The 55,806-nt window shown below is 68.4% G+C and carries 62 protein-coding genes, 1 tRNA gene and 1 pseudogene; 31 read left to right on the forward strand and 33 right to left on the reverse strand.

Going from position 1 to position 55,806, the window contains the following annotated elements:
* Nucleotides 1-70: 70 nt before the first annotated feature.
* Nucleotides 71-1,006, forward strand: a complete 936-nt coding sequence (gene fmt, locus DEJ02_RS00255) for a methionyl-tRNA formyltransferase (RefSeq protein ID WP_111031606.1) — start codon at nt 71-73, stop codon at nt 1,004-1,006.
* Entirely contained in the window at nt 1,003-2,571 is a 1,569-nt protein-coding gene (locus DEJ02_RS00260) for an RsmB/NOP family class I SAM-dependent RNA methyltransferase (protein WP_258378635.1), read from the forward strand. Before fmt ends, DEJ02_RS00260 begins: the two co-directional genes overlap by 4 nt.
* Nucleotides 2,572-2,595: 24 nt before the next feature.
* On the opposite strand, the gene DEJ02_RS00265 is transcribed toward DEJ02_RS00260, so the two are convergent.
* Nucleotides 2,596-3,249, reverse strand: a complete 654-nt coding sequence (locus DEJ02_RS00265; RefSeq protein ID WP_027465731.1) for an NAD(P)-dependent oxidoreductase — start codon at nt 3,247-3,249, stop codon at nt 2,596-2,598.
* Nucleotides 3,250-3,311: 62 nt separating this feature from the next.
* Here DEJ02_RS00265 and DEJ02_RS00270 point away from each other — a divergent pair, with 62 nt between their 5' ends.
* From DEJ02_RS00270 to DEJ02_RS00350, 17 genes are all read left to right on the forward strand, one after another.
* Nucleotides 3,312-3,911 carry a TetR/AcrR family transcriptional regulator gene (locus DEJ02_RS00270; RefSeq protein WP_071403723.1) on the forward strand — a complete coding sequence of 200 codons (600 nt, stop codon included), beginning with the start codon at nt 3,312-3,314 and terminating at the stop codon, nt 3,909-3,911.
* Nucleotides 3,912-3,983: 72 nt separating this feature from the next.
* A complete protein-coding gene (gene rpe / locus DEJ02_RS00275) occupies nt 3,984-4,643 on the forward strand; it encodes a ribulose-phosphate 3-epimerase (RefSeq protein WP_110864565.1) in 660 nt (219 codons plus the stop codon).
* Nucleotides 4,644-4,744: 101 nt separating this feature from the next.
* Nucleotides 4,745-5,008 (forward strand): phosphoribosyl-ATP diphosphatase, encoded by a 264-nt coding sequence (locus DEJ02_RS00280; RefSeq protein ID WP_027465728.1) that lies wholly within the window; start codon nt 4,745-4,747, stop codon nt 5,006-5,008.
* Nucleotides 5,009-5,066: 58 nt separating this feature from the next.
* Nucleotides 5,067-5,906, forward strand: coding sequence for an ATP phosphoribosyltransferase (gene hisG / locus DEJ02_RS00285; RefSeq protein ID WP_111031607.1), 840 nt, complete (start codon nt 5,067-5,069; stop codon nt 5,904-5,906).
* Nucleotides 5,907-5,917: 11 nt separating this feature from the next.
* The gene (gene hisF, locus DEJ02_RS00290) at nt 5,918-6,673 is read left to right on the forward strand and encodes an imidazole glycerol phosphate synthase subunit HisF (RefSeq protein WP_258367000.1); all 756 of its coding nucleotides are present in this window, start codon (nt 5,918-5,920) and stop codon (nt 6,671-6,673) included.
* 25 nt (nt 6,674-6,698) lie between these two features.
* Nucleotides 6,699-7,097: a phosphoribosyl-AMP cyclohydrolase gene (hisI, locus tag DEJ02_RS00295; protein WP_110864563.1), complete on the forward strand. Its 399-nt coding sequence runs from the start codon at nt 6,699-6,701 to the stop codon at nt 7,095-7,097.
* Entirely contained in the window at nt 7,094-8,638 is a 1,545-nt protein-coding gene (locus DEJ02_RS00300) for an anthranilate synthase component I (RefSeq protein ID WP_111031609.1), read from the forward strand. Before hisI ends, DEJ02_RS00300 begins: the two co-directional genes overlap by 4 nt.
* Entirely contained in the window at nt 8,635-9,333 is a 699-nt protein-coding gene (locus DEJ02_RS00305) for a Trp biosynthesis-associated membrane protein (RefSeq protein ID WP_111031610.1), read from the forward strand. Before DEJ02_RS00300 ends, DEJ02_RS00305 begins: the two co-directional genes overlap by 4 nt.
* A complete protein-coding gene (locus tag DEJ02_RS00310) occupies nt 9,330-9,569 on the forward strand; it encodes an HGxxPAAW family protein (protein ID WP_017887200.1) in 240 nt (79 codons plus the stop codon). The genes DEJ02_RS00305 and DEJ02_RS00310 overlap by 4 nt, the downstream gene beginning before the upstream one ends.
* A gap of 19 nt (nt 9,570-9,588) precedes the next feature.
* Nucleotides 9,589-10,374 (forward strand): indole-3-glycerol phosphate synthase TrpC, encoded by a 786-nt coding sequence (trpC, locus tag DEJ02_RS00315; RefSeq protein WP_111031852.1) that lies wholly within the window; start codon nt 9,589-9,591, stop codon nt 10,372-10,374.
* 100 nt (nt 10,375-10,474) lie between these two features.
* Nucleotides 10,475-11,689 carry a tryptophan synthase subunit beta gene (gene trpB, locus DEJ02_RS00320; RefSeq protein WP_071244754.1) on the forward strand — a complete coding sequence of 405 codons (1,215 nt, stop codon included), beginning with the start codon at nt 10,475-10,477 and terminating at the stop codon, nt 11,687-11,689.
* The gene (gene trpA, locus DEJ02_RS00325; protein WP_071403730.1) at nt 11,686-12,480 is read left to right on the forward strand and encodes a tryptophan synthase subunit alpha; all 795 of its coding nucleotides are present in this window, start codon (nt 11,686-11,688) and stop codon (nt 12,478-12,480) included. Before trpB ends, trpA begins: the two co-directional genes overlap by 4 nt.
* Before the next feature lie 96 nt (nt 12,481-12,576).
* Complete coding sequence (lgt, locus tag DEJ02_RS00330; RefSeq protein ID WP_071244753.1) at nt 12,577-13,563, forward strand: prolipoprotein diacylglyceryl transferase; 987 nt, start codon at nt 12,577-12,579, stop codon at nt 13,561-13,563.
* A gap of 224 nt (nt 13,564-13,787) precedes the next feature.
* On the forward strand, nt 13,788-18,392 hold the full coding sequence (gltB, locus tag DEJ02_RS00335) for a glutamate synthase large subunit (RefSeq protein WP_372500256.1): 4,605 nt from the start codon (nt 13,788-13,790) through the stop codon (nt 18,390-18,392).
* Nucleotides 18,393-18,445: 53 nt separating this feature from the next.
* Nucleotides 18,446-19,903, forward strand: a complete 1,458-nt coding sequence (locus tag DEJ02_RS00340; protein ID WP_111031611.1) for a glutamate synthase subunit beta — start codon at nt 18,446-18,448, stop codon at nt 19,901-19,903.
* 197 nt (nt 19,904-20,100) lie between these two features.
* Nucleotides 20,101-21,546: a pyruvate kinase gene (pyk, locus tag DEJ02_RS00345; protein WP_017887208.1), complete on the forward strand. Its 1,446-nt coding sequence runs from the start codon at nt 20,101-20,103 to the stop codon at nt 21,544-21,546.
* 130 nt (nt 21,547-21,676) lie between these two features.
* Complete coding sequence (locus DEJ02_RS00350) at nt 21,677-22,771, forward strand: VIT1/CCC1 transporter family protein (RefSeq protein WP_111031612.1); 1,095 nt, start codon at nt 21,677-21,679, stop codon at nt 22,769-22,771.
* A gap of 34 nt (nt 22,772-22,805) precedes the next feature.
* On the opposite strand, the gene DEJ02_RS00355 is transcribed toward DEJ02_RS00350, so the two are convergent.
* Entirely contained in the window at nt 22,806-23,345 is a 540-nt protein-coding gene (locus DEJ02_RS00355; protein ID WP_173033968.1) for an HdeD family acid-resistance protein, read from the reverse strand.
* 151 nt (nt 23,346-23,496) lie between these two features.
* Here DEJ02_RS00355 and DEJ02_RS00360 point away from each other — a divergent pair, with 151 nt between their 5' ends.
* The 5 genes and pseudogenes from DEJ02_RS00360 (at nt 23,497) to DEJ02_RS00380 (ending at nt 26,793) form a co-directional block, all read left to right on the forward strand.
* The gene (locus tag DEJ02_RS00360; protein ID WP_111031614.1) at nt 23,497-25,038 is read left to right on the forward strand and encodes an aldehyde dehydrogenase family protein; all 1,542 of its coding nucleotides are present in this window, start codon (nt 23,497-23,499) and stop codon (nt 25,036-25,038) included.
* A pseudogene (locus DEJ02_RS00365) lies at nt 25,038-25,289 on the forward strand (DUF779 domain-containing protein); the annotation flags it as partial. The gene DEJ02_RS00360 and the pseudogene DEJ02_RS00365, both read left to right, overlap by 1 nt.
* Nucleotides 25,290-25,596: 307 nt before the next feature.
* A complete protein-coding gene (locus DEJ02_RS00370; RefSeq protein WP_111031615.1) occupies nt 25,597-26,223 on the forward strand; it encodes a Panacea domain-containing protein in 627 nt (208 codons plus the stop codon).
* A gap of 125 nt (nt 26,224-26,348) precedes the next feature.
* Nucleotides 26,349-26,723, forward strand: coding sequence for a GNAT family N-acetyltransferase (locus tag DEJ02_RS18235; RefSeq protein ID WP_146249189.1), 375 nt, complete (start codon nt 26,349-26,351; stop codon nt 26,721-26,723).
* Nucleotides 26,700-26,793 (forward strand) — tRNA-Ser (locus tag DEJ02_RS00380). The genes DEJ02_RS18235 and DEJ02_RS00380 overlap by 24 nt, the downstream gene beginning before the upstream one ends.
* 108 nt (nt 26,794-26,901) lie before the next feature.
* On the opposite strand, the gene DEJ02_RS00385 is transcribed toward DEJ02_RS00380, so the two are convergent.
* Complete coding sequence (locus DEJ02_RS00385) at nt 26,902-27,261, reverse strand: helix-turn-helix domain-containing protein (RefSeq protein ID WP_111031617.1); 360 nt, start codon at nt 27,259-27,261, stop codon at nt 26,902-26,904.
* Between the two features lie 259 nt (nt 27,262-27,520).
* Between DEJ02_RS00385 and DEJ02_RS00390 the strand changes: the two genes are divergently transcribed.
* The 7 genes from DEJ02_RS00390 to DEJ02_RS00420 all read left to right on the forward strand — a co-directional run bounded on the left by DEJ02_RS00390 (nt 27,521) and on the right by DEJ02_RS00420 (nt 31,841).
* A complete protein-coding gene (locus tag DEJ02_RS00390) occupies nt 27,521-27,817 on the forward strand; it encodes a hypothetical protein (protein ID WP_111031618.1) in 297 nt (98 codons plus the stop codon).
* Between the two features lie 227 nt (nt 27,818-28,044).
* Complete coding sequence (locus DEJ02_RS00395; RefSeq protein WP_111031619.1) at nt 28,045-29,226, forward strand: tyrosine-type recombinase/integrase; 1,182 nt, start codon at nt 28,045-28,047, stop codon at nt 29,224-29,226.
* On the forward strand, nt 29,223-29,834 hold the full coding sequence (locus tag DEJ02_RS00400) for a hypothetical protein (protein ID WP_111031620.1): 612 nt from the start codon (nt 29,223-29,225) through the stop codon (nt 29,832-29,834). The genes DEJ02_RS00395 and DEJ02_RS00400 overlap by 4 nt, the downstream gene beginning before the upstream one ends.
* 26 nt (nt 29,835-29,860) lie before the next feature.
* Nucleotides 29,861-30,154 (forward strand): hypothetical protein, encoded by a 294-nt coding sequence (locus DEJ02_RS00405; protein WP_111031621.1) that lies wholly within the window; start codon nt 29,861-29,863, stop codon nt 30,152-30,154.
* Between the two features lie 192 nt (nt 30,155-30,346).
* Nucleotides 30,347-30,640: a hypothetical protein gene (locus DEJ02_RS00410; protein WP_146249190.1), complete on the forward strand. Its 294-nt coding sequence runs from the start codon at nt 30,347-30,349 to the stop codon at nt 30,638-30,640.
* Nucleotides 30,641-31,004: 364 nt separating this feature from the next.
* Nucleotides 31,005-31,436 carry a hypothetical protein gene (locus tag DEJ02_RS00415; protein ID WP_146249191.1) on the forward strand — a complete coding sequence of 144 codons (432 nt, stop codon included), beginning with the start codon at nt 31,005-31,007 and terminating at the stop codon, nt 31,434-31,436.
* A 63-nt stretch (nt 31,437-31,499) separates the two neighbouring features.
* The gene (locus DEJ02_RS00420) at nt 31,500-31,841 is read left to right on the forward strand and encodes a hypothetical protein (RefSeq protein ID WP_111031624.1); all 342 of its coding nucleotides are present in this window, start codon (nt 31,500-31,502) and stop codon (nt 31,839-31,841) included.
* A 59-nt stretch (nt 31,842-31,900) separates the two neighbouring features.
* On the opposite strand, the gene DEJ02_RS00425 is transcribed toward DEJ02_RS00420, so the two are convergent.
* The 30 genes from DEJ02_RS00425 to DEJ02_RS18245 form a co-directional block, all read right to left on the reverse strand.
* Nucleotides 31,901-33,166, reverse strand: coding sequence for an SGNH/GDSL hydrolase family protein (locus tag DEJ02_RS00425; RefSeq protein WP_111031625.1), 1,266 nt, complete (start codon nt 33,164-33,166; stop codon nt 31,901-31,903).
* A 14-nt stretch (nt 33,167-33,180) separates the two neighbouring features.
* A complete protein-coding gene (locus DEJ02_RS00430; RefSeq protein WP_111031626.1) occupies nt 33,181-33,579 on the reverse strand; it encodes a hypothetical protein in 399 nt (132 codons plus the stop codon).
* Nucleotides 33,580-33,655: 76 nt separating this feature from the next.
* Nucleotides 33,656-34,024 carry a hypothetical protein gene (locus DEJ02_RS00435; RefSeq protein ID WP_111031627.1) on the reverse strand — a complete coding sequence of 123 codons (369 nt, stop codon included), beginning with the start codon at nt 34,022-34,024 and terminating at the stop codon, nt 33,656-33,658.
* Nucleotides 34,021-34,473 (reverse strand): hypothetical protein, encoded by a 453-nt coding sequence (locus DEJ02_RS00440; RefSeq protein ID WP_111031628.1) that lies wholly within the window; start codon nt 34,471-34,473, stop codon nt 34,021-34,023. The genes DEJ02_RS00435 and DEJ02_RS00440 overlap by 4 nt, the downstream gene beginning before the upstream one ends.
* Nucleotides 34,474-34,526: 53 nt before the next feature.
* Nucleotides 34,527-34,937: a hypothetical protein gene (locus DEJ02_RS00445; RefSeq protein WP_111031629.1), complete on the reverse strand. Its 411-nt coding sequence runs from the start codon at nt 34,935-34,937 to the stop codon at nt 34,527-34,529.
* The gene (locus DEJ02_RS00450) at nt 34,934-35,749 is read right to left on the reverse strand and encodes a hypothetical protein (RefSeq protein WP_111031630.1); all 816 of its coding nucleotides are present in this window, start codon (nt 35,747-35,749) and stop codon (nt 34,934-34,936) included. Before DEJ02_RS00450 ends, DEJ02_RS00445 begins: the two co-directional genes overlap by 4 nt.
* Before the next feature lie 64 nt (nt 35,750-35,813).
* Complete coding sequence (locus DEJ02_RS00455) at nt 35,814-36,776, reverse strand: hypothetical protein (protein WP_111031631.1); 963 nt, start codon at nt 36,774-36,776, stop codon at nt 35,814-35,816.
* Between the two features lie 12 nt (nt 36,777-36,788).
* Complete coding sequence (locus DEJ02_RS00460; protein WP_111031632.1) at nt 36,789-37,949, reverse strand: siphovirus ReqiPepy6 Gp37-like family protein; 1,161 nt, start codon at nt 37,947-37,949, stop codon at nt 36,789-36,791.
* Nucleotides 37,950-37,962: 13 nt separating this feature from the next.
* Complete coding sequence (locus DEJ02_RS00465; RefSeq protein WP_111031633.1) at nt 37,963-39,018, reverse strand: hypothetical protein; 1,056 nt, start codon at nt 39,016-39,018, stop codon at nt 37,963-37,965.
* Nucleotides 39,019-39,031: 13 nt separating this feature from the next.
* Nucleotides 39,032-43,438, reverse strand: coding sequence for a phage tail tape measure protein (locus DEJ02_RS00470; protein ID WP_111031634.1), 4,407 nt, complete (start codon nt 43,436-43,438; stop codon nt 39,032-39,034).
* 54 nt (nt 43,439-43,492) lie between these two features.
* Nucleotides 43,493-43,918, reverse strand: a complete 426-nt coding sequence (locus DEJ02_RS00475) for a hypothetical protein (protein WP_111031635.1) — start codon at nt 43,916-43,918, stop codon at nt 43,493-43,495.
* Between the two features lie 65 nt (nt 43,919-43,983).
* Complete coding sequence (locus DEJ02_RS00480) at nt 43,984-44,313, reverse strand: hypothetical protein (protein ID WP_111031636.1); 330 nt, start codon at nt 44,311-44,313, stop codon at nt 43,984-43,986.
* A 101-nt stretch (nt 44,314-44,414) separates the two neighbouring features.
* The gene (locus tag DEJ02_RS00485; RefSeq protein ID WP_111031637.1) at nt 44,415-45,044 is read right to left on the reverse strand and encodes a hypothetical protein; all 630 of its coding nucleotides are present in this window, start codon (nt 45,042-45,044) and stop codon (nt 44,415-44,417) included.
* Nucleotides 45,045-45,115: 71 nt separating this feature from the next.
* Nucleotides 45,116-45,484 carry a hypothetical protein gene (locus DEJ02_RS00490; protein WP_111031638.1) on the reverse strand — a complete coding sequence of 123 codons (369 nt, stop codon included), beginning with the start codon at nt 45,482-45,484 and terminating at the stop codon, nt 45,116-45,118.
* Nucleotides 45,481-45,792 (reverse strand): hypothetical protein, encoded by a 312-nt coding sequence (locus DEJ02_RS00495; RefSeq protein ID WP_111031639.1) that lies wholly within the window; start codon nt 45,790-45,792, stop codon nt 45,481-45,483. Before DEJ02_RS00495 ends, DEJ02_RS00490 begins: the two co-directional genes overlap by 4 nt.
* 248 nt (nt 45,793-46,040) lie before the next feature.
* Complete coding sequence (locus tag DEJ02_RS00500) at nt 46,041-46,280, reverse strand: hypothetical protein (RefSeq protein WP_111031640.1); 240 nt, start codon at nt 46,278-46,280, stop codon at nt 46,041-46,043.
* 3 nt (nt 46,281-46,283) lie between these two features.
* Complete coding sequence (locus DEJ02_RS00505; protein ID WP_146249192.1) at nt 46,284-46,601, reverse strand: hypothetical protein; 318 nt, start codon at nt 46,599-46,601, stop codon at nt 46,284-46,286.
* Nucleotides 46,602-46,612: 11 nt separating this feature from the next.
* Entirely contained in the window at nt 46,613-47,161 is a 549-nt protein-coding gene (locus DEJ02_RS18375) for a mobile element protein (protein WP_181440235.1), read from the reverse strand.
* Between the two features lie 105 nt (nt 47,162-47,266).
* Nucleotides 47,267-48,541 (reverse strand): phage major capsid protein, encoded by a 1,275-nt coding sequence (locus DEJ02_RS00515; protein WP_111031643.1) that lies wholly within the window; start codon nt 48,539-48,541, stop codon nt 47,267-47,269.
* On the reverse strand, nt 48,538-49,266 hold the full coding sequence (locus DEJ02_RS00520) for an HK97 family phage prohead protease (RefSeq protein WP_111031644.1): 729 nt from the start codon (nt 49,264-49,266) through the stop codon (nt 48,538-48,540). The genes DEJ02_RS00515 and DEJ02_RS00520 overlap by 4 nt, the downstream gene beginning before the upstream one ends.
* Nucleotides 49,263-50,633 (reverse strand): phage portal protein, encoded by a 1,371-nt coding sequence (locus DEJ02_RS00525; RefSeq protein WP_181440236.1) that lies wholly within the window; start codon nt 50,631-50,633, stop codon nt 49,263-49,265. The genes DEJ02_RS00520 and DEJ02_RS00525 overlap by 4 nt, the downstream gene beginning before the upstream one ends.
* Nucleotides 50,630-50,770: a hypothetical protein gene (locus DEJ02_RS18380; protein WP_181435910.1), complete on the reverse strand. Its 141-nt coding sequence runs from the start codon at nt 50,768-50,770 to the stop codon at nt 50,630-50,632. Before DEJ02_RS18380 ends, DEJ02_RS00525 begins: the two co-directional genes overlap by 4 nt.
* Nucleotides 50,770-52,518 (reverse strand): terminase large subunit, encoded by a 1,749-nt coding sequence (locus DEJ02_RS00530; RefSeq protein WP_111031646.1) that lies wholly within the window; start codon nt 52,516-52,518, stop codon nt 50,770-50,772. The genes DEJ02_RS18380 and DEJ02_RS00530 overlap by 1 nt, the downstream gene beginning before the upstream one ends.
* A complete protein-coding gene (locus DEJ02_RS00535; protein ID WP_111031647.1) occupies nt 52,493-52,945 on the reverse strand; it encodes a phage terminase small subunit P27 family in 453 nt (150 codons plus the stop codon). The genes DEJ02_RS00530 and DEJ02_RS00535 overlap by 26 nt, the downstream gene beginning before the upstream one ends.
* Nucleotides 52,946-53,003: 58 nt before the next feature.
* Nucleotides 53,004-53,447 (reverse strand): HNH endonuclease signature motif containing protein, encoded by a 444-nt coding sequence (locus DEJ02_RS18775; RefSeq protein ID WP_111031648.1) that lies wholly within the window; start codon nt 53,445-53,447, stop codon nt 53,004-53,006.
* A 631-nt stretch (nt 53,448-54,078) separates the two neighbouring features.
* Nucleotides 54,079-54,546 (reverse strand): HNH endonuclease, encoded by a 468-nt coding sequence (locus DEJ02_RS00550; protein ID WP_111031650.1) that lies wholly within the window; start codon nt 54,544-54,546, stop codon nt 54,079-54,081.
* 29 nt (nt 54,547-54,575) lie between these two features.
* Entirely contained in the window at nt 54,576-54,797 is a 222-nt protein-coding gene (locus tag DEJ02_RS00555; protein WP_111031651.1) for a hypothetical protein, read from the reverse strand.
* The gene (locus DEJ02_RS00560) at nt 54,794-55,015 is read right to left on the reverse strand and encodes a hypothetical protein (RefSeq protein WP_111031652.1); all 222 of its coding nucleotides are present in this window, start codon (nt 55,013-55,015) and stop codon (nt 54,794-54,796) included. Before DEJ02_RS00560 ends, DEJ02_RS00555 begins: the two co-directional genes overlap by 4 nt.
* Nucleotides 55,012-55,218 (reverse strand): hypothetical protein, encoded by a 207-nt coding sequence (locus DEJ02_RS00565; protein ID WP_111031653.1) that lies wholly within the window; start codon nt 55,216-55,218, stop codon nt 55,012-55,014. The genes DEJ02_RS00560 and DEJ02_RS00565 overlap by 4 nt, the downstream gene beginning before the upstream one ends.
* Nucleotides 55,218-55,481 (reverse strand): hypothetical protein, encoded by a 264-nt coding sequence (locus tag DEJ02_RS18245; protein WP_146249193.1) that lies wholly within the window; start codon nt 55,479-55,481, stop codon nt 55,218-55,220. Before DEJ02_RS18245 ends, DEJ02_RS00565 begins: the two co-directional genes overlap by 1 nt.
* Nucleotides 55,482-55,806: the final 325 nt, after the last annotated feature.

Raw genomic sequence — 55,806 nt, forward strand, 5'->3', positions numbered from 1 at the left:
GCCGGAACGCGCACCGTGGCGCTGTCGACCGGGCACGGCGCAGTGGCTCGCGCGTGGGAGGATCGAACCCATGCGTCTCGTCGTCGCCGGCAGCCCCGCTGCGGCCGTCCCCACCCTCCGCCGTCTGGCGGCGTCCGACCACGAGATCGTCGCGGTGCTCACGCGGCCGGCCACCCCGCAGGGCCGCAAGCGTGTCCTCACCCCGACCCCGGTGGCCGTCGTGGCCGCGGAGCTCGGACTGCCGGTCATCGAGGCCTCGCGCGTCGACGACGCGGTCTCCGCCCGGATCGCGGACCTCGATGTAGACCTCGGCGTGATCGTCGCCTACGGCGCACTGCTCCGCCGCCCGGCCCTCGACGCCCCGCGGCACGGGTGGATCAACCTGCACTTCTCCGACCTGCCGGCGTACCGCGGTGCGGCTCCCGTGCAGCGTGCGGTGATGGCTGGCGACACCCAGACCGCCGCCACGGTCTTCCAGCTGGTCGAGTCGCTCGACGCCGGCCCGGTCTACGCCGCCCTGCCCTTCGAGATCGACCCCGAAGCGACCTCGGGTGAGGTCCTCGCGGCGATGGCCGAGGTCGGCGCCGACGTGGTGGCGGACGTCGTGGACGCCATCGCCGCCGGCTCCGCCGTCGCGACCGAGCAGTCCGGCGAGCCCACGGTCGCCCCGAAGCTCACGATCGACGACGGCCGCACCGACTTCGCCGCGCCCGCCGCCGCCGTGCACGCGCGGCTGCGCGGGGTCACGCCCGAGCCCGGCGCGTACGCCCACCTGGGCGAGACCCGCGTGAAGCTGCTCCGCAGCACGATCGAGCCTGGAGGCACGCAGGACCCCGCCCCGTCGCTCGCGCCCGGTGCGCTCGCACTCCACGGCGGTCGGCTGCTGGTCGGGACCGCCGACACCCCGCTGGTGCTGCTCGAGGTGCAGCCGGCGGGCAAGAAGGCGATGGACGCCGCCGCCTGGGCCCGTGGCCTCGGCGAACTGGACGGGAAGGTCCTCGCATGAGCCCCCAGACGAAGCCCCAGGGTGCCCGCCGCGGCCCGCGTCCGGCGAGTGCCCGCCGCGTGGCGTTCGACGTGCTCCGCGCCGTGCAGGTCGACGACGCCTACGCGAACCTGCTGCTGCCGACGCGCATCCGCCGCGCCGGGCTCACCGCCCGCGACGCCGGGTTCGCGACCGAGCTCACCTACGGGTCGATCCGGATGCTCGGCCGCTACGACGTGATCATCGCGCTGGCATCCGGTCGCCGGGCCGAGAACATCGAGGCGGACGTCCTCGACGTGATGCGTCTCGGTGCGCACCAGCTGCTCGCCATGCGCACGCCGACGCACGCCGCCGTCGACGCCACGGTCGAGCTCGCCCGCGAGGTCGGTGCCCGCCGCGCCACCGGGTTCGTGAACGCCGTGATGCGCAAGATCGCCGCCCGCACCGACCAGGAGTGGGACGCCCTGATCACCGAGGGCCGTGCCGGGGACGCCCTGCTCGCCACCCGCTGGTCGCACCCGGTCTGGGTCGTCTCGGCGCTCCGCGACGCCCTGGCCGCCGAACGCTCCCGCGACGAGCTCGCCGCCCTGCTCGCCGCCGACAACGCCGCACCCCGGGTGCAGCTCGCGGCCCTGCCCGGACTCGCCACCGACGAGGACATCGCCACCGCGACCGCCCGCACCGCCCCGGACGACGACACCGACGCCGCGTTCGCCGACGCGACCGGTGCGGACGACGTGCCCGCGGCCCTGGTGCCCGTCGACGACGAACCGGAGGCCGACGGCGCGACCGGCACCGTGCCTCCCGTCCGGGCCGACGAGCCCGTCGTGCAGGCGGACGCCGCGCCGGTGTCGCCCGTCGGCATCCGCGGCATCAGCGGCGACCCGGCGCGCGTGCCGGGCGTCGCCGCCGGACGCCTGCGTGTGCAGGACGAAGGGTCGCAGCTCGCCGCGCTGGCGCTGAGCCGCTCGTCGGACGTGCGTGCGGGGGAGCGGTGGCTCGACATGTGTGCCGGGCCCGGCGGCAAGGCCGCACTGCTCGCCGCCGAGGCGCAGCAGGGCGGGGCGACCCTGGTCGCCAACGAACTCGTGCCCGCGCGCGCCGGCCTCGTGCGGAACGCGCTCGGTGTGTTCGGCGACCACGTGCGGGTCGTCGAGGGTGACGCCCGTCGGTACGGACGCGACGGCACCGGGATGACCTTCGACCGCATCCTGCTCGACGCCCCGTGCACCGGGCTCGGCGCGTTGCGTCGCCGACCGGAGGCACGCTGGCGGAAGCTCCCCGAGGACGTCGAGGAGCTCGCTGCCCTGCAGACCGAACTGCTCGACGCCGCCGTCCGGGTCCTGGCGCCGGGCGGGACCCTGGCGTACGTGACCTGCTCGCCGCACCTGGCCGAGACCCGCGGGCAGGTCGACGCGCTGATGGGGCGGCACGGCGACCGGCTCGAGCATCTCGACACCGCCACGATCGTCCGGGGTGTCGCCGCACGTGACCCCGAGATCGCGGACGGTGCCACCGCGCAGCTGTGGCCGCACCGCATCGGGACGGACGCGATGTTCATCGCGCTGTTCCGTCGCGTCGACTGACCACCCCGCCGACCGGGATCGGGCTCAGCGCGACCGTCGGTAGGCACTGCCGTCGCACGTGTGCACGGCCGTGTCGTCGAACAAGGTGCGCAGGTTGTACGCGGCGCAGTCCCGGAAGGTACCGATGCTGATCCACCGCGCCGAGCGGCGCAGCTCGCCCTTGGATGGGCCGTCCGAACCGATGCCGGCGCGGTGGACCGTCCAGGCGATGTCCTGCGCCTCGGCGTCGAGGTAGCGCATCACCGACTCGTTGTCCGCGTGCTGTCCGATGTACTCCCGCGCGAGCGTCGACCGGACGAGGCGGAGCACGGGCGCGAGCCGCTTGCCGGGAGGCGCACTCAGCCCACCGGCCTGGTAGAGCAGCCGCCGGGTGCCGCTCCGGCGCATGGCCGGCACGAGCGTGCGGACGAACGCGGTGTTGACCGGTCGCTCGCGCTGCGCGGCGACGTCCCCGAGCATCACGACCACGCCCGTCACACCCTCGAGCAGCGCGTCGAGGTCGAGGCCGTCGGTGACCGAGCCCTGCACGACCTGCAGGTCGTCGTGCTGGACCGCCAGCTTCGACGGTGTCCGGACGACGGCGCGGACACGGTGTCCGGCATCGAGTGCGAGCCGGGTGAAGTGCTGGCCGGTCTGTCCGGTCGCGCCGAACACGAGCAGGTGCTGTCGAGGTGTCATCCACCCAATCTAGGCAGTGACTAGAAAATAGGCAATGCCTAGTACCGCGATAGGCTCTCCCCATGCCGGAGCGTCCCTTCCACCACGGGAACCTGCGGGCCGTGCTGCTCGACGAGGCCGTCCAGGTCCTGCGCGAGGACGGCGTCGACGGGTTGTCCCTCCGTGACCTGGCGCGGCGCGCCGGGGTCAGCCACGGTGCGCCGCGGAGCCACTTCGTCGACCGCCAGGCACTCCTCGACGCCCTCGCCGTGCTCGGTTTCGAGCGACTGACCACCGCGGTGCGCCGGGCCCTCTCCGGCTCGGGCGACCTCGACGACCGGTTCCGTCGGGTCGCCATGGCGTACGTCGACTTCGCCATCGACGACGCGGCGCTCATGGACCTCATGTTCCAGGCGTCGACGGCCGGCCGGTCCGGCCCCGTGCAGACCGCCGCCGAATCGCTGTTCGCCGTGCTCGACGGCGCGCTCGGAGCGTCCGCGCCGGAGCCCGGCGAGGACGCCCGGACCACCTTCAAGCTCCTGTTCGCCGCGACCATGCAGGGGATCGCGGGCCTCGTCGTGTCGCGCCGGATCGACCGCCCGCAGGGCGAGCGGCTGGTCGAAGCAGCACTCGGGACGATGCTCCGGTCCGACCTCGGCACGCGCGCCCTCGGCGACGGCTGACCCCGCCCCCGGACGGCGCCGCGCGCACCCGGGCAGCGCAGCCAGGCAGGCGCACGCCGGTAGGCTTGCCCGGTGACGATCCGCATCTCGCCGAGCATCCTGTCCGCCGACTTCGCGAACCTCGAGCGTGAACTCCAGCGCATCGAGACCGCCGACCTGGTGCACGTCGACGTGATGGACAACCACTTCGTGCCGAACCTGACGCTCGGGCTACCGATCGTGCAGCGCCTGCAGCAGGTGTCGCCGGTGCCGCTCGACGTGCACCTGATGATCACCGATGCCGACCGCAACGCGCCGAAGTACGCCGAGACCGGTGCATCGAGCGTCACGTTCCACTTCGAGGCAGCCGACGACCCCGTGGCGACCGCAGCCGCGATCCGGTCAAACGGTGCCCGCGCGGCCGTCGCTGTGAAGCCCGGCACCCCGATCACGCAGGTACTGCACCACCTCGACGCCTACGACATGATCCTGCTGATGACCGTCGAGCCCGGGTTCGGCGGCCAGTCCTTCATGCCGTCCGTGATGCCGAAGCTCGCCGACGCCCGCGCCGCCGTCGATGCCTCCGGGCTCGACGTGTGGCTCGAGGTGGACGGCGGGATCGCCGTGGACACCGTGCCCGAGGCCGTGCGGAGCGGTGCTGACACGCTGGTCGCGGGCTCCGCGGTGTACGGCGGCGAACCCGCCGCGCGCATCGCCGACCTGCGCGAGGCCGCCGCTCGGGCACGCTCGTGACCGGGGGAACGCCGGACGGTACCGGCGTGAGCGAGGCGACCACCGCCTCCCGTCCGGACGGTGCGTCGGCAGCGTCAGCGGAGACCGGTAGCCTGGACCCCGTGAAGACGTTCGACGACCTGTTCCAGGAGCTCACCGAGAAGGCGCGCACGCGCCCCGAGGGCTCCGGCACCGTCGCCGAACTGGACGCCGGCGTGCACCAGATCGGCAAGAAGATCGTGGAGGAAGCCGCCGAGGTCTGGATGGCGGCCGAGTACGAGGGCGACGAGCGCACCTCGGAGGAGATCTCGCAGCTGATCTACCACCTCCAGGTCCTCATGGTCGCCAAGGGGCTCACCCCGGCGGACGTCTGGCGACATCTGTAGGAAGCGCCGCCCGGCGCACCGACGACCGCCGACGACCCCACAGAAAGCAGACCCACTGATGCTCCGCATCGCCGTGCCCAACAAGGGCTCCCTGTCCGAGACCGCGTCCGACATGCTGCGTGAGGCCGGGTACGCCGGTCGCCGTGACCCGAAGGCGCTGCACCTGCTCGACGAGCGCAACGGCGTCGAGTTCTTCTTCCTCCGCCCGCGGGACATCGCCACGTACGTGGGGTCCGGCGCACTCGACGTCGGCATCACCGGCCGTGACCTGCTGCTCGACTCCGGGTCCGAGGCGCACGAGGTCGACGCGCTCGGCTTCGCCGACTCCACCTTCCGGTTCGCCGGCACCCCGGGTCGGTTCGCTTCGCTGAAGGACCTCGACGGCGTCCGTGTCGCCACGAGCTACCCCGGCCTGGTCGGGGCCTTCCTCGCCGAGCACGGGGTCAGCTCCACGCTCGTGAAGCTCGACGGCGCGGTCGAGAGCGCCGTGCGGCTCGGGGTCGCCGACGCCGTGGCCGACGTCGTGTCGACGGGCAGCACGCTCCGGCAGGCGGGCCTCGAGATCTTCGGCCCGGTGATCCTCGAGTCGACCGCGGTGCTCGTCTCCACCGACGAGACCATCCCGGGCATCGACGTGCTCCGCCGACGCCTGCAGGGCGTCCTCGTCGCCCGTGGCTACGTGATGCTCGACTACGACGTCCCCACGGCCCTGCTCGAGCAGGCGACCGCGGTGGCGTCCGGCATCGAGTCACCCACGGTGTCGCCGCTGCACGACCGTGACTGGGCCGCGGTCCGCGTGATGATCCCGCGCGACGACGCGAACCTCATCATGGACGCGCTCTACGACCTCGGCGCCCGGGCGATCCTCGTCAGCCCGATCCACGCCGCACGCCTGTGACCCCCGGTGGCGTGTCGGTCCGGGTCATCCCGTGCCTCGACGTCAAGGGCGGCCGCGTCGTCAAGGGCGTCAACTTCCTCGACCTGCAGGACGCCGGTGACCCCGTCGAGCTCGCGGCTCGGTACTACGAGCAGGGTGCCGACGAGCTGACCTTCCTGGACGTCGGCGCCACGGTCGAGAACCGGTCGACGATGTACGACACCGTGACCCGGACGGCCGAGCAGGTCTTCATCCCGCTCACCGTCGGCGGCGGGGTGCGCAGCGTCGACGACGTCTCGCGGCTGCAGCAGTGCGGCGCGGACAAGATCGGCGTGAACAGCGCAGCGATCGCCCGGCACGAGCTCATCGGCGAGATCGCCGACCGGTTCGGTGCCCAGGCCGTCGTGCTGTCGCTCGACGTCAAGCGGTCCGACCGGATGCCCTCGGGCTTCGTGGTCACCACCCACGGCGGGCGGACCGAGTCCGACCTCGACGCCATCGCGTGGGCACGCGAGGCCGTCGAGCGCGGCGCGGGGGAGCTGCTCGTCAACTCCATCGACGCCGACGGCACGAAGAACGGGTTCGACCTCGAACTCGTGGCCGCGGTGCGCGCCGTCTCGTCGGTCCCGGTGATCGCCTCGGGAGGCGCGGGTCGCGTCGAGCACTTCGCCCCGGCCGTCGACGCGGGTGCGGATGCAGTCCTCGCCGCCAGCGTCTTCCACCGTGGCGAGATGACCGTGGGGGACGTCAAGGCCGCGCTCCGCGCGACCGGTCACGCCGTCCGCTGATCCGCCGCCGTAGGCTAGGAGCCTCATGACCGACAGCACCAGCACCGACACCGAGGCGGTCCTCGACCGCGCACACTTCGGTGCGGACGGCCTGCTCCCCGCCATCGTGCAGGAGGAATCGTCGAAGGACGTCCTCATGCTCGGCTACATGGACCGGGAAGCCCTCCGCCGCACCCTCACCGAAGGCCGCGTGACCTTCTGGTCGCGGTCGCGGAACGAGTACTGGCGGAAGGGCGACACATCGGGACACGCCCAGTACGTCCGTGGTGCCGCGCTGGACTGCGACGACGACACGCTCCTCGTCACGGTGCAGCAGGTCGGGGCGGCGTGCCACACCGGTGCGCACCGGTGCTTCGACGTCGACCCGCTCGCGCCCGTGACCATGTCCGCCCCGGCGGACACGGCCGTGGAGCCGACCCGATGACCACCGCGACGATCTCCGAGACCCCGCACACGACCTCCCGACCGGAGTTCGACGGCCTGCTCGGCGACCACCGAGTCCTGCCGGTCGTCCGCGCGCTGTACGGCGACAGCGAGACGCCGGTCGGCGTCTACCGCAAGCTCGCCGACGGCCGCCCCGGGTCCTTCCTGCTCGAGTCCGCCGGCCAGGGTGGCCTGTGGTCGCGCTGGTCGTTCGTCGGCGTGCGGAGCTTCGGCGTCCTCACCCAGGACGGCGACCGCGCGGCCTGGATCGACACCGGGATCGACGCCGAGCGCGCCGTCGGGTCGCTCCACGGCGCCCCGCTCGAGGTCCTGGCGCGGTTGCACGAGCGCTGGGCGACGCCCCGCGTGCCCGGCTCGCCGCCGCTCGTCGGCGGCACCGTCGGGTTCATCGGGTGGGAGGCCGTGCGCCAACTCGAGCACCTGCCGAACGTTCCGCCGGCTGACTTCGACGTCCCCGGACAGGCGCTGTCCTTCGTCTCCGAACTCGCCGCGCTCGACCACCGCACCGGTCTCGTGCTGCTCGTCGCGAGCGTGCTGAACGACGGCACCGACGACGCGGACACCCTCTGGGCGGACGCGCAGCAGCGACTCGACCGCATGCAGGGCGACCTGGTGCAGCCGAGCGTCGCGACCGTGGCCGAGGCGTTCGAGATCGCCGAGCCGACCCCGACCCACCGCACGAGCCCGGCCGACTACATGGCGGCCGTCGAGCGCTCGAAGGACTTCATCCGCGACGGTGACGTGTTCCAGGTCGTCATCTCGCAGCGGTTCGACCACGAGGTCACGGCCGACCCGCTCGACGTCTACCGGGTGCTCCGGACGCTGAACCCGAGCCCGTACATGTACTTCCTCGCCCTCGCGGACACCGCCGACGAGCGGTTCTGGATCGTCGGCGCATCGCCGGAGGCGCTGGTGAAGGTGCAGGGCGACCGCGCCATCACGCACCCGATCGCCGGGTCCCGCCCGCGCGGTGCGACCCCGGAAGCGGACGTCCACCTCGGCGAGGACCTGCTCGGCGACCCGAAGGAGCGCGCCGAGCACCTGATGCTCGTCGACCTCGCGCGCAACGACCTGCAGAAGGTGTGCGAGCCCGGCACCGTCAGCGTCACCGAGTTCATGACCGTCGAGCGGTTCAGCCACATCATGCACCTGGTGTCGAGCGTCGAGGGGCGGGTGCGTCCCGACGCCTCGGCGATCGACGTGTTCCGCGCGACGTTCCCGGCAGGCACGCTCTCGGGCGCGCCGAAACCGCGTGCGCTGCAGATCATCGACGAGCTCGAACCGGCGAAGCGCGGTGCGTACGCCGGTGTCGTCGGCTACTTCGACTTCGCCGGTGACGCCGACCTGGCGATCGCGATCCGCACCGCCCTGATCAAGGACGGCGTGGCTCGCGTGCAGGCCGGGGCCGGACTCGTGGCGGACTCCGACCCGGAGACCGAGCACGTCGAGGCGGTCAACAAGGCCGCGGCTCCGCTGCGTGCCGTCGCCACGGCCAACCGGATGCGCGAGGTCCGCTCGTGAAGCGCTCGCGTCCGATCGTCGTCGTCGCCGGGCTGCTGGTCGCCGGCGTCATCATGCTCGCCTGGACCCAGACCTGGTTCACCGTCCGCCTGCACGCGGGTGCCGCCGTCACCTCGACGGTCTCGGCCGACGGGGCGGCGGTCGTGCCCCAGTACACCGCGCTGGCGATCGCCAGCCTCGCGCTCTTCCTGGCGATGACCATCGCGGGACGGGTGCTGCGCGTCGTGCTCGCCGCCGTCGAGATCCTGCTCGGCCTCGGCGTGGTCGTCAGCGGCATCACCGCCCTCGGCGACCCGATCGCCGCCGCACGCGGTGCCGTCGGCGAGGTCGCCGGGGTCAGTGACCTCGGTGCCGTCCGCGGTGTCGTGTCGAGCGTCTCCGTGAGCCCGTGGCCCGCCGTCGGGATCGCGGGTGGCGTGCTCGCCGTGCTGCTCGGCGTGGTCGTCATCGTCGTCCAGCGCGCCTGGCCCGGCCCGAGCCGGAAGTACGGTGCCGCCACCGCCGGAGCCGCCGCAGCAGCACGTGCAGCAGCACCCGTCCAGCGCGACGCGGTCGTCGACTGGGACGACCTGAGCGCGGGCGTTGACCCGACCACCGCCGACGGCGCGGGCGCGGGGGCGCCGAGTGACGACACGGTAGGATCGACAGGGCGTCGCTCGACCGACGACGCCGGAGCAGAACGAGGAGCACCGTGAGCAACACTGAGCCCGCAGAACTCGGCGAAGGCCACTCGCCGGCCGCCTGGACCGCCGTCGTGATCATGCTGATCGGATTCGCGGCAGGCACGCTGTTCTTCTGGTTCGACCAGCCGTGGGGCGTCTGGGCCTCCGCTGGCGTCGTCCTCATCGGCCTCATCGTCGGTGGCGTGATGAAGAAGGCCGGCTACGGCGTCGACGGTCCGAAGTTCGTCCCCAAGCACCACGGCGAGTAGGGGTCTCCCGATGCCGAACGTGCTCGAGACCCTCATCGCGGGCGCGCTCGAGGACGCCGCCGCCCGTCGTGTCGACCGTCCGTACTCGGACGTCGAACGCGACCTCGACCGGGTGGCGTCGCCGCTCGACGCCCTCGCGTTCCTCAGCCCGGGTGACCGGGTGAAGATCATCGCCGAGGTCAAGCGCGCCAGCCCGTCCCGCGGGTCGATGGCCGCGATCGCCGACCCGGCCGCCCTCGCCGCCGACTACGAGCGTGGCGGGGCCTCGACGATCAGCGTCCTGACCGAGGGCCGCAAGTTCCTCGGCAGCCTCGCCGACCTCGAAGCCGTGAAGGCCCGCGTCGGGGTGCCCGTGCTGCGCAAGGACTTCATCGCCGACCCGTACCAGGTGATCGAGGCCCGGGCGTCCGGTGCCGACGTCGTGCTGCTCATCGTGGCGGCGCTCGAGCAGGCCCGTCTTGTCGAGCTGCACACCCTGGCCGAAGAACTCGGCATGCGCGTGCTGGTCGAGGCGCACTCCGGTGACGAGGTCACGCGTGGCCTCGACGCCGGTGCCCGCATCCTCGGCGTCAACGCGCGGGACCTCACCGACTTCTCGCTCAACCGCGACCTGTTCGGGTCGCTCGCCGACCGCATCCCCGACGGGGTCGTGCGCGTCGCCGAGTCCGCGGTCTCCGGTCCGGCCGACGTCGCCCACTACCGTGCAGCGGGTGCCGACGTCGTGCTGGTCGGCGAAGCGCTCGTGACGGGGGACGACCCCGCCGCGACCCTGGCGTCGTTCGTCGACGCCGCCGACCGGGCCTGACCGGCTCCGCCCACGTATCGAGGCCGCCGACCGCGGCCGCACGTTCCACCCGTCCGACGCGGCCGACCAGCCGCGTCGGACTCGTCCCGGGAGACACATCGTGACCTCACTCCGCGACCTGCACGGCCCCTACTTCGGTGACTTCGGGGGACGCTTCGTCCCCGAGTCCCTCGTCCTCGCGCTCGACGAGCTCGAGGCCGCCTTCCGCCAGGCCTGGGCGGACCCGGCGTTCCGCGCGGAGCTCGACGAGCTGCAGCGCGACTACACCGGGCGCCCCTCGATCATCACCGAGGTGCCGCGGTTCGCGAAGCACGCCGGCGGTGCCCGGGTCATCCTGAAGCGTGAGGACCTGAACCACACCGGGTCCCACAAGATCAACAACGTCCTCGGCCAGGCCCTCGTCGCCCGTCGGCTCGGCAAGACCCGCCTGATCGCCGAGACCGGTGCCGGCCAGCACGGCGTCGCCACCGCGACCGCCGCAGCCCTGTTCGGCATGGAGTGCGTCGTCTACATGGGCGCCGTGGACACCGAGCGACAGGCCCTCAACGTGGCCCGGATGCGCCTGCTCGGTGCCGAGGTGATCCCGGTCGAGACCGGTTCGCGCACCCTGAAGGACGCCATCAACGACGCCCTGCGCGACTGGGTCGCCAACGTCGAGTCGACGCACTACCTGCTCGGCACGGTCGCCGGTCCGCACCCGTTCCCCGAGATGGTGCGCGAGTTCCACAAGGTCATCGGCGAGGAAGCGCGCCAGCAGGTCCTCGACCGCGTCGGTCGTCTGCCGGACGCCGTCGCGGCGTGCGTCGGCGGCGGCTCGAACGCGATGGGCATCTTCGAGGCGTTCCTCGACGACGAGTCCGTCGCACTGCACGGTTTCGAGGCCGGCGGCGACGGCGTCGAGACCGGCCGGCACGCGGCGAGCATCACGCTCGGTCGCGAGGGCGTCCTGCAGGGCGCGAAGTCGTACCTGATGCAGGACGAGGACGGCCAGACGATCGAGAGCCACAGCATCTCCGCCGGACTCGACTACCCGAGCGTCGGACCGGAGCACGCGTACCTGGCGTCGATCGGCCGCGCGAAGTACCAGCCGATCACCGACACCGAGGCCATGGAGGCGTTCCGCCTGCTGAGCCAGACCGAGGGCATCATCCCGGCGATCGAGTCGTCCCACGCCCTCGCCGGTGCGATGAAGCTCGGCAAGGAGCTCGGCCCCGAGGGCGTCGTGCTCGTGAACCTGTCCGGCCGCGGTGACAAGGACGTCGCGTCCGCCAGTCGCTACTTCGGCATCCTCGACGAGAACGCGGTGCAGCTGTGACCACGAACAAGACCGTCGCCCAGACGATCGACGCCGCCAACGCCGAGCGCGCCGGAGCCGTCGTCGGCTACCTGCCCGCCGGGTACCCGAACCTGCAGACCAGCGTCGACGCCGCCGTCGCCCTCGCCGAGAACGGGGTGGACGTCATCGAGTTCGGTCTGCCGTACTCCGACCCCGTGATGGACGGGCCCGTGATCCAGCGGGCAGCCGAGGAGAGCCTGGCGAACGGCTTCCGGGTCGCACAGGTCTTCGACGCCGTGCAGCAGATCACTGAACGGGCCGACGTGCCGGTCCTCGTCATGACCTACTGGAACCCGGTGCTGCGCTACGGCGTGGACCGCTTCGCCGACGACCTCGTCGCCGCCGGTGCCGCCGGCCTCATCACGCCCGACCTCATCCCCGACGAGGCCTCCGCGTGGACCGAGGCCTCCGAGCGGACCGGGCTCGACCGGGTCTTCCTCGCCGCACCGTCCTCGTCGGACGAGCGCATGCGCCAGGCGGTCGAGGCCAGCCGTGGGTTCGTGTACGCCGTCTCGACGATGGGTGTGACCGGTGCCCGGGTCGGGGTCGACGTCGCCGCACGCACGGTGGTGTCGCGCCTGCGTGACGCCGGGGTCGAGCGCACCTGCGTCGGTCTCGGGATCTCGACGGCCGAGCAGGTCGGTGAGGTGCTCGAGTACGCCGACGGTGCCATCGTCGGGTCCGCGTTCGTCCGTGCGCTGGCCGACCTCGGTGTGCAGGGTGTGGCCGACCGTGCCGCCGACCTCGCCACCGGCGCCCGGCGCCGCTAGTCCAGTTCCTGTCCGGCCCGCGAGCCGCGCTACAGTGAGCGAGGCCGACGCCACGTCGACCGCGCCCCGTCAGTTCCGAAAGGCGACAGCACCTCCATGCCCCTCCTGAGCATCCCGAGCCCGAGCACCGCCTGGCAGTACTTCGACCTGACCGCCTGGCTGCGCGACGCGTTCGGCTGGTCGCTGCCCCTCGACTTCCGCATCCACGCGTACGCGATCTGCATCCTGATCGGGATCGTGGCCGCGGTCGTCCTGGCGAACCGCCGACTCAACGCCCGCGGCGTCGAGCGCTGGATCATCATCGACATCGCGATCTGGGCCGTGCCCGCCGGCATCATCGGCGGTCGTCTCTTCCACGTGTTCACCCACGTGTCCGACTACTTCGGCCCCGGCATCGACCCGCTGTCCTTCCTGTACATCTGGGAGGGCGGGCTCGCCATCTTCGGTGCGCTCATCCTCGGGTCGGTCGGCGCGTGGATCGGCTGCCGTCAGGTGGGCCTCCGGTTCACGTCGTTCATCGACGCCGTCGTGCCGGGCGTCCTGCTCGCACAGGCCTTCGGTCGCCTGGGCAACTACTTCAACCAGGAGCTCTTCGGCATGCCGACGAGCCTGCCCTGGGGCCTCGAGATCGACTCCAGCAACGCCGCGTTCCCGAAGGGCCTGCCCGAGGGCACGCTGTTCCACCCGACGTTCCTGTACGAGATCATCTGGAACGTCCTCGGCGTCGTCGTCATCCTCTTCCTGGCGCGCAAGTTCACGCTGCAGTGGGGCAAGGTCCTCGGCCTCTACCTGATCTGGTACGGCGCCGGACGCTCGGTGCTCGAGTCCATCCGCGTCGACACGAGCGAGACCTTCTTCGGCGTCCGCACCAACGTGTGGGTGGCCCTCGCCGCGGTCGTGATCGGCATCCTGATCTTCGTGGTGCAGAGCCGCCGGCACACCGGCAAGGAGCCGAGCCCGTACCTGCCGGGTCGCGGGCCCCGTCCGACCTCCGTTGTAGACTCCGAGGACACCTTCTCGGAGCACGATGACGACGCAGCAGACGGCGTCACGAGCGACGAACCGGTCACGACCACTCGCTGATCCCGTGGTGGGAGCACCCGCTCCCGACGACCACCGGTCGCGTGCAGCACAACCAGCAGCAGCAGCACCAGACGGTCTCCGCCACAAGCGGGGCCCAGCAACCTCGCCGGCCGGCAGGGCAACTCACTGACGGCGGGCACGGGCACCAGTCCCGCCCGCTCGGGCGGAACGCACCACCGGGCCACCGCTGTCCCTGTTCCACTTCCTCGTGAGGACGGTTCCCCATGGCGCTCCAGCCAACCCAGCCCTCGGCACCGACGAGCCTCGTGCCGCCGCACCGCCGCTTCTCCGCGATCCCGGACGCCACGGGCATGTACGACCCGGCGAACGAGAAGGACGCCTGCGGTCTCGCGATGGTCGCGACCCTGCGCGGCACGCCCGGGCACGACATCGTCGACGCGGCCCTCGGTGCGCTCCGGAACCTCGAGCACCGCGGTGCCGTGGGGTCCGACGCGGGCACCGGTGACGGCGCGGGCATCCTGTGCCAGGTGCCCGATGAGTTCCTGCGCGCCGTCGTGCCGTTCGAGCTGCCGGCAGCGGGGGAGTACGCCGTCGGCACCGCCTACCTGCCCCTGGACGACGACGCCCGCCACGCGGTGAAGGGCGCCGTCGAGCGGCTCGCCCGCGAAGAGGGCCTGAAGGTCCTCGGGTGGCGCGAGGTCCCGGTGCGTCCGGAGGTCCTCGGCACGCTGGCCCGTGCCGCGATGCCGGCGTTCGAGCAGCTCTTCGTCGCCTCCATCCGGCACGACGTGCACGGTGCCTCGTGGAGCGGCATCGCGCTGGACCGTCAGGCCTTCCGCCTCCGCAAGCGCGCCGAGCACGACAACGACCTGTACTTCATGTCGCTGTCGAGCCGCACCATGGTCTACAAGGGCATGGTCACGACGCTGCAGCTCGAGCCGTTCTACCCGGACCTCAGCGACGAGCGCTTCGCGTCGAAGCTCGCGATCGTGCACTCGCGCTACTCCACCAACACGTTCCCGTCGTGGCCGCTCGCGCAGCCGTTCCGGACGATCGCCCACAACGGCGAGATCAACACGGTGCGCGGCAACCGCAACTGGATGCGCGCCCGCCAGTCGCAGCTCGAGAGCGAACTGCTCGGCGACATGGCCCCGCTGCTGCCCATCGTGAGCCCGGGGGCGAGTGACTCGGCCTCGTTCGACGAGGTCCTCGAGCTGCTGACCCTGACCGGCCGGACCCTGCCGCACGCCGTGTCGATGATGGTTCCAGAGGCGTGGGAGAACCAGGTCGGGATGGACCCGGACCTCCGCGCGTTCTACGAGTACCACTCGATGCTCATGGAGCCGTGGGACGGCCCCGCCGCGATCACCTTCACCGACGGCTCGCTCGTCGGCGCCACCCTCGACCGCAACGGCCTGCGCCCCGGACGCTTCCTGGTCACCGACGACGGCCTCATCGTGATGGGCTCCGAGACCGGGGTCATCGACGTGCCGGCCGCCAAGGTCGTGCGCAAGGGTCGCCTGCGTCCGGGCCGGATGTTCCTGGTGGACACCGAGGCCGGCCGCATCATCGAGGACGACGAGGTCAAGCGCGAGCTCGCCGCCTCGGGGCCCTGGGGCGACTGGCTCGAAGCCGGACGCATCAACCTCAACGACCTGCCGGAGCGCGAGCACATCGTGCACACCCCGGCGTCGGTCACCCGTCGTCAGCGTGCGTTCGGGTACACCGAGGAAGAAGTCCGGATCCTGCTGCGCCCGATGGCGGCAGCGGGTGCCGAACCCCTCGGCGCGATGGGCTCGGACACCCCGATCGCCGTGCTGTCGGAGCGTCCGCGACTGCTCTTCGACTACTTCACGCAGCAGTTCGCGCAGGTGACCAACCCGCCGCTCGACTCGATCCGCGAGCAGGTCATCACCTCGATGGGGATGGGACTCGGTCCGGAGCGCAACCTGCTCTCCGCCGGTCCCGAGCACGCGAAGCAGATCACGCTCGACTTCCCGGTGATCGACAACGACCAGCTCGCCAAGGTCCAGCACTTCGAGACCGAGTCGGGTCGCCACCTGACCGTCACGATCAAGGGCCTGTACCGCGTCGACGCCGGCAAGAAGGCGATGCAGAAGCGCATCGCCGCCGTGTGCGACGAGGTCGACGCCGCGATCGAGTCCGGCAAGCAGTTCATCGTGCTGTCCGACCGCGACGGCAACTCCGAGCAGGCACCGGTGCCGAGCCTCCTGCTCCTCGCCGCGGTCCACCACCACCTGATCCGCACCGAGCAGCGCATGAAGGTCGGGCTGATCGTCGAAGCCGGCGACGTGCGCGAGGTCCACCACGTGGCCACCCTCATCGGGTACGGCGCCTCGGCGATCAACCCGTACCTGGCGATGGAGACCTGCGAGAACCTGGTCCGGGCCGGCATGATCCCCGGGATCACCCCGGAGCAGGCGGTCAAGAACGTCATCAAGGCGCTCGGCAAGGGCGTGCTGAAGATCATGTCGAAGATGGGCATCTCCACGGTGTCCAGCTACGCCGGTGCGCAGGCGTTCGAGGCCGTCGGGCTCAGCCAGGAGTTCGTCGACAAGTACTTCACGGGCACCTCGTCGATCCTGGGTGGCGTCGACATCGACGTCATCGCCAAGGAGAACGCCGAGCGGCACGCCCAGGCGTACCCGCAGGACGGCGCGGTGCTCTCGCACGAGCGACTGCAGATCGGTGGCGAGTACCAGTGGCGCCGGCAGGGTCCGCCGCACCTGTTCAACCCGGACACGGTGTTCCGCCTGCAGCACGCCACCCGTGCCCGCCGGTACGACATCTTCCGCGAGTACTCGAGTGCCGTGGACGACCAGTCCGAGCAGCTCATGACGCTCCGCGGGCTCTTCCGGTTCAAGCAGGGTGCTCGGAAGCCCATCGCGCTCGACGAGGTCGAGTCGATCGAGTCGATCGTCAAGCGGTTCAACACCGGTGCGATGTCCTACGGGTCCATCTCGAAGGAGGCCCACGAGACGCTCGCCATCGCGATGAACCGACTCGGTGGCCGTTCGAACACGGGTGAGGGCGGCGAGGACGTCGACCGGCTGCTCGACCCCGAGCGCCGCAGCGCGATCAAGCAGGTCGCCTCCGGCCGGTTCGGCGTGACGAGCATGTACCTGACGCACGCCACCGACATCCAGCTCAAGATGGCGCAGGGCGCGAAGCCCGGCGAGGGCGGGCAGCTGCCCCCGGCGAAGGTCTACCCCTGGGTGGCCCGGACGCGGCACGCCACCGCGGGCGTCGGCCTCATCTCGCCGCCGCCGCACCACGACATCTACTCCATCGAGGACCTCAAGCAGCTGATCTTCGACGTCAAGCGCGCCAACCCGGCCGCCCGCGTCCACGTGAAGCTCGTGAGCCAGTCCGGCATCGGTGCGGTCGCGGCCGGCGTGACGAAGGCCCTGGCCGACGTCGTGCTCGTGTCCGGCCACGACGGCGGCACCGGCGCGAGTCCGCTGAACTCGCTCAAGCACGCCGGCACCCCGTGGGAGATCGGCCTGGCCGAGACCCAGCAGACGCTCATGCTGAACGGCATGCGCGACCGGGTCGTCGTGCAGGTGGACGGACAGATGAAGACCGGACGCGACGTGGTCGTGGCTGCGTTGCTCGGGGCCGAAGAGTACGGCTTCGCGACCGCGCCGCTCGTGGTCGAGGGCTGCATCCTGATGCGCGTCTGCCACCTGGACACCTGCCCGGTCGGCGTCGCCACGCAGAACCCCGAGCTCCGCAAGCGGTTCTCCGGCAAGCCCGAGTTCGTCGTGAACTTCTTCGAGTTCATCGCGCAAGAGGTCCGCGAGCTCCTCGCCGAGCTCGGCTTCCGCAGCCTCGACGAGGCGATCGGGCAGACCGACGCGCTCGACGTCGACCGTGCCGTCGAGCACTGGAAGGCCTCCGGGCTCGACCTCGCGCCCGTGCTCAAGGGACCGCACTTCGACGACGCCGAACCGCGCCGCCACCACCGCGAGCAGGACCACGAGCTGGACCAGCACTTCGACGTGCAGCTCATCCAGCAGACCGCGGACGTGCTCGACCACGGCGGTTCGATCGCGCTCGACCTGCCCATCCGCAACACCGAGCGCGCCGTCGGCACCATGCTCGGCCACCAGGTGACCTTGCGACACGGCGAGCACGGCCTGCCGAACGGTTCGATCGACGTGACGCTGCGCGGTTCCGCCGGCCAGTCGCTCGGTGCGTTCCTGCCGGCGGGCATCACGCTGCGGCTCATCGGCGACAGCAACGACTACGTCGGCAAGGGGCTCTCCGGCGGCCAGATCGTCGTCCGGCCCGACGCCGGCTCGGGCTTCGACCCGGCCGAGAACGTCATCGCCGGCAACGTCATCGGGTACGGCGCCACCCAGGGCAGCATGTTCATCCGCGGCATCGTGGGCGAGCGGTTCCTGGTGCGGAACTCCGGTGCCACGGCCGTCGTCGAGGGCGTGGGCGACCACGCGCTCGAGTACATGACGGGCGGGCTCGCGCTCATCCTGGGCGAGACCGGCCGGAACCTCGGTGCCGGCATGTCCGGTGGGACGGCGTACGTCCGCGGCCTGCGCCAGGAACACGTGAACACCGACGCCCTGGCGTCCGGCGAACTCCGGCTCGAGGCGCTCGACAGCGCCGACGTCGAGATCGTCACCGACCTGCTCACCCGGCACGCCGACGAGACGGGGTCGACGCTCGCGTCCGACCTGCTGGCGTCCGGAGACCTGAGCGACTTCGTCAAGGTGCTGCCGCGCGACTACGCGGCGGTGCTCGAGACGCGCAGACAAGCCGTCGACGAGGGGCTCGACCCCGACGGTGACATCGTTTGGAACAGGATCATGGAGGTGACCGGTGGCTGAGCGTCACGCACGTCCGGAACAGGCAGTGCCCGACACGACCTCGGAGGTGACCGGTGGCTGACCCCAAGGGATTCCTGAAGGTCCAGGAACGCGAACTCCCGCCCCGGCGACCCGTGCCCGTGCGGCTCATGGACTGGAAAGAGGTCTACGAGCAGCAGGAGTCCGGTGTCCTGAAGCGCCAGGCCGGACGCTGCATGGACTGCGGCGTGCCGTTCTGCCACCAGGGCTGCCCGCTCGGCAACCTGATCCCGGAGTGGAACGACCTGACCTGGCGCGGTGAGGGCCGGCAGGCGATCGAGCGCCTGCACGAGACGAACAACTTCCCGGAGTTCACGGGTCGGCTCTGCCCGGCCCCGTGCGAGTCGTCGTGCGTGCTCGGCATCAACCAGCCCCCGGTGACGATCAAGCAGGTCGAGGTCTCGATCATCGACCAGGCGTTCCAGAACGGCTGGGTCACCCCGCACCCGCCGGAGCGCCTGACGGGCAAGACCGTCGCCGTCGTGGGCTCCGGTCCCGCCGGACTCGCCGCCGCGCAGCAGCTCACGCGTGCCGGCCACACGGTCGCCGTCTACGAGCGGGACGACCGCATCGGCGGGCTGCTCCGCTACGGCATCCCGGACTTCAAGATGGAGAAGCGCCAGATCGACGCGCGCCTCGCCCAGATGCAGGCCGAGGGCACCCGGTTCCGTGCCGGGGTCGAGATCGGCAGGGACATCACCTGGGACGACCTGAAGTCGCGCTACGACGCGGTCGTCGTCGCCACCGGTGCCACGGTGCCGCGCGACCTGCCGATCCCGGGGCGCGACCTCGAGGGCGTGCACTTCGCCATGGACTACCTGGTCCAGCAGAACAAGGCGAACGCGGGCACGACGGTCGACAACCAGATCACGGCCGAGGGCAAGCACGTCGTCGTCATCGGCGGCGGCGACACCGGCGCGGACTGCATCGGCACCGCCCACCGCCAGGGTGCGCTGAGCGTGACGAACCTGGCGATCGGCAAGCAGCCGCCGCTCGAGCGTCCGTCCGACCAGCCGTGGCCGATGTTCCCGACCGTGTTCGAGATCACGAGCGCGCACGAAGAGGGCGGCGAGCGGCACTTCCTCGCCTCCACCGTCGAGTTCCTGTCGAACGACGCAGGCGAGGTCCGCGCACTGCGGGTCGCCGAGACCGAGTACCTCGACGGCCGGCGGGTCCCGAAGGCGGGCAGCGAGCGGGAGATCCCGGCCGACCTCGTCCTCATCGCGATGGGCTTCACCGGTCCCGAGTCGGACACGATCGAGCCGCAGCTCGGTCTGCCGACCGCGGTCTCCGGGGCGCTCGACCGCCGTGCCGACTACGCGACCAACGAGGCCGGCGTGTTCGTCGCCGGCGACGCTGGTCGTGGGCAGTCGCTCATCGTGTGGGCGATCGCCGAGGGTCGTGCCGCGGCCGCCCAGGTCGACGAGTACCTCGAGGGCTCCACGATCCTGCCGGCACCGGTCAAGGCGACCGACCGGGCGATCTCCGTCTGATGTCGGACGATCACGGAATGTCGGACGGCCACCAGATGTCGGACCGCCGCCAGACGGCGGACCGTCTCCACCAGATGCTCACGCTCCCGTGAGCGTGAGGCCACCAGCACTCGGTAGGGTGCTGGTGGCCTCGCTTCGTTCCGCGCGGCCCCACAGCGCGGAAACCCAAGCTCCATCCACCACCACGAAGGAATCCATTGAGACGCGCAAAGATCGTTTCGACGCTCGGACCGGCAACGTCGGACTACGAGACCGTCAAGGAGATCATCGAAGCGGGCGTCGACGTCGCCCGCCTCAACCTCAGCCACGGTGACTACAGCGTCCACGAGGCCAACTACGTCAACGTCCGTCGTGCCGCCGAAGAACTCGGCAAGCCCGTCGCGATCCTCGTCGACCTGCAGGGTCCGAAGATCCGTCTGGCACGGTTCGCCGACGGCCCGCACGACCTGGCGGTCGGTGACATCTTCACCATCACGACCGAGGACGTCCCCGGCTCGAAGGAGATCTGCGGCACGACGTTCAAGGGCCTGCCGCAGGACGTCAAGCCCGGCGACCCGCTGCTCATCGACGACGGCCGTGTCCGCCTCCGTGTCCTCGACACCGACGGCGTGCGGGTCCGCACCGAGGTCGTCGTCCCCGGCACGGTGTCCAACAACAAGGGCATCAACCTGCCCGGTGTCGCCGTCAACGTCCCCGCGCTGAGCGAGAAGGACGAGGCCGACCTGCGCTGGGCGATCCGCCAGGGCGCCGACCTCATCGCGCTGTCGTTCGTGCGCAACGCGAGCGACGTCGTGCGTGCCCACGAGATCATGGACGAAGAGGGCAAGCGCCTGCCGGTCATCGCCAAGGTCGAGAAGCCCCAGGCCGTCGACGCGCTCGAGGAGATCATCGACGCCTTCGACAGCATCATGGTCGCCCGCGGTGACCTCGGCGTCGAGCTCCCGCTCGAGGCCGTCCCGATCGTGCAGAAGCGCGCCGTCGAGCTGTCCCGCCGCATGGCGAAGCCGGTCATCGTCGCGACCCAGATGCTCGAGTCGATGATCTCGTCGCCGATCCCCACCCGCGCCGAGACGTCCGACGTCGCCAACGCCGTCCTCGACGGTGCCGACGCGGTCATGCTGTCCGGTGAGACGAGCGTCGGTGAGTACCCGGTGCAGACCGTCCGCACCATGGCCCGCATCGTCGAGTCCACCGAGGACCACGGGCTCGAGCGCATCGCCCCGCTCGGCACCAAGCCGCGCACCCTCGGCGGTGCGATCACCCTCGCCGCCGTCGAGATCGCCGAGTTCACCGAGGCGTCGTACCTCTGCGTCTTCACCGAGTCCGGTGACTCGGCCCGCCGCATGTCGCGCCTGCGCCACGGTCTGCCGATCATCGCCTTCACCCCGAACGAGGCCACGCGCCGCCGGATGGCCCTCACCTGGGGTGTCCGTTCGTTCCTGGTGGAGCGGAAGACCCACACCGACGAGCTCTTCTCGCAGGTGGACGACGTCCTCCTCGAGAACGGCCTGGCCGCCCCCGGCGACCGCGTCATCGTGACGGCCGGGTCCCCTCCCGGCATCGAGGGCTCGACGAACGACCTGCGCGTGCACCGGGTGGGCGACGCCCACGCCGAGGCCGCCCCGGCCTACGTCCGGGACTGATCCGAGGGATCCGTCGCCGCCAGGGCGCGGACTGGAGGCCCGGCGCGCGCAGCGCCGACCGCTTCCGGTCCGCGCCCTGCCGCGTGTCCACGGCCCTGGTGGTGACCGGACGTCGGCCGCAGGCGGCAGGATGGTCGCTGTGAGCCTCCGATCCGACACCCCGGCGCCGCGCGCCGACGTCCGCCGCTGGCGTCGCTACCTGGCCGACGAACGTGCCGAGGCGGCCGTGTACCGCAACCTCGCTGCCCGCCGTTCCGGCGAGGAGCGCGAGATCCTCGCCGCGCTGGCCGAGGCCGAGGGACGGCACGCCGACCACTGGCTCGACCTGCTCGGCGACGACGTCGGACGGCCGCAGCGGGGGAGCCTGCGCACCCGGGTGCTCGCCGTTCTGGCCAAGCGGTTCGGGTCGGTCTTCGTCCTCGCGCTCATGCAGCGCGCCGAGGACCGCTCGCCGTACGCCGACGACTCGGACGCGACCGCGCGGATGGCCGCTGACGAGCGGATCCACGGCGAGGTCGTGCGCGGGCTCGCGAACCGCGGCCGGATGCGGCTGTCCGGCACGTTCCGGGCGGCGGTGTTCGGCGCGAACGACGGCCTGGTGTCCAACCTGGCGCTCATCATCGGCATCAGTGCCTCCGGGGCCGACCGGCACTTCGTGCTGCTGAGCGGCATCGCCGGCCTGCTCGCCGGCGCGTTGTCGATGGGGGCGGGGGAGTACGTCTCCGTCCGGTCGCAACGCGAACTGCTCGAGGCGTCCGCGCCGCACCCCGAGGCCGGCAAGGCGGTGTCGGACCTCGACGTCGACGCGAACGAGCTCGCCCTGGTCTACCGGGCGCGCGGGATGTCCGAGGCCGAGGCGACCGAGCACGCCGCGCAGGTGCTGTCCGGCATCGGCGAGCGGCGGCCGGCGACCGGGTCGACCGCGGTCGCGGACGACCACGAGGCGGTCGGCACCGGGCTGAGCGCCGCGGTGTCGAGCTTCTGCTTCTTCGCCTCGGGCGCGATCATCCCGGTGCTGCCGTTCCTGTTCGGCATGCAGGGCTGGCCGGCGATCGCGGTGGCCGGCGGGCTGGTGGGCATCGCCCTGCTCGGCACCGGCGCCGTCGTCGGCGTGCTCAGCGGGGCCTCGCCGGGCAAGCGGGCCTTCCGGCAGCTCGCCATCGGGTTCGGTGCGGCGATCGTCACCTACGCGCTCGGGCTGCTCTTCGGCACCGGGTCGGCCTAGCGGCGGACGGCGGCGCGCGGCCGGTGAGCGGCGACTACCGGCGGACGGCGGCGCGCGGCGGCAGGAGCAGCAGGGCCGCAGCCCCGACGACGATGAGCGCGATGCCGGCGAAGACCATGAAGACGGTCAGCGCGAGTCCGGGCGCGACGAGCACGACGATTCCCCCGATGATCGACAGCACGCCGCTGACGACCGTCGGGACGCGTGACGACCCCGGGTGGCCGACGAACCCGCCGACGATCGCGGCGACCCCCTCGATCAGGAACCCGACCCCGGCGAGCACGGCGTAGACGACGAGCGGGATCGCCGGGTCGAGCAGGGTCACGAGCCCCGCGACCGCGACCAGGCCGCCGACGATGCCGGACGTCCAGCGCCACACCGGACGGGTGCCGTGCCCACGCACCGCGGCGAAGACCCGGAGCGCTCCGGCCACGACGAGGTACACGCCGAACAGCAGCGCCACGAGCACGAGCGACGGGCGGGGCCAGACGATGGCCACGATGCCCAGTGCGATGGCGACGACGGCGGTGACGACGACGAACACCCGGAACGTCCTGACGGCACGAGAATCCACGAGCGCTCCTCCCTGATCGCCAGCGCTGGTGCCCAGCACGCTACCCGTCGGAGCTGCGGACCGTGCAACGACCTGCAACCCCCGCGGCCGTACCGTGCGGACCAGGCGCGCGACCCGTGCGCCCCGACAGCGTCGTCGAAAGGGCACCACCATGACCATCGCACCCTCGCCCACCAGCTACGCCGCACCCGGCGAGCCCGGCTCCCTGGTCGAGTACCGATCCCGGTACGACCACTTCATCGGCGGGGAGTACGTGCCGTCCGCCAGCGGGCAGTACTTCGAGAACCCCACCCCCGTCACGGGCAAGGTGTTCACCGAGGTCGCCCGCGGCGACTCGACGGACGTGGACCGGGCCGTCGCCGCCGGATGGAAGGCGTTCCCGGCCTGGGGACGGACGAGCGCGGCCGAACGTGCCGTCATCCTCAACAAGATCGCCGACCGCATGGAGGAGCACCTCGAGATGCTCGCCGTCGCCGAGACGTGGGAGAACGGCAAGCCGATCCGCGAGACCCTCGGCGCCGACATCCCGCTCGCGATCGACCACTTCCGGTACTTCGCCGGGGCGATCCGCGCCCAGGAGGGCTCCGCCGGCGAGATCGACCACGACACCGTGGCGTACCACTTCCACGAACCGCTCGGCGTCGTCGGGCAGATCATCCCGTGGAACTTCCCGATCCTGATGGCGGTGTGGAAGCTCGCGCCGGCCCTCGCCGCCGGCAACTGCGTCGTGCTGAAGCCCGCCGAGCAGACGCCGGCGTCCATCCACGTGCTCGTCGAGCTCATCCGCGACCTGCTGCCCGCCGGGGTGCTCAACGTCGTCAACGGCTTCGGCATCGAGGTCGGCGCACCGCTCGCGCAGCACCCCGACATCCGGAAGATCGCCTTCACGGGCGAGACCACCACCGGGCGGCTGATCATGCAGTACGCGTCGCAGAGTCTCATCCCGGTGACGCTCGAGCTCGGCGGCAAGAGCCCGAACGTGTTCTTCCCCGACGTGGCGGCCGAGAAGGACTCCTTCTACGACAAGGCGCTCGAGGGCTTCACGTTCTTCAACCTGAACCAGGGCGAGGTCTGCACGTGTCCGTCCCGGGCACTCGTGGCGAAGGAGATCTACGACGGGTTCGTCACCGACGGCCTGGAACGCGTCCGTGCCGTCAAGCAGGGACACCCGCTCGACCTGTCGACGATGATCGGCGCCCAGGCGTCGAACGACCAGCTCGAGAAGATCCTGAGCTACATCGACATCGGCAAGCAGGAGGGCGCGAAGCTCCTGACCGGTGGCGAGCGCGCCGACCTGGGCGGCGAACTCTCGGGTGGCTACTACGTCACGCCGACGGTGTTCGAGGGTGACAACTCGATGCGGATCTTCCAGGAGGAGATCTTCGGGCCCGTGCTCGCCCTGACGTCCTTCAGCGGCTACGACGACGCGATCGCCACGGCCAACGACACCCTGTACGGGCTCGGCGCCGGCGTGTGGAGCCGTGACGTCACGACCCTGTACCGCGCCGGACGGGACATCCAGGCCGGGCGCGTGTGGTCGAACACGTACCACCAGTACCCGGCGGGTGCGGCCTTCGGCGGCTACAAGCAGTCCGGCATCGGGCGTGAGAACCACAAGATGATGCTCGACCACTACCAGCAGACGAAGAACCTGCTCGTCTCCTACGCCGACGGACCGATGGGCTTCTTCTGATGCCCGACACCGCACGCGTCGCGGTGACGCCGGCGGCGGGGGAGCTCCTCGGCACCCTCACCGCCCGGCACGGCCCGCTGATGTTCCACCAGTCCGGCGGCTGCTGCGACGGCTCGAGTCCGATGTGCTACCCCGTCGGCATGTTCCGGACCGGTCCGGGAGACGTCCTGCTCGGCGCGTTGCAGGTGGACGGCCTCGAGCCGGTCGAGGTCTACATGTCGGTGTCGCAGTTCGAGTACTGGAAGTACACACGCGGGGGTGTAGCCGGGTGATGGCTCCTGGTGTGGCCGTTGATTCCGCGGGGATCGGGGCGTGGGCGAGGACAGCCGGTTTGTGTGCCGAAGTGGTGCTGTTGCGGACTCGTTGCGGACTGCTGGGGCCTCTGACGGAGGTAGCTGCGCCGTGCTCGGGTCAGTGAGGAGCACTCCGTCTTCGTCGTATCTGCCCCATCCGTCAGGAGAAATTTGGACCTTTCCTTCATGGCGCGCCGCGACGACGTGCGAGTAGTCTGTTGTCAACAGGGGGTGTGGATAACACGCCCGAAACTGTGGACAACGTGTGGACAACGAGAACGAAGAGGAGGTGATCGGGATGCTGAACCATCAGGACGCTGTGTTCAACTACGACCTCGAGGTGGAGGACGTCGCGAAGACGTTTGTGCAGCTCGATGCGCTGCGCGAAGACGCAGACGTGACTCCCATGAAGCTTCAGAAGCTTCTCTACCTCGCGCAGGCCAACTACCTTGCGTCGACGGGTCGCCGCCTGTTCAACGAGCCGGTGGAGGCCTACAAGCACGGGCCCGTCGTGTACCGCGCCTGGAAGATGTTCCCCGGTAACCAGATCATCGCGACCCAAGACGCCAGCAGTTACTCCGACGCCAGCGCTCTACCCGAGGACGTCGAAGCCTTCATCGGACAGGTGTGGGAACGGTACAAGGACCTGAGCGCGGCCGCTCTGCGGCGCCTGACTCACCACCAGGAACCTTGGACCAGGAACTACGTCGAGGACGCTTATCGTCCCGAGATCCCCGACGCCGACATGGTCGAGTTCTTCCGTGACAAGGTGCCGGCCAAGGATCGAGTGTTCCACTCGGCTGTGGTCATGGTGCCTGAGGGGTTCGTTGAGGCCGCGGATGAGAACGAAGACGAGATTGTTCTTCGACTGTCGCGGCTCTTCGAGAAGTGACGACTGCACCTGTCTGGTCGGCTGTCCGTCCGCTGGACGACGATCACGACCTAGACGTTTTTCTCTCCGGTCGCCCATCTGTCGACACCTGGTTGCAGGATAAGGCCAGGCAGAACAGTCACTTCGTGCACACTCACGTGTGCGTCGATGAGGCAGGTATCGTTCGCGGCTTCTTCGCGCTGAGGACCGTAGTAGTGCCTGTCGAAGGACTCTCCAACCGACTTTCGCGCGGAGCTCAAGACGGTTTCGCCACAGCTTCGCTGCTGGCCCAGATGGGGGTGCGGAGAGAAGACCAGGGTGGGGGGCAGGGGGCGCTCCTAGTGGGTGAAGCGATGAAGAAGGCGGTTGAGGCGCACAAGGCGAGCAGCCTGCAGCTGTTCGTCGTCGATGCCGCGGAAGAATCGCTTGTGCCGTTCTACGAGAAGTACGGCTTCGCGCGCTTGCCGAACTCGCTTCGGCTCGCCGTCACGATGAGTGCGGCCGTAAAGGCGGTCGGCTGATTGCGGCATCGTACTGATCGATTCACTCGTAATGAATAGGTCGTCGGTTCGATTCCGACAGGCGGCTCCAAGAGAAAGCCCCGTTCAGCGAGACCTTTGGGTCCATCTGAATGGGGCTTCTTCGTGCTCATGGTGCACACAGCGGTGCACACAATCGACACCGTCAATGGTTGGCCGTTCAACACTCCGCGGTGGTCGCACCTGCGATGGTCTCTGCTGGCGTCTGACCGTGTCGCTGCGTGTAGGCGGCGGTGAAGCGGGCCAGGTGGATGAACCCCCACTGACGAGCGACGTGGGCGAGGTCGAAGTCGAAGTCGTCGGCCATCAATGCACGGTGCACGGCATCGAGGCGATGGCGTAGTACGAACTGGGTCGGTGTTCCTGAGCTCTGAGCGAGCAGGGTCGCGCGGAGCTCGGATGTGTTGATGTGGGCGGCGGACGCGAGGTCTGCTTCATTGAGGACGCCTGCTGGGTTCGCGTCGATGCGAGCGTGCAGGACGGTGAGGATGTCGGGCGTTCGGTCCGGTTCGACGTTCATGAGCAAGTCCTCTCGGACGCGGCAGCCGCGTTCTTGTTGGAGACGCTTCGGCCCGGTACGGCGACCGAGGCTGAGGCTACGGCGTTCCAGCGCCGCGCGATACCCAAGGGACGGCGCTCACAGCTGTTGTGCCGCCTCCGGCAACGCTGGACCTGTCCCATCGGCGCAATCCTCCACGCAAGTCAAACCCGCTCCGGAATAGCGTGTGGAACGTGGCTCGTCGTTCCCCGATCTCCGCGGGCACACAGAAAGGAACACGGTGAAGCACATCGTCTACGGTCTCTCGTCCGTCATCGCAGCCGACGACGTGGCACACGCGCTCGTGCACTACGCCGCAGTGCTCGCCCAGGCTCGCGCCAGTGACGTCGTCGAGGTACCGACCGTCGACTTAAACGGCCTTCCCACCGTCACGTCGATCCTGCTTGGGCCCGGCATCCCGCTTCTCATCGAAAGCGCGCCGGACGACGAGCTCGAGACCTCTCGGCCAGAGTTCGTCGAACACCTCAAGCATCTCACCCGAGACCTCGTCGCGGACGGCACGTTCCACACCTGGTGACTTCGTCGACGCGGCACGCTGCAACCCCCGAAGCGAACATCGCCTGGCCAGCTTCAACCGCAACCACGCCGGCACTCGCGGTGCTCTGACGGCCATCCGCCCGACGCGGACCGAGAGGCGATGTGCAGGGAGTTACGAAACCGTTACCCGCTTCGATCGGCGTAAGCGCGCGGGAGTAGCACAAGTGACATTTGACTCAAAGGTCGTTGCGGCGCGACCCTCAGGGCATGACCTGGCACGCGCTCGTGAGCGGACTCAGCGCCGAGAATCGCGCTGCGCTTGCGGTCGCGCTCGCAGACGTAGCGGTCGACGACGGGCAGCCGCTCGAGTCGTGGTTGCGTCACTGGTTCACGAACGTCCACTCGAAGAAGATCGCCCCGAAGACGATCGCGTCGTACCGGACCTCGATTGAGCAGTACATCGTGCCGGCGATCGGAACCGTCGGGCTCCGCGCGCTCACTCCGACACACGTCGGGCTGCTCGAAAAGTTCATCCGCGACCATGGGCTCGGTGGGGCCAGTGCACAACAGGCATATCGGGTGCTGTCTCTTGCACTGCGGGACGCGGTCCGATACGAGCACATCCCGCGCAACGTCGCGACTCTGGTCGGCGCACCGAAGAAGAAGCCGGCGCAACTGGTTGCCCTCACCGCGGACGACGGAGCACGGATCCTCGAGACAGTGCAGCACGATCGGCTCGGCTCCCGCATCGCTGCAGCCCTGCTCACGGGTGCGCGGCAGGGGGAGCTCCTTGGTCTCGAGCTCGACCGTGTCACCGACGAGCTCGACCTGTCGTGGCAGTTGAAGCGGTTCTCCTGGTCGCACGGCTGCATGAGGCACTCGTCTGGCGGGCCGCGCTGCGGCGGGCGGCAGGGGGCGAAGTGTCCCGAACGGCATCTGGACGCTCCGGAGGATCAAGAGTTCCGGCACCTGACTGGTGGGCTGTGGTTGTCCCGGCCGAAGTCCGCCGCAGGTTGGCGTGTGGTGCCGTTGGTGGATCCGTTGCGGTCGATCATCGAACGGCGTGTGCAGGTTGCTGCGGAGGAACCGAACCCGCACGGGCTGCTGTGGACGTCGGACCGGAAACGCACTCGGCAGGGCGACGCCCTTGCCCTCGATGGGTCTCCGATCGATCCGCGTGACGACAACCGTGCGTGGCACGAGGTGCTGACGAGAGCGCGCGTGCGGGACGCTCGCCTTCACGACGCACGGCACGCAGCTGTCGACCTGCTCTACGCAGCTGACGTCTCAGAAGCAGTCATCGGCGACATCGTCGGCCACTCCACCGTGATGATGTCGAGGGCCTACCGCTCGCGAGGGGATCGCGGTGCCCAACGCGCGGCGCTCGAAGCCATGGCGCGACTCGTCACACCGACCGATCCATCATCATCACCAGGGGGAACACCATGAACCGTCACACCAGAATCGCGTCGGCCTTCGCAACTGCAACAGCCATCGGAATCCTGCTCGCGTCATGCAGCGGGGGAGCGCAGACCGATCAAGGGGAAGCAGCGAGCAGCCCAGCCTCGGAGACGAAGACCACGGCGCCGACCCCCGTCGAGCACATCGACGACACATGGACGTTCGACTACCAGGGAGCAACCGGCACGTTCAAGCTCAGCGGCGACCCGACCAACGCGGACGCCGCCGCTGTCGAGACGGCTCGCGCCACAGTCGACGGCGAGCCCGTCACCCTGGTCCCGGTCGAGATCGACAACACAGCGGGGACCGAGTCGCTCAACATGTACGGCATCACCGTCGTCACGAAGGACGGGCAGCAGATCGACAGCGTCGACCTCGCCGACAAGTTTTCCGCCTGGGAAGACGCGGCAGGAGACGACGTCGACAAGTACAACGCCCTCATCGACGCCAACAACAAGTACGCCATGTTCGACCTCGCGGCCGGTGCCAAGGGCACGGCGCTGGTCGCCTTCGACCAGCCCGTCACCTCCGCGTGGCGAGTCACCGTGATGCCGGCCGGCGGCTTCGATGAGGTCGAGGCCTCGCCGGGCAAGTAGCCGATACTGGAAGGGTTTCGAAAGTAGTGGGCACCCTCCGATCGACCGAAACGCAGGAGTCCGAAGGCAGCGGCGACAACATCAGCGAAGCACGCCGGGCGGCGATCTCTGCACTGAACCTCGACGGTTTCGAGCTGCAGCAAGCGAACACGGTCACCAGCAAGGCGACGGGGGAGACCACGATCAAGGCTCGGGCCCGGTCGACAGCGACGAAGCCGCACGAGGCCAGCGGTGCGAACTACTCGGCTGCACTGCACGCCTACCTCACGTCGATCCCCAATGGATGGCAGTCGCAGAACTTGCGGGAGGTCCAGGAGTGAGCGTTGCGGGACGCGAGCCGCGTTGCCCAGCATGTGACAGTGAGCGGCTCCGGCTGACTGAACTCCACGAGGGCTTTCCGCAGCACACGTGCTTGGACTGCGGATGGACCGGTTACCCGAGCTAGGGAGCGTCGGGCGCTGGTCGACTAGAGCCGGAACGGATCGTCGGTGGTTGCGGCGACGATCTTCGTCATGGCCGAGCACAAGTGGGCACCACCCGAGCATCAGGACGTTCCCGTCTACGCCGCCGAGTCGTTGCCGCTCGACGAGATCGGTGACCCTGCAGCGCTCGATGCCCCGGCGCCCGTGTGGATCGACCGCTTGGTCTTCGACCAGATCGGCGAGCTCCCGAGAGTCAAAGCCTTCGCCATAGCCCAGTCCGACGTCGCCGTGTACGCCGAGATCGCGTGGCAGGGACGATTGCAGCGTGCGTGGGTGCCGCGCTCGAGCGTGAGGCGGCGCACGCTGGCGCCGCGTCGAGACTGATGGCGCGCCGACGACGGGACCGATGGGCGCTCGGCCCAGCGTTCTCGCTCCCAGAAGCAGCCCGAGGCGGTCCCGACTACGACGTCGTCCCGCCAGACCCGGTGCTCGCGTGGCTGCAGTTCCCCGACCGCATCCTGGAAGTAGAAGCTCATGGCATCGCGTACACGGAGCGCGCGGTGCTCGTCGAGTGGGGTTTCGGGCAAGCAGCCGAGTGCGCCTGGGTGTGGAGGGATGCCGTTCGCACAAGGCGCGATCCTGAGCGGCCAGCTCGATAGTGCGAGGGCAAGTGGCCTCTCGATCGTGATGTTGGGTCGGGAGGCCGCTCTGGCCTTTCAGCTTCCGCCCGGCACAGTACGGTGTTCTCGTGAACGACTGGACCGCTGTCATTGCAGGTCTCGGGGGTACCGTGCTGGGCGCAGGCATCGGTCTCGTCAGCGACCGTCTGGCGACCGGAGACCGTCGACGAGAACGCCGCGCCGAAGCAGCCGACAAGCTCATGGACGCGTACATCGACTATGCAGGCGAATGCTTGAACGCCATCCGCGAGAAGCGCGAGTACTCGGATGATCTCGCGGTGATGAAGCTCGCACGGCTAGTTGGAACCGTCCGTCAATTCCAGCCGCCGGCTCGCTTCATGCGGGCGCTCCTCGAGGCGATACGGGTGACGAACCTTGCTGCGACCGAGCACGAACTGTCGCAGATCAACGGGGCGGTCATCGGGGAACTGACTGTTTGGGCTTCGTCTGGACGGGTCCGATCTGCGCTTCGCTGGCGGGGGCGCACGTCAATCCTCTGACAGGGCGTAAAGTCGGCAACCGGCCCTGATCGGCAGGGCCATCGAGCGTCCTGAGGAGGACCCATGCTCAGTCAGATGGCACAAGACTTCGCCGCCGAGATCGCCGGCCACGACTGGTCCGATGCCCCGTACCGCGCGGACCGCGCCGGTCACCAGCGCAGCTTCGATGGCAAGAAGAGGACCGCCGCGCAGCTCTCGCCCTCTGAAACAGAAGTGGTCGTGATCAACGTGATGTGGGTCGTCGCTCAGCAGCTTGCATCAGTCGATCCGAACTTCAACGTGCACGAGTTTGCGGAGGCCTGCGGCGTCGCGCGGCGCTTCCGACTCCGGACCGATGGTTCGGCAAGCGGAGCGATTCCTGGCGGTCTGCGCCCCGAGGACTACCGGGTCCAGCGGACAGCTTAAATCGAAACGACGAAAGACCCCCTCGGCCAGAAGCCGAGGGGGTCTTTGTTGTCGGGTCGTTAAACCATCCGTGCGAGCGCGTCCTCGAGGATGAGGTCCGCGACGCCCGCCTGGCCGTAGGCGTTGAAATGCACACCGTCGAAGTACATGCCGTTGCCGGCGGAACCGACAGTGACACCGGCCTCAAGGGCGTTGCGGAGATCGGTGACGAACGAGTTCGGTGTTGCAGCAGCAGCCGCGTAGACCGCATCGACGTAAGCCTGGTACGGGTACGACCGGGCTGCGCCGGTGATCGACGGCTCCGGGAACACGATGAACTGCACCGTCGGCTTCACCGTGACCGGAGCGATCATCCACGACACGGAGTTCGTCAGCTGCGTCTGGAACAGTGCCGGGTCGACGTTGCCGAAGTACTCGTTGAACCCGAACTCGATGGTCACCATCCGCGGCTGGATGAGACCCATCGACTGGAAGATCAGCGACGTCGAGTCGGTGCCGTAGTCGCCGATCTTTGCTGAACCCTTGCCGGCGTCCCAGATGCGGATGCCTCTTGTGCGGTCGCCGTTGTAGGGCATGATGCCGTCGATCGCGACGTTTCCCGCCGAGCCGCCGGTGATGCGGATGGTGTGGGAACCAGCGGTGAGGCCGGTCAACGAGAACTTCGTCGCCTTGCGAGCTGACGCAGGTAGCGCCCACGGCTGAGCAGCGCCGCCGTCCACCGACACCGTTGCGGTGGTGCTGGCCGTTGCGAGCGTGCCCCCGAAGACGTCAACCGAGTCCCCGGTGAACGTGAACTGGATCCAGTCGGACGTGGTGGTGAGAGCCAGCGACCGGGATGCGAGGCCCGACCCGACGGCAATGAGGTTTCCGGAGTAGGTCACACCTGACGGCGTGACGCGTCCGTTCGCGGTGGTGCCGGCGACGAAGAAGGTCTGGTAGAACGCAGGGATGTACCCGATGGAGCCCGCGACCGGGGACAGCAGCGGGAAGCGATTGCGGAGGGCGAGCTGAAGGCGGTCCAGCCAGCGCACCTGGCGCCCGAGAGCGACTTCGGGAGCTCCGTTCGCCGGACCGCCCTCGGTCATGGAGGTGCCCCAGCAGACCCAGTCGAAGGGGGCGACGTCGCGGCCTCCCAGACCGGCGGTGAGGGGCCGCTTGACGGACTGACGCGTTGCTCGTGCGCTACTTCGCACGTACCGGAGATCCAGCGCGGCGCCCTCAGGAGTGGCGGGGTCGGAGAAGTTCGCGGCCTGACGCTGGCGCACTGCAGTCGGGAACTGCTTGGTGGTCGCGTCTGCGGCGATGAACGGGGGCACGGTTGCCATGAGTGACCTCCAGGTCAGTTTGAGGTGTACGCGCCCGTGGCGGAGTCGTACGTGATGTTGGAACCAGCAGGCACCGAGTACACGCCGGTGGCGGAGTCGTACGTGAGGGGCGCGGAACCGCCGCCACCGCCGCCGGCAGCAGCGATCGCGTGCGCCAGAGCAGCACCCTCGACAGTGGTCGGGTCCGCGAGGTTCTCCGCGAGCCGAGCCCGCACTTCCTGCGGCAGTTCCCCGGTCGCTGAGGCGGTCAGGTGGATCGGAAGCTCCGACCACAGGCTGAACCCGTCACCGATCTTCGTCACCCGCGACGTGTCGTCATACCCCCACTCACCCGGCTCGAGCGGACGCGCACTGTCCGCCCAGGACTCCGCGTTCCCGCGCCGCACCACGATCGTTGCGTACTGCGTTGCCATGCTGGCCTTCCTTCAACTGGTCACGGCCATGCGGCCTACTTCAGCGCCCCGAAGGGCAGCGTCAAAGAACTGGGGGTCAGGCCAGACGTGACCCGAGGGTCGGCCACTTGCTGTCATCGCGGGCCTGACGAGCCGCGCTCGCTCGGTCGATCTTCTGCTGCTCCGCCGCCGTGAACACGATCGGCGGCTTCGTACGCTCCACAGCAGCCGTCAGCGCGTCGTTCGAGTCGGTGAGGATCGTCACCATCAGGTGTTCCGCGTCACGCTCGCTGATGACCTTGTCGAGGTCAGCACGTACAGCGCGGAGTTCGTCCCACACCTCGGTGATCGCGACGTCCCGAGCCGAAGCGGGACGCGGAGGCAGCCGCCGCTGGATGAACAGCAGGATCGCCCCGATCGAACCGCCGCCAGCGGTGATGAGGGCGATGAGGACAGAGTCGCTCACTTGTGGGCCTCCGGCTCAGGTACCTCCTCGCGCTCCGACAGGTGCAGCGCGCGGTAGAAGGGGACGACGGAGACCGCCATGGGCAGGATCGCGTACGCGAGACGTTCCCAGTCGCCGTCGCTGTGGGTGCGGACGATGATCGAGACGGCGTACGCGAACAGCGACAGGATCAGGACGTACTCGGCGATGATCTCGACGAGCAGCACCCGCTCCGGCAGGGGGTGCCGGGACGGGAGACGTTCCCGGTACCGCTTCGACACGTGCACGCCGATCATCGAAGTCACGGACGCGAGGATGATGATCGCCGGGATGCCGACCGACCATGCTCGACCCAACGTCACCTCGACGGTCGTGATGCCGAACACGGCGGTGAGGATGCCGTAGAGGGCCAGGAACGCGTACTTCACGGTCAGGGTGACGTAGAGCGAGGGGTGCGGTTCGTACCGCACGTCCTCGCCCCACTGTCGCCCGAACGCTGCCCGGAGGCGTCGCCCTCGAGCGGTCAAGGCTTCGGCTCGCTCTGCTCCGTACGCAGGTCCGTGGTCGACGGCTCGAACTGCGCCGGCAGCAGCTCCTGCGACTTCGCAGCCGCCGTCTCAACCGCCACCGCCTTCGGCACCGAACCGAGGCCGATCCGCGTCAGGAGCTCGTTGACCTTCGGGATCGCCATGATCTTCGTCAGCGCAGCCGACACTGCAGCGAGCGTCGCCACGGCACCCGTCAGCCACGCCAGCACCGGACCCGGGACGACGTCCGCGATGGCGTCGAGTACCTGCGGCGCCACGACGACGACGACAGTGAGCACCGTGGCGGCACCGATGACGACCTGCACCACGGTGCGGAGGACACGCTTCGACTGGAACCAGATGGTCTGGACGTCGATCTTCTCGACGGCCTCGTGCTCGCCGCTCACGCTGCGTCCTCCTCGGCCAGAGCCGCCTTCACAGCCGACTCGAACTTCGCCGACACCGCGACACCCAGGGAGTCCCGACGGTCACGGCAGTCCTGGATCAGACCGGACACCTGCGCCGAGGACAGCTCCTGGAACAAGCTGGTGTCGCCGGGGATCGCGGTCGAGTACGTGATCGCGCGGGACGAGGACACGGAGGTGAACGACAGCTCACCGATCGCGTACTTCTTCTGTGTCTTCTTGGACGTGACGTAGAGCATGTCTGCCTCGACTTTCGGAGTGGGTGGCTTGACGGGTGCCGGCGCTTTCACCGGCGGCTTGACGGATGCGGACGGCTTCGCCGCGAGGCGAGCTCGAGCGTCCGGGTACGGGGGAGCCGCTTCGGCACGGGTCGCGAACTCGTGGTGCCACGGCTCGCCGAAGTTGACGCCGGTCCACGTGCCTCCACGGCCCTCGACGATCTGGTGCAGCCGGGTGAACTCGTCCGCGTACAGGGCCCGGTTCGACCCGTCCGGCATGGTGATGCCGAAGTCGATCGCGTTGCCGTGATTGACCTCGTCATGCCGGGACGTGAAGGGCAAGGCGACGACCACACCGAGCGCAGCCCGGTTGTTCCACAAGTACGACTGCCGCCACCGGGAGCGCATGCCCTCGTTGACCGACAGGGAACCCGACCGGCCCTTCGACCGCAGGTACGCGTTGAAGTCGATGATCGTGGACAGCACCTGCAGAGCGATCCGCTCCGACATGACGTACTGCTCCACGCCGCGGAGATCCCCGAACGAGGACTTCCCCACGCTGAACTTGGCGACCATGACGGCCCCCTTCCAAGACGAAAGGCCACCCCGAACGGGATGGCCTGGAAGATGAGTGGGTGGGTCAGAACGAGACGACGCCGATCTGCACACCCTTCGTGCGGATCGTGTCCGAGTCCTTGTCGGTGTCGACGAACGCACGGACCACGTTCGCCCCACCCTTCGTGCGGGCGATGCCCGTGACGGAGAAGAAGATCCCGCCAGACGTGATCCGCGACAGCCGGCACGACGACGGATGGAGCACATTCTCGTCGTTGAACACCACCGACAGCACCCCCGACGCGTCCTGCTGATGCGCACCCACCGCGGTCCCCGTGACGGTGATGAGCACCGTCCGGTCGGCGTCCGTGTAGAACTGCTGACCAGCGATCCGCACCCGCCCAGCAGCCGGTGTGACGTCCGTGTCGACGTTGTCGTCTGCAGAAGGGAGCGCGTCGATCGACTGCGCCCGACGCCACTGCGGCGAAGACGCCGTACCCGACGACCGGTACGCGAAGTCCACGTCCACGCAGTACGCCTCCGTCCCACGGAGGAACAGCAGCGGGCTCATCTCCATGAGCGCGGCCTTCGAGTCCACCTGAACCGACGGGCGGATCGACGGCAGCGGCGAGTACAGGGTCGACGCTGCGAGCGTCTGACCGGCGCCGCGGCTGAACTGGTGCAGGGTCAGGAACTCCTGCCCCGTCTCGAGGGGCACCTCAGCACCCTTCAGCACCACCAGCTTCACCGGCTGAGCAGCGTTCGACGGGGAATACAGCAGGCCCACGTAGTACCGGGTCGGCGAAGACACCGCCGGCACCGACAGGGTCACGTCCGCGTCGATCTGATGACCGAACCCGTTCACCACCGCCCGCGCGTACCCCGACACCGACGACCGCTTGATCCGCACCGTGTCGTTCGTGTTCACCACGATCGCGTACGGGGAACCCCAGTCGTCGAGGATGCCGTTCCCAACAGCACCAACCGTCTGCGCCCACGCACCATCCGTCAGCTTCTGATCGACGATCGGGAACGAGGTCTCCGTCATGATGGTCTCCTTCTAGATCGCCTGCAGCAGCCGGACGCTCTTCAGCGCCTTCGCCACACGTGTGTTCGTCTTCGTCGTCCACGCCGACGAGTCCCTAGACCCGACCACCGCGGACACGGTCTCCGTCGGAGAACCGTCCTGCGCCTGCACCGTCGTCGTCACCTCACGGACCAGGTTCGACAAGTCGAGACCGTCGATGAAGACACCGACCTTGTCGCCGACGAACCAGTCACGCCGGTACCGGACGTCCGGGGAGTCCGTGATCGTGAACGACACGGTCACAGGTTCATCCCCGTCAGAGAGCGCATCGTCTCCAGCGTCCGCAAGCTCAGACGCGACCGTCGTCTGCCGCTGGTCGATAAGCGCTTCGACCTTCGCACCCCATGTCGTCTCCGCCTCGGCGGAAACACGTTCCACGAATAGGCGTGCCTGCCCCTGGCCGCCGCCCGCAACAATCGCGTCGGTGACGCTTGGCCGGTTCAGGGTGTAGGTCCACCCGTCGCCGATGACGCCACCGGTGAAGTCCGATGTGGCGCCGAACCGGACGTTCCCGGTCCGGTCGGTGATCGGTCGCACCGTGAACTGCAGGAACGGTGCGTCGTCCTCGCCCTGCAAGATGTCGACGTGCAACTTCCCGGACTCCGCGATGTCCGCGACGGTCGAACCGAGGAGGTCGAGTCGGCCCTTGATGGACACGTTCCGCCCACGCCCCAACGTCGCCGGCACCCGCAGCCGGGGTACGCGCCGTTCCGCTCGAGCGGCGTCCCCGGCGTTGAACCGGACGTAGCTGAGGAGCACCGACTCGGCAGGGCCCGACCGGTTGTCGTACGCGGCCGGTTGCGACGTGATCGGCGACGACGGGTCGGGGAACAGGATCCGGTCGTTGAGGACGTCGAGGTCCGACACTCCCGACACGGTTGACACGGTCGCGCCGCGTTGGATGCTCGTGATCGGCCCGGACATGACCAGCTGGTCACCTCGGGTGAGGAGTACCCCGTTCCCGGGCGTCAGCAGCCCCGTCAGTCCCTCGTTGCGGGCGGTGACGGACCAGGTGCCAGGGTCGGTGCCTGTGACGTTGTGCCGCTCCACGACGGTCAACGAGGACCAGAACTTCACGGGGTCGTAGGAGCGGCGGAGGTTCTTGTCCCGCGGCTGGATCGTCCACTGGGGCATGCGACCTCCCAGATCAGAACGCTGCGAGCCAGCGCTCGAGCCATCGGACGGTCATCGACGTGTCCGCCCCAGCCGAACCGAGCTGCACGTTCACGCTGTTCATCCCCGGCCGGAGCGGAGCGAAGGTCGAAGTGGGTGAGATGTACGGCCACGCCACCTGTCCGCCGAGACGAGCAGAGCGGCGACGCGGATCTGTGACCAGGATCAGTTCCTGGCCGTCAGCGACCGACGACGTCATCGTCATGTTCGTCCCCGGGAAGCTGAGCTCCGCGATCGTCGCGGGACCATCGACGAAGACTTCCACCCACGCCGGCACGTCACCCTGCACCGCCATCTGCATGCCGTTACCGATCGTCACCGAAGCGGAAATCGACCGCGGCCACACGTTGTCGTCGGTGGATGAGAGGAACACTTCCCCGTCGGCGATGCCGTACGTGAACGACGTGTACTCCCGGGCGTGGAAGAACGGATCCACCGCGAGGAGCGTCAGCCCGAAGTTCTCGAACCGCGTCCCGCCAGCAGACCCACCATGCTCACCCGTCCACCCGTCCTTGTAGACGACGTCGAGGAGCCGTTCCCCGTTCAGGGACGACACCCCGAGGCGGAAGGTGCCCGTGTCGCCCACGTTCACCAGGTCCCACATCGGGGCGATCAGCCCGCGGAGCTCGGTCAGCTTCCCCATGAACTCCGCGTGGGACGTGTCGGAGGCGAACTTCAACGGCAGGAACACTTCCCGCTCGTCAACGTTCACCTCCTGCAACGACGACCCCGGCATGCCGGGAGTCTTGATCGTCACCACGTCCAGCGGGGGCAACTGCAGACCAGTCGCCCCCGCCTTCAGGATCCGGTCCACGTCAACGTTCAACGGGACCACGAGGGACCCGTCCATCGACTCGAGCCAGATCCGGCGTGTGTCTTCCCGCACGATGACGGGTGGGGTGGTGGGGAAGTCGGGCCCGGTGGGCCCGTTCCCGTCGAGGGTGTCGACGAACTCGTCCGCCGGCCCACCACCATCGATCGTGTCGGTGATGGTGAGCGACGGTGAGCCGCCGCTGATCAGTGTCGCCACAAGATGCCTCCGATCAACGGCCACCCGTCAGTACTTCGATCTCGTGCGTCTTCTGCATGAAGTCACGGAGCGTGACGTCGCGGCCCTCGTTGTGGAAGTGCGGCTCCCAGTGCTTGGTGCCGCCACCACCCTCGGTCGAGACGATCTCCCGCAGCGTCTGCATCGGCAGCGCCACCTCCGGGTCCCGGAGGTTGTTCTGCACCAGAGACAGCCCCTGCGGCAGCACCCCGCCCTTGTCGTACAGGGTGGGCGTCAACCCGCCGACAATGCCACCAGCTGCCATACCGCCAGCAGCCTTGCCGCCCTTGTACTCGAAGTGCCACGGCTCACGCTGCGCGAAGGACAGTCCCGTCGGGTACCAGCCGAACCGGGGACCGTTCGCACGCATCCACGCCTGCGATCCACCACCAACGTCAGCAGCAAGCCCGTACCCGTGGACCGACGTGCCAGGCGTCGCCGCAAGGTTCCCCCGGCCAGCCCGGTACGCGGAGTACCGCATCTGCTGGTTCGCGAGATCCCGGTACCCCTCCGTCAACGACAGGCCACCACCGAACGCCCGCTGCATCGCCTCCCACGCGACCGCAGCAGCCTTCCGGAGGTACCCGCCGATTGGGCCGACACCAGGACCGCCCGTGAACCCGGACACCTTCGACAGAGCCGACTTCGGCAGCTGCCCGTTCGCGCCCGACCCGCCGAAGTTCCCGACGTCGCCAGCGCCGCCCATGTTTTTCAGCACGGAGACAGCACCGGACAGGAGCTTGTTGCCCATGCCCGCTGCAGCGTCAACCATGCCGCCCGCGCCGGGGATGTTCCCGATCACGGACTTCACGAGCTTCCCGAGGGTCCCCATGGGATCGGACACCACCTGCGAAGCGGTCTCCGCAGCGTTCTTCGTCCAGTCCCACGCGGCGCCAGCGGCACCCTTGGTCCAGTTCCAGGCAGCCTTCGCACCGGACAGGAGCCCGTTGCCGTTGCCGCCATCCGAGCCGGAGCTCTTCTTGACGACGCCGCCCTTCGCGTACCCACCCTGCAGGAGGGACGCGAAGCCGACGCCCCGACGCCCAGCCGCGTTCGCAGCGAGGAACGCGCTGCGGTCGGCCGATGTGCGCAGGCCCTCGGAGACGAGGACACCCTCACCTTGGCGCATGGGGCGCAGGTGGTCGTCGCCGTTGCGCATCCGCGATCGTCCGGGGATGATGCCGCCGCCGGCGAACCCCTTGGGGAGCGAGATCGGGTCGATCTTCTTCGTCCCGAAGAACCCGGCGACCTTGTTGAAGTTGCCGATGAGTGCCTTGTTGATAACCGTTTCAACAACGAACCGGATCGGCAGCTTCGCGGCAGTCTTGATGGCCTCCCACGCCTTGCCGATGCTGTTCTTCATCACACCGAACGCAGCCGGGATCGTGACCTTCGCCACCGTTGCGAGCTTGTCGAACACCGGCTTCAGCCACGACCAGAGCGCACCGACCGCAACACGGATCCCGGTCATCGCCGGAGCGATGATCGAGCGGTTCAGCCAGGTGAACACCGGACCGAGCGTCCCGCGGATGTACGCGCTCGTGGCCGCGAAGATCACCCGCACTCGAGCCCACCAGGCTGACGTCACAGCGCTGATCGCTGCGAACGCGATCCGCACGATGCTGCTGACCCAGGTGAACGCGGCGCCGAGCGTGCCGCGGAGGAAAACGACCGCGATGTTGAACACGGTGGAGGTCAAGCCCCACCACCAACGGACGCCTGCCACGATCGCCGCGAACGCGACCTTCGCGACCTGCGCCACGAAGTTGAACACCGGCGCGAGGGCGAACTTCACCATCGCGATGACGAGGTCGAAGATCGCGGAGATCGTGTTCCCGAACCAGCCCGCGACTGCAGCGATGCCGCGGAACACGGGCATGGTGACGTTCTGCCACCACCAAGTGAACACGGCTCCGACCGCGCGGACCACGGTCATAATGCCCGAGAAGACCGGCTTCAGGACCGTGTTCCACACCCACATCGCGGCCGTCCCGATGCCGGTCAGCGCCGGCACGAACACGGTCTTCCACAGCCACATGGCTGCTGCGCCGACTGCCTTCGCACCGACCTGGATTCCGGTCCAGACGGCGTCGACCGCAGTCTTGAACCAGCCGAGGTTCTTGTACGCCCAGATGACACCGGCGACCAGCGCTGCGAGGGCAGCGATGGCCGCGACGATCGCCACGACTACCAGGCCGATCGGGTTCGCGAGCAGTGCTGCGTTGTACGCCCACTGCGCCGCGGTAGCGACGGCGACGGCACCGCGCCACAGCCCGAAGACCGCGACTCCTGCCTTGCCCGCCAGCCCCTGAGCCTGCGTTGCTGCTGCAGCCCCGTACGAGGCGAGCGCGAACCCTTCCTGTGCGCGCTTGGCGATCAGGGTTGCCGCGGTGACGGCGCCGATGATCCCGGGGATTACCTGCATCGACCAATACGCGGCGACGAGGAACCCGACAGCACCAGCGACGAGGCCGACGACGATCTCGTGCTCCCGGAGGAACCCGGTGACCGCCAGCAGCGTGGGACCGATGAACCGGAGCACTGCGGCTGCAGCGCGGAACGCGAGGAGGAATGCCCCACCGATGATCGCGGCGACCGGGCCGATCGCGACCAGCAGGTTCTTGAACGACGGCACGAGAGCAGTCGTCACGAACGTCCGCACGTCGTTCAACGCATCGATGACGACCTGCCGTGCGGCGAGGATCGCTTTCACCTGAGGCGAGTCCGGGACGAAGTTCGTGGTCGCCGTCAGACCCAGCGACACCTTCCCGGTGAAGGCAAGCTTGCCAAGGCCGCCCATCAGGTCAAGGAAGTTCGTGACCTTGCTACCGGCGCCGTCGAGGCCCTTCGCAGCACCGTTCGCGATGCCCTCGAGGGCAGGGGTCACGGTCTGGTAGATGCCGAGTGCGACGTCTTCAAGCTGCGACTGCAGCTTGTCCATCGCGCCGCCGAGACCCTTCATCTTCGACTGCGCGACCGCAGCTGCGCCGCCCTGACGGGTCACCGCGCCGGCCATGCTGTCGAAGTTCGTGGCACCGGTCTTCGCGAGGGCGGCGACCGCGGCGAGCGGCTCACGGCCGAACGCGAGGACCGCCTGGGACGCGAAGTCCTCCTGCGTCATCACCTTGCGCGCTTCGGAGAGCTGCTCGATGACGGTGCGGAGACCGACGAAGCGGCCTTCCTGGTCGAAGACGGACAGGTTCAGCGAGTCGACGGCCTTCTGCGCCTGCTTCGACGGCCGCGCGAGGGACGCGAGCATGCCGCGGAGGGCAGTACCTGCCGTGTCGCCCTTCAAGCCGTTGTTCGCGAGGATGCCGATCGCCGACGCAGTGTCGGAGATGCTGATGCCGAGGGTGTTCGCGACGGGGCCGACGTACTTCATCGACAGGGCGATGTCGTCGACACCACCGGCCGCAGCGTTCGCGGTGTTCGCGAGGACGTCGGCGACCATCGCAGCGTCCTTCGCCGCGAGCCCGAACTGGTTGAGGGAGTTCGCCTGGATCTCCGCAGCACGACCGCCCGACACCTGCGCGGCAGCAGCGAGCTGGATCGTGCCCTTCGCCGCTTCCATCGCGTCACGGGCAGAGAGACCGCCCTTGGCGAGCTCGAGCATGATGTCCGCAGCGTCCTTGCCGGACGTCGCGGGGAGGGTGAGGTCGGAACCCAACTCGCGGGCAGTGCGCCCGACTTCGATCATCTGCTTGCCGGTGAGGTTCGCGACGGCCTGCAGCTCGTTCATCGTCGCCGTGTACTCGTTGCCGAGCTTGATGACCTGCCCAGCGCCGATGATCGCGCCGAACCCGGCAGCCATCCCCGCGAGCGGCTTCAGTGTTGCCAGAGCCGTGGCCGCGACGTTCTTCGCGCCAGCAGCGACCTTCCCCAGCCCAGAGGACAAGGGAGCGCCGGCCGCGGCGAGCTTCGAGAACCGTCCCGTCATCAACGCGGACTGCTTCGACGCCTGACCCTGCGCTGCCGACAGCTGCCCAGTGACGGCCTTCTGCTCGTTGAACGCAGCCTTCAGCTGGTCCTCGACGGCGACGACCTTCATGCCGGCGGTCTGCTGCTTGCCGCGCGCGGACGTGAGCTGCTGTTCGGCCTTCAACGCCTGCGACGACGACGCCGCGTACTTCTTCCGCTGTTCAGCGAGACGAGCCTCAGCCGCCTGCACACCGACGGCGGCGGCCTTCTCCTCCGAACGCGCCTTCGCGATCGCGACCTTCTCGGCCTGCACGACCTTCGCGGCACGCTTCGACGCGACCTCGAGCTCCTGCACGAGCGTCTTCGCCGCGGACGTGGAACCGCCAGCCGCGACACCAGCGGAGAACTGCCGGCCAGCAGACAGGCCCGCAACTTTCGCCGCGGTGCCTGCCTGCTTCGTCATCGTCGACGCGAACTTCGACATCGAGGGGAGCACATCGAGCCATACAGCGGAACCGGCCACGAGGCACTCCAATGTCTAGTTGTTCGCGAACCAGCCGTCAGCGACTTCCTGCATCTCCACGAGCTGCCGCTCGTCGAGTTCCTGTTCCGCCGCGTCCCGCACGTCACGCCCATCAAGAGGAGACGGCAGGTAGTCGGGTTTCTTCGGTCGCTTCTCACCCGCGAGGAACGCCTCGATCAGCGCCAACTGGGCGCGCAGCACCGAGTTCGTGTCGCGGCTGATCCAGTCGCCGTCCGCCCAGTCGTTCTCCCGCACGGCACGGTGGAACGCCGAATCGGGGGGTAGAGCCTCGACCAGGCCACGCAACTGCCACACCGAGATGCGGCCGCGGAGGAACTCACGCAGCACATCCCGGCCGCCGTACGTGGCCTGCAACGCTGCATCGCCGGAACGGAGGTGATCCCCGAACAGTTGCAGCATCGCCTCGGTGCGGACCTGCACAGCGACGGGGTGCGTCGCCGGCAGGTCCGCGATCTCGAGGTCGAACTCGTCGAGGTCTACCCCCGTCAGTTTCCCTGCGAGTCCTTCAGGTCCTGACCGACCGCGATCATGACGAGGTTGATGCCCTCATCGGTCCCGCCGGCCTCGATGAACCGTTCGTACTGCTCGTCGCCGAGGAGGATGCGGCCCTGCGCGGAGTCGTCCTCGTCGTCGGCGCCCTTCAGCGCCTTCTTGGTGTCGTTGTCGTAGAAGTACGGGTGGGGCAGGTAGAACGCCTCGCCACCCTCTTCCACGAAGATCTCGATCGTGTCGCCACCGACGGACTCTTCGACCTTCCGCCGAGCGGCGGCGAGGGTGTACGACGTGCGACGGTTCTTGTCAGCCTTGCTGGTCATGCGGGTCTCCTAGTGAGCTTGGTGAGCTCGTGAGCAGGGGTAACAGGTGGCGGCGGCGCAGCTCACCAAACGACGCCGCCACCTGGTCTTGGGGGGAAGGGTCAGCCGCCGGAGACGACGACGCCGGTCGCGGCGGTCTGCGCCTCCGTGTACGACTTCCCGATCACCGGGTCGCGGTAGATCGTGAACGTCCGGTTCACTTCCTCGACGTCGGAGTTGTTGATCGCTCGGTCGTCCATGTCGGTGACCTTGATCCGGTACGCCGCCTCGACGCGGTACACAGCTCCGTCACCGACGCCGTCCTGCGCGAGCGTGATCGCCCGGTAGTAGGCGTCACCGGAGTCGGGGTCCTCGTCGAAGATCCACGCCGCGTTCTTGTCCGACGGCCACTCCGACACGGGCTTGCCGTAGGCCAGCGCCTTGGTCCACCCGTTCGTCTCACCGAACGCCACCTGGAAGGTGTGCGACTTCGACGTGTTGTCGGACCGGACCGGCTCGAGGTCCTGCAGCATGTTCGTCTCGTCGACCGACAGGTCGTACGAGTGCGAGATGCCGTCGGTCGTGATGAACCCCATGTTCTTGTACCCGGTGGGGAGCGCGATCGGCTTCCCATCGGTACCGAAGAACGCCTCGGGGACGTCGGCGGAGTAGTCCGCGATGGCGAGGATGACCCTGCGCCACTTGTGGATGTTGCGGTTGTCGTTGACCATCTGGTCGACCACGTCAGGCATGCGTTCTCCTTGAACGACAAAGCCGCCCGACGTGCGGACGGCTGAATGGGTGATGAGTGTTGGTGAGCGGCCTATTGGGGGCGCGCGTCGAGCTCGTACGTGCCGACAGCACGACGCAGCGCCGCATTCGAGTACGCGACATTCCCGAACGAGTCGGACTCGCGGACCTGGTCGAACAGGTTGCAGAGGACCATCGCGACTTCGACTTTCTGGACGAGATCCCACACAGCGCCGCGGGTCTTCGCGAACACCGTCAGGTCGACGTGGAACGTCTTCTCGTAGTCGCGGCCGAACCCGCCAGGGATCCGCTCCACGACGATGCACGGTGCCACGGTCTCGAGGTTCGACGGGGTCTCCGTGTACGTCGCAGCGCCCGTCTCCTGCTTCAAGTAGGCGAGGAGCACACGCTCCACGTTGGGCCACACCCCGTACACGTTCATGCGCCCATCGCTCTCCGCAGGATCGCCTGCTTCGACACACCCACGTCGCCGTGCTCCACCGCGGTCGCGTCAGCAGACGTCGCGATCACACGAGCGAACGGACGCTTGTACCCGCCGTTCGCCTTCGCTCCAGGACGAGTGCCCTCCTCCACACGTAGGGAGTCACCGAACTGCTTCGCACCAGCCGAGTACGCCAGCCGTTGAGCGCGCGGCAGGATCCGGTCCGCCTTGTCGCGCATCGCCTTCCGCACCGCAGGGTTCCGGACCGCCTGATCGATGATCCCCCGGCCGATGACGACCTTCGGCATCGTCTATGCCCGCCCCGTGACCCAGCGCCGAAGGAGGTTCGGCTCAGGGGGAAGGTTGTGGCCCCGCTCCCAGTCGATCCAAACGGCGATCGGCCCGATGCCGAGCCTGGTCGCCTGGCGCGTGTAAAGGTGGTCGAGGAACACCGGCTTGCGGATCCGCTCCGACGCTCGCCACGACCAGGTGCGGCCAGTGAGCCAGGAAACATGTCGTCCGATCGTCCGCCAGCGGACACCTTTCGGCTCGGACATCAGCTGACCGCCTGCTTCACGTACTCGAAGTCCGCGATGACCGCCAGCTTCTCCGGCTTCGTCTTCGCCCCCGACAGGTCGATGCCGCGCTTGTCAGCCCACGCGTCGATCTCTGCGACCGTCCACACCTCCGACGGAACCGTCTCCACCACAGGAATGTGCTTCGGCTCCACCAACCCCAGACGCACCGCATCCTCGAGCCGGTACTCGTTGCCGTTCACGCTGATCTTGTCCGACATCCGTCAGCCCTTCGTCTCGGTGATCACGAACTCCGTGTGCGGGAGCACGTTCCAGTACGTCTGCGGCCGGCCATCGACGTAGTACGTCTGACCGCGCCAGATGACCGTGTCCGCAGCCTGGATCCAGTCCTGCGGTTCACGGGTCGACACCATCCACCGTGAGGTGACGATGTCGTTCTGCCCGAGAGATTCCTTCGTCCCCACGGGCTGCACGTTGCAGCCGTCGATGTCGTGGTTGATGACCGTCTTGGTGGGCACGCCGTCCTCGTCAGGCGCACCCTCGGTGATGCGCTGCACGGTGACCGTGTCGCGGTGCAGCATGTTCGCGAGGATCACCAGTGGTCACCGCCGATGCGGTACCGGGCGACCGCTCGAGCCCACTGCGACGTCGTCCCGACAGTCGCAGCAGCCGCCATCGCGACCTGCTCCTGCCCCGACGTGAACTGCGACAACCACGGCGACGCCTCGGAGATCGACGCAGCCTGGTCCAAGACCACTTCCTGCACGTCACCCGGGACGTCGGCGAAGCCATGCGTGTACACGACCTCGACCGACCGCCACACATCGGGGAACCGTGCGGGGAGGCGGAGCAGACCAGCAGCCGACCACTCAGGGTCAAGCACTGTCTGCCCCGCCACCGTCAAACTCGCGACAGACACAACCGGCCACACCGGAAGCCGGAGCACCCGGGCACCCGCCCCGTCGAGAACGATCGTGTCGTCCTCGACGAGGCTGATGGGGTTCCGGGTCTGACCGCGGAACCGCTCCGACGCCATACGCAGCGCCAGAGCGATCCCCGGGTCACTCGCCGGTTTGCCGAGCCTTGCCGCGAGATCGGCTGGATCGGCCAGCGGGGGCAGCGTCGTCTCCTGCAGAGTCACGTCCTGCCTCCTCCACACCGCGTGCCTTGTTGTGCACCAGACCGAGACGGTTCGCGTCTTCGATCCGATACCGGATCCCGTTGATGACGACCATCCCGCCCGTCATCAGCCGGCCGCCACCGTGCCGAGCTCGACGAGGGCGAGGTGCGCCGGCTTGTAGATGACCTGCGCGGCACGCAGCTCCGCACGCACGTACACGAGGTTGCGTCGTGCGTAGTCGGCGTGCTGGTTGAACGCGACCACGGACAGCGCTTCACGCTCGAGGACGTTGATCGTCGACAGGTCACCGACGAGCGCGGTGCCCTCCGGGATCGCCTGCGCGGTCACGTACGGACGGCCCCACAGAGTGCGGGGACCAGCACCGAACGGACCGTTGCCGTAGAAGCGCTGGTTCCCGTCCTGCATGAGATCCAGCACCTCAGCGTCGGCCGGGTTGAGGACGATGCCGGTGACCTGTGCTCCGACCTCGTCGAGGGCGGTGAGCGCCTTGCGGATCGACACGGGGATCTTGACCGGGTCGGTGCCAGCAGCGGCGATCTGCTGGATGCCGGTGGTGTTCAGGATGCCCGTGGGCTGGCCTGCAGCACCCGTGCCGTTGAGGAGGTAGTTCTCGATCACGGCCCGGATGTTGTACGCGAGCTGCCCGTTCAGGTAGGACGCGAACGCACCCGCGTCGGCGAGGAGCTCGTTCGTGACGGTGTAGCCGTCGGCGTAGGTGAACACCTTGCCGGTGGCGATGGCGGTCGACAGGTCGGACAGGGGCTTCAGAGCAGACGCGGGGTCCGTCGGCAGGATCTCGTCCTTGACGATGCCCGCGTTGCGGAGCACCGAGGTGATCTGCACGTAGTCGAAGCTGTTGCCGGTGATCGACCCGGTCGAGATCAGGTCGAGCAGCGTCAGGGGACGCTGGTACGTCAGGTCCACCTGCGGCAGACGCGTGGGCTGCAGACGGCCCACGGCGACGGAGAGGGGGTTCGGGTCGGCCTTCAGACCGCGACCCTTCGCCCCGACGGTGACCTTCGGCAGCTGGATCAGCGACCCCTCACCGAACCCGCCCGGGTTCGACTTGATGAGCTGCTGGTACGGCGCCGACTCCGTGTACGCCTCACCGAACGACTTGAAGCCGTCGGGCTGATCCTCGGCCGGCTTCGGCTCGTCGTCGGACTTCGCCGGCGACGTGGACGCGAGGAGCGTCTTCATGTTCGACTGCGCGTCGTCCGCGGCCTTCACCTGCACGGTGAGCTCGTCGGCCTGCGACTTCAGCTCACCGATCTTGGTGATCTCGTCCGCCGTGAACTCACGGTCCTCGGACTTCGCCAGATCGGCGATGCTCTTCGCTTCGGCCAGGACGGCCGCGAGCTTCTCTCGGAGCGTCTTCATCGTTCCTCCATCAGGATCAGTTCTGCTGCGGTCGCCCAGGCCGCCACTTGGGCATGAGTAAGGCCCGCCGATTTCGACGGGCCTGACGGTTCCCCATCCTGGGGAGGTGAGCTTTCCGGCGGGGCGCCGGAAGATTCGGTGGGGTCGGGCGGAACCTCGACGTTGGGTGTCGGCTCCACCTCCCGAGGGTCGGCGGCAAGTTCCTCACGCACGATGCGGCGGATGTCCTCGTCTGACTTCGTCCCGAGCAGCTGCGTCTCCGGGTTCATGCCTTTGAGCGTCGGCCCGAACTCGATCAGGTTCAGCTTCCGGAGCTCGAAGAACTCGTCCTCGTCCTGCGTGACGTAGCCACCATCGACGACGTCGTACCCGAAGGAGAACTCCTTCACCCGACGCTGCTTCAGCAGCTTGTACGTCTGCAGCGCCGTCGGGTTCTCGAGGTCCAGCTGCGCGGTCACGAGGAGACCGTCAGCGGTCTCCGCAGCGGACAGGCTCCACCCGATGTGCGCGAACGGATCCGACCACTGGTGCGACCAGATCGCGGGGATCGCGTCACCCGACGCCGCCCAGTCGCGCAGCGACTCGGCGAACGCACCCGGGACGATGACGTCTCCGCCGTGGTCCTTGTTGCCGAACACCGCGACGAGTGCCGTGAACTGACCGTCGCCGAGGCCGTCAGCGGTGCCGACGGCCTTCACGTTGGCGTTGAAGCTCTTCGTCTTCATGCGCTTGCCTCCAACTGCCCGGTCGCCCAGAGCACTTCCATCGCCTGCTTCGGATCCAGCCCCTTGCTGCGGAGCAGGTCGTACGCCTTCGCAACTTCCGGGGTCGCATCACCCGGGGACGCCTGCGGGCCACCACCACGGACCACGTTCAGCGGTGTGATGATGTCGTCGCCGCCCTCGATCGCCGGCCGGTTGTCCATCGCCCGGGCTTCGTTGATCGTCAACCACGGACCACCAGTCGCGGTCGACATGATCGCCGCGGACTCCTCGAACGACCCGCGCAGCTTCGCGCCGAGGTCGAACTCGACGTACAGCGACTCGTCGCCACCGTTGAGGAGAGGAGTGATGTGCGCGTTGAACGCCTGCTCGAACTGCACGAAGTGCGGGCCCAGAGCATCGCGGTACAGCGACTGCCGGAACGCCTCCATGTTGGAGTAGTTCCCCTGCCGCGAACCGATCATCTCCGGAGGGATGTGGTACGCCGAAGCAACCTCGATGTCGGTGAGGGTGCGCCCCTCGACCTCCTGCATGTCCTTCGGCGAGAAGATGTCGACCTTTTTGACGTCCGCGCCGATCGGCAGGACAGGCATCTTGCCCTCACTGCCACCACCGTCGGACCAGTTCGACATCTCCGCCTCGAGGCGCTGTCGTGCTGCCGAGTCGAGAGGTTCTACGTCGGGCACCACGGCCTGCGTGACAACTGCCGGGAATCGGGCGCCCTTCTTGTGAATCGCGCTCCGGTACTTCACGGACTCGGTGTACTCGTCGAGGATGTGCCGCAACGTCTCGATCGGGGGAGTGCCGTTCCCGGACCCGTACCCGCGGTCGAAGAACAGCCCGTCAAGGCTGATGTGCTTCGGCTTCCCATCACCCACGTACAGGTCGACCCCGTCAACGAGCGACGTGCCCGTGAACGTGAACCGCCACGACTGCGCCGGCCAGTGCTGCAGCACCACGCCAGCTCGCGAGTCAGCGGACGGCACCAGCTGCGCCATGAACCGGTCGTAGACCAGGAAGTCACACAGCAGGGTGTGCCAGAACCGGTACTGGGTCAGGTGCTTCTGGGGCTCCCGGATTAGCTCCGCAAGGGGCCCATCCGTGACCCGCTTCCGGTCAGTGTCCCCGTCACGGCGGTACACCTTCATCGGAGTGGACGCGATCTTCGTCGCGATGAAGTCGACGACCTTCCGCACCGACGGCTGCGACTGCCAGATCGAGTACGCCGACTGCGCGTAGTCCGTCAGCGGGATCCCCGGGTCAGCGACGATCGACCGGCCGTCGTACCGCCACGGCGTCGACAGGGACGGGAACTCCGCGAGGATCTGCCCGTTCGACTGGTCCGACGACTTCTTGAAGAACAGGCTCACGTCATCCTCCAAGCGATCAGGAACAGGGCCACACCCGCGACGACGAGCGCCGCCGGCCAGTACACGGCTGCGACGCCCGCGGTGATGAGCAGCACCCCGAGGATCTCGAGGAGGATCACGACAGCTGCACGAGTCATCACGCCACCTCCGAGGTGCCGAACACGCTTGCGTCCGGATCGTTGTACGGGTTCTTCTTCTTCGGCTTCGTGACCAGAGCTTCGGACAGTGCGTTCATGGCCGCCGCGACACCATCGATCTTGTCGCGCGAGTCGGCTTTGTTCGGCTTGACGTTGTCGTTCGCGTCCCGGTCAACCGACAGGTTGTCGACGTTCCACCGCAGCACTGGGTTCTTCCCAGCACGGAAGAGAGGCTTCTCGACCGTTCCCTTCAACAGCAGACGCTGCAACTCCTTCATGGGAGGGGAGAGCCGCCGGAAGTCCTGGTACACGCGCACCAAGTTGTTGACGCCGCTCGCTTGCAGGCTGTTGACCATCTGGGTCGCGTTCCACGGGTCGAAGCCGATGGACACGACGTCGAAGACTTCGAGATCCTTCTCGATCTGCGCCTGCACGTACGCGTAGTCCGTGACGTTCCCGGGTGTCGTGGTCAGCCATCCCTGACGGACCCACGCCGATGCGTTACCAGCCGTCCGCTTGTCGAGCGCCGCGAGGCCACCCTCCGGGATCCAGAATCGAGCAAGCACGTCATAGCCAGTCGCGTCAGGGAACAGCAGCACCCAGGCAGTGAGGTCAGACGTGGATGCAAGGTCCCAACCGCCGAACGCCTTGCGCCCTGCCAGCTTCGCCTCGTCAACCGGCTGATCGTTCCGGTCCCACGAGTCCAGCGTCAGGTACCGCGACTCCTGCTTCGTCCGGATACCGAGGTGCAGCCGCAAGAAGTCGCCGAGCTCCGCAGGGGAGTTCTTCGCCTTCAGCGCCGCGCTCTCGAGCTGCTTGCGGGACGGGCTGATGCCGTACCCCGGGTTCGCCTTCCGCTGGGTCTCGGGTGCGAACGGGTCGTCCTCTTCGTCAGCGCCCCAGATGGCGCCGTACCAGGAGTGGTCCTCGATCGTCCCCGCAGCGAGCTTCTCGACGTACAGCCGCGTCTCGTCGTAAATCGTCCCCGACTTCGACGCGTCCGGCGTCGTGATCCGGATGCCCAACGGCTGCGTCCGCGAACCGCGGCCAGTCTCGAGCGTCCGAACCAAGTCCGGCGTCTTGTGGACGTGGAGCTCATCGACGATGAAGCAGTGCAAGTTCGCGCCGTGCTGCGCATCAGCAGCCGACGAGATGACCTCGATGTACGACCCCGACTTCGGGTGCACGATCCGCTTCTGGTGCGCCTTGAACCGACCAGCAAGCGCCGGCGTCTTCTCCACCAACTGCTTGATCGGCCCGAACACGAACCCCGCCTGACGTTCCGTCGAAGCGGCCGTCACAACCTGACCGCCCGACTCACCGTCAGCGCCGGTCATGTAGACGGCGATGCCACCTGCGAGAGTCGACTTCCCGTTCTTGCGGGGCACGTCGACCATCACGTCACGGATTATCCGCACCATCGCGAGCGCGTCCTCATCCCACTGCACCCACCCGAACACCGGCGCGATCACGTACGCGATCTGCCACGGGTCAGGATCCAGCGGCTTCCCCGCCCACTTCCCCTGCGTGTGCCGCAGGAGGTGAAACGTCTTCAGCACCTTGTCGACCCGCTCCGGGTCGAACTGTGCACCCTCAACCTCACGCGGCTCAGGAGTCTTGAACTTCGGCGGGATCTCCGGCAACGGGTAGCCGCGGTCCTGCAAGTACCAGGCGACCTCCGGAGAGAGCTTCAGCCGCTCGAGGTCCGCCTCGTCCAGGGCGTCAGAACGGGTTGTCGTCTTCCCCATCGTCGGACTCCTTCGCCAAGCTCTGCTCCGAGCTCGGCGTCAGTCCAAACTCCCGTGCCAGCAGCTGCAGCCGATGCCCCGCATTCCGCCTGATCGCAACCGCCGGATGCGGGATCTCACCCTGCTTCGCCTCGATCGTCAACGACCCATGCTCCTGCAGAGCCAACGTCGCAGCCTTGAACTCCGACCACGTCTCGCAGTACGTCGCCAGAACCGCCCGATCCTCCGCCTTCACGATGTCAAGACGGGTGAGTTCCGGAACCACACGGTTCCACTCAGCGACCGCCTCATCCGACAACCACTCAGGAGCCGACGGAGGCACCCGCTTGAACGCCGGAGCATCCACAACCTTCCGACCACCACTGTCACGACCATTCCCACGACCCTCAACGAGACGCAGAGCCGCCGGCTTCGCAGCACGAGGCATCGGAGACCCCCTAGTCGTCGAAGTGAGACGCGAAACACGTAGCTACCGGCGGGCGCTCTTATCCGCCGATTCGTGGTGATGTTGACGCCCCCTGGGTACCCTGGCGTGCTCGGTGGGCTGCAGCAGCTCCGCGGTGGCACGTTCGGCATGACCGCGCGCCACTTGGGTCGACGTAGAGGTTGTCTGGGGTACGCGGGTGTCCGTTGGGGCAGAGAAGCCTGTTGGGCCTGACTCCTCGTCGCGTGTTGGTCTTGGTGTCCACTTGCTCGAGGTGGTCGGGGTTGACGCACGATCGGTTGCGGCAGAGGTGGTCGAGCTGCATGCCCTCAGCGATGGGTCCGACGAACGCCTCGAAGCTGACCCGGTGTGCGGGCCTGGGTGCACGGTCGACCTTGATGGCGCCGTAGCCGTACCGGTCGATGCGACCTGTCCACTGCCAGCATCCGAATGGTGTGGCTTCGATCCGCCGCTCGATACGTTCCGCCACGGGGATGGTAGGCATGCAGGCTCCTCGGTGTGTCCGGGGCTGAGCAGTCGTGAGGGGTGGGGAGCGCTGGTTGATAGCTCACCGTCAGGTGGCCGCGCCCGCTCAGCGCATCCGTTCCCACATCTGCATCGCCAGTGATGGCGTGGACTGCTCAGCCCGGGTCTGGTGTGCAAGGCGGGACGCTCGTTGGCGTGCGGCCTGCTTGGTCTTGGAGAGGTGGTGCCCAGCGCAGAGCGGCGACCAGTTGGCGTGGTCCCACATGGCGCCGCCGTCAGCGAGCTCCACGATGTGGTCGACGACGGTTGCTGGTCCGTCGCACACTCGGCAGCGTGGGTTGGTGCGGAGGTACTGGGTGGACTCGGTTCGCCACCTCGAGGTGTTGCGTCCGTCGCCTGGGATGACGCGGTGTGCGCCGCTGCGCCGCTTCCTCTGGTGTTCAGCGCACCGTCCCCGGTTGGTGGCGAGTTCGTCGCAGTCGAGGGCTGAGCAGCGCATGGGTGGCCGGGTGGGCATCAGTCCCGGTCCTCTACGACGTCGGACATGACCTGGTTGATCTCGGCCACTGTCTGGGGGTGCGGGGTGAGTGGTGCCGGCCACCGGTTGGACCGCACTCGGTGGCTGCTGATGTCGTCTTCGAGGGACGCCATCAGTGACCTAGTAGCCGTTCCATCATCTGATCTCGGTGATGGGTCGCCATGTACTCGATGAGTTCTTCGACTCGCTGACCCCTCAGCTGCGGAACGAACCACAGTTCGAGATTCTCAATGCGGTTGTCGTCTCGCACACCGTTTCGGTGGTGCACGTTCTCACCTGCCGTGAGCTGCCTGCCGAGGCTCTGTTCCATGACATGCCGATGTTCTGGCATCCATCCGACGTCAGTCTTGACGTACACGTAACCGGCATCGATCTTGCGGGTCGTGCCCACTGGGTAGAGCGCCTCGAACTGGTTCTTCCGTGGCTCGATCGGAAGCGCAACTTCCTCGTAGCGCCCATCGCCCTTCAGGGCTCTGCGGCAGCGGTCACAGACCCCGCGCGCCCACCCCGTGTTGCATTCCGCCCGTTGACGTTGGCAGCCGCCTCTGCAGATGATCGAGGTGTCGATGTCCCGCTTCATCGGCCACCTTTCGGCTGCTGCGCAGGTCGTCAGTCGACTTCGATGCCGAGGTCGCGAAGTGTTTCCACGACTTCGTCGCCGTACATGCGGAGGCCGCGTGCTTCCCAGGCGTTGGCGATTTGCTCTTCGCTGAGGTGCACGTCCGCGTGGGCCGTGTTCTGGGCGATGAGGGTGAGCTGAGCTTCGATGCCGGCGAGCAGGTCCAGCTTCGCGCTGCGGTACTCGCCGAGGCTGAGGTCACCCGCGGTCACGGGTAGTCTCGCATCAGATTCAGGGACGCAGCTGTCGCCTCGACGAGGTCGTCGTCTTTCACGCCCGCGTCGTGCAGCGTGAGTGCAATGCTGACAGCTGTTGCTCGGTGGCGGGCGATGGACTGGCCTGGCCGGTACTGATGGCCGCAGTGGCACTTCAGCCCTGGGACGGTGCCATGCATGATGAGGACCGACTCGATGCGGTCGACCTCGCTCATGCATTCACCGGTTCCGGGTCGCCGTACGTGGTGGTCTTCACGACCGTGGCGAGGGTCACGTCGGGCTCGAGCATCGCGGCCCGCATGTTGTTCTCGATGCGTCGGAGCTCGACGAACGCTTCGTCTCGGTCGACGACGTACGAGCTGATCGCTTTCCCGCCACGAGCGACGGTGAAGACGGTCTCCTTGATGGGCTCAGGCATCAGTCCGCTCCTCGTGCAACATTCCGCACCGCGCGGATGCGAGCGATCTCGGCTTGGTGTGCAGCGTTGCGCACACGAATCAGCTTGTGCCAGCGCCAGCCGAGAACACGGCCGAGATTCGTCGTGCGGTCTGGCGTGCTGTAGTCCTGGAGCACGCAGGTATGCCAGCGTCTCGTCGGGGCGAGCAGCCACCAGACGGACGCAACCACCGCCCACGCGGCCCAGGGGCCAAGAATACCGACGATGAGTCCAAGCCAGAACATCGCACTGTCCTCTCCGACGTGGTCGGCCGACCCGTCCGGGTTCCGCATGCCAGCGCGGGTTGCCTCGGGGGTCTCGGCCTAAGGGGTCCTCGTGACTCGACGCAGCGCGATGGCGATCATTGATCTGCGGGTGACGAGGAAGTGTGGGAGCACAACGAGTGGGCGCAGAGCCTAGGGCAGTCAGCGAGGACGCATCGTCTCGGATGCGCCCACTCGAAGGCGGTGCCTGCTTGTTGTCGCGGTGCGGCTCCGCGGGTGGACTACCACCATCGTCGGAGCCAACCCGAAGTGGCTCCGACAGCCCCATCCCAGGGCGGTACTAACC

Origin of the sequence: Curtobacterium sp. MCLR17_042 (assembly GCF_003234695.1) — a bacterium.
GTDB lineage: Bacteria > Actinomycetota > Actinomycetes > Actinomycetales > Microbacteriaceae > Curtobacterium > Curtobacterium flaccumfaciens.

Bases quoted from the DNA above. Each gene is read 5' to 3' on its own strand.
- fmt (WP_111031606.1), top strand. From the start codon at position 71: ATGCGTCTCGTCGTCGCCGGCAGCCCCGCTGCGGCCGTCCCCACCCTC.
- DEJ02_RS00260 (WP_258378635.1), top strand. From the start codon at position 1,003: ATGAGCCCCCAGACGAAGCCCCAGGGTGCCCGCCGCGGCCCGCGTCCG.
- DEJ02_RS00265 (WP_027465731.1), bottom strand. From the start codon at position 3,249: ATGACACCTCGACAGCACCTGCTCGTGTTCGGCGCGACCGGACAGACC.
- DEJ02_RS00270 (WP_071403723.1), top strand. From the start codon at position 3,312: ATGCCGGAGCGTCCCTTCCACCACGGGAACCTGCGGGCCGTGCTGCTC.
- hisG (WP_111031607.1), top strand. From the start codon at position 5,067: ATGCTCCGCATCGCCGTGCCCAACAAGGGCTCCCTGTCCGAGACCGCG.
- hisI (WP_110864563.1), top strand. From the start codon at position 6,699: ATGACCGACAGCACCAGCACCGACACCGAGGCGGTCCTCGACCGCGCA.
- DEJ02_RS00300 (WP_111031609.1), top strand. From the start codon at position 7,094: ATGACCACCGCGACGATCTCCGAGACCCCGCACACGACCTCCCGACCG.
- lgt (WP_071244753.1), top strand. From the start codon at position 12,577: ATGCCCCTCCTGAGCATCCCGAGCCCGAGCACCGCCTGGCAGTACTTC.
- gltB (WP_372500256.1), top strand. From the start codon at position 13,788: ATGGCGCTCCAGCCAACCCAGCCCTCGGCACCGACGAGCCTCGTGCCG.
- DEJ02_RS00350 (WP_111031612.1), top strand. From the start codon at position 21,677: ATGGTCGCTGTGAGCCTCCGATCCGACACCCCGGCGCCGCGCGCCGAC.
- DEJ02_RS00360 (WP_111031614.1), top strand. From the start codon at position 23,497: ATGACCATCGCACCCTCGCCCACCAGCTACGCCGCACCCGGCGAGCCC.
- DEJ02_RS00385 (WP_111031617.1), bottom strand. From the start codon at position 27,261: ATGAACGTCGAACCGGACCGAACGCCCGACATCCTCACCGTCCTGCAC.
- DEJ02_RS00395 (WP_111031619.1), top strand. From the start codon at position 28,045: ATGACCTGGCACGCGCTCGTGAGCGGACTCAGCGCCGAGAATCGCGCT.
- DEJ02_RS00400 (WP_111031620.1), top strand. From the start codon at position 29,223: ATGAACCGTCACACCAGAATCGCGTCGGCCTTCGCAACTGCAACAGCC.
- DEJ02_RS00410 (WP_146249190.1), top strand. From the start codon at position 30,347: ATGGCCGAGCACAAGTGGGCACCACCCGAGCATCAGGACGTTCCCGTC.
- DEJ02_RS00420 (WP_111031624.1), top strand. From the start codon at position 31,500: ATGCTCAGTCAGATGGCACAAGACTTCGCCGCCGAGATCGCCGGCCAC.
- DEJ02_RS00425 (WP_111031625.1), bottom strand. From the start codon at position 33,166: ATGGCAACCGTGCCCCCGTTCATCGCCGCAGACGCGACCACCAAGCAG.
- DEJ02_RS00430 (WP_111031626.1), bottom strand. From the start codon at position 33,579: ATGGCAACGCAGTACGCAACGATCGTGGTGCGGCGCGGGAACGCGGAG.
- DEJ02_RS00450 (WP_111031630.1), bottom strand. From the start codon at position 35,749: ATGGTCGCCAAGTTCAGCGTGGGGAAGTCCTCGTTCGGGGATCTCCGC.
- DEJ02_RS00455 (WP_111031631.1), bottom strand. From the start codon at position 36,776: ATGACGGAGACCTCGTTCCCGATCGTCGATCAGAAGCTGACGGATGGT.
- DEJ02_RS00460 (WP_111031632.1), bottom strand. From the start codon at position 37,949: ATGCCCCAGTGGACGATCCAGCCGCGGGACAAGAACCTCCGCCGCTCC.
- DEJ02_RS00470 (WP_111031634.1), bottom strand. From the start codon at position 43,438: ATGTCGAAGTTCGCGTCGACGATGACGAAGCAGGCAGGCACCGCGGCG.
- DEJ02_RS00480 (WP_111031636.1), bottom strand. From the start codon at position 44,313: ATGACCAGCAAGGCTGACAAGAACCGTCGCACGTCGTACACCCTCGCC.
- DEJ02_RS00485 (WP_111031637.1), bottom strand. From the start codon at position 45,044: ATGCCTGACGTGGTCGACCAGATGGTCAACGACAACCGCAACATCCAC.
- DEJ02_RS00490 (WP_111031638.1), bottom strand. From the start codon at position 45,484: ATGAACGTGTACGGGGTGTGGCCCAACGTGGAGCGTGTGCTCCTCGCC.
- DEJ02_RS00495 (WP_111031639.1), bottom strand. From the start codon at position 45,792: ATGCCGAAGGTCGTCATCGGCCGGGGGATCATCGATCAGGCGGTCCGG.
- DEJ02_RS00500 (WP_111031640.1), bottom strand. From the start codon at position 46,280: ATGTCGGACAAGATCAGCGTGAACGGCAACGAGTACCGGCTCGAGGAT.
- DEJ02_RS00505 (WP_146249192.1), bottom strand. From the start codon at position 46,601: ATGCTGCACCGCGACACGGTCACCGTGCAGCGCATCACCGAGGGTGCG.
- DEJ02_RS00515 (WP_111031643.1), bottom strand. From the start codon at position 48,541: ATGAAGACGCTCCGAGAGAAGCTCGCGGCCGTCCTGGCCGAAGCGAAG.
- DEJ02_RS00520 (WP_111031644.1), bottom strand. From the start codon at position 49,266: ATGAAGACGAAGAGCTTCAACGCCAACGTGAAGGCCGTCGGCACCGCT.
- DEJ02_RS18380 (WP_181435910.1), bottom strand. From the start codon at position 50,770: ATGACTCGTGCAGCTGTCGTGATCCTCCTCGAGATCCTCGGGGTGCTG.
- DEJ02_RS00530 (WP_111031646.1), bottom strand. From the start codon at position 52,518: ATGGGGAAGACGACAACCCGTTCTGACGCCCTGGACGAGGCGGACCTC.
- DEJ02_RS00535 (WP_111031647.1), bottom strand. From the start codon at position 52,945: ATGCCTCGTGCTGCGAAGCCGGCGGCTCTGCGTCTCGTTGAGGGTCGT.
- DEJ02_RS18775 (WP_111031648.1), bottom strand. From the start codon at position 53,447: ATGCCTACCATCCCCGTGGCGGAACGTATCGAGCGGCGGATCGAAGCC.
- DEJ02_RS00550 (WP_111031650.1), bottom strand. From the start codon at position 54,546: ATGAAGCGGGACATCGACACCTCGATCATCTGCAGAGGCGGCTGCCAA.
- DEJ02_RS00560 (WP_111031652.1), bottom strand. From the start codon at position 55,015: ATGAGCGAGGTCGACCGCATCGAGTCGGTCCTCATCATGCATGGCACC.
- DEJ02_RS00565 (WP_111031653.1), bottom strand. From the start codon at position 55,218: ATGCCTGAGCCCATCAAGGAGACCGTCTTCACCGTCGCTCGTGGCGGG.
- DEJ02_RS18245 (WP_146249193.1), bottom strand. From the start codon at position 55,481: ATGTTCTGGCTTGGACTCATCGTCGGTATTCTTGGCCCCTGGGCCGCG.